This window comes from Vibrio sp. 10N.286.51.B11, from assembly GCF_041469245.1.
GTDB lineage: Bacteria > Pseudomonadota > Gammaproteobacteria > Enterobacterales > Vibrionaceae > Vibrio > Vibrio crassostreae_C.
Window position 1 is genome coordinate 1 of sequence record NZ_JBFRKI010000018.1, and the last position, 57,671, is coordinate 57,671.

A 57,671-nucleotide genomic window follows, 5' to 3' on the forward strand; every position below is an offset into this window, starting at 1 on the left:
AAACTTTTTTCAAGCGCTTGGCTTGGCTAATTTGGCTTGCTGATTCGTTCTGGTTTCCTAAGAAGCCATCCCGTGTCAGCGAGGTGGCATTATAGAGATTTCGATCACACTGGCAAGCCCTTTTTTAAGTTTTTTTCGTTTTTTTATTCGTTCGATTAAAAAGAACTCAAAACGCCTCAAAAGTAGGCTTTTATCTTACATATTCTTCAGTTTTTCAGTGAACAAAGAGACTTTTTCCCAGTTTGTGTACTCAACTTCCTTCGTTGTATCCGTTTCACCACCTGTCATATTCATAATAAAGCTGATCATGGTTCTATCGAACCAGTTATAACGTGGGTAATAGAGGGCACCTGCAAATACACCGATTAAAGTCGGCTGCCATGGAGACTTGGTAAGGAACTTCTTAATATACGCACTGCCTTCTGGTGTATCTTTGCCTTGGTCTTCTTTACGCGCCGTTAAGTTAACACAGAAGAACGCAACCTTGCTTGATTGCAACTGAGTAAGGTTGGCATCAATAAATTGATATAGCTTCTTATTAAGGTGGCCATAACGAATCGATGCGCCAATCAACACTCTGTCGTACTGAGCAAAGTCCACCTTGCCAATAGTGTGCAGATCTTGAAGCTCACATTCGAACTCACTCATTTCTTCTTTTATATAGTTCAAGATTTTCTTGGTCTGCCCTTCACGGCTTGAATACAAAAATAGAGCTTTTGCCACAATGTTGTCCTTAGCTACGCCAAAACGTAGGGGTCAATAAGATTAATAAGGTGAAGATTTCTAATCGGCCAAACAGCATAGATACGATAAGTACCCATTTTGCTTTGTCGTTCACATCGCCAAAGTGCACCGCGACTTCACCAAGGCCCGGGCCAAGGTTATTTAATGTCGCCGCTACCGCAGAGAAAGCACTCAACTCGTCCATACCAGTTGCAATAAGAGCCAGCATACAAACCACAAACACTAATGCGTATGCAGAGAAGAAGCCCCAGACCGCATCTACAACACGTTGTGGTAGTGCAGAACCGCCAACCTTGATGGTATAGACAGCCCGTGGGTGAACAAGACGCTTCATTTCACGAGCACCTTGCAGAGTAAGTAGTAAGATTCGAATCACTTTCATACCACCACCCGTAGAACCTGCACATCCCCCTATAAAAGAAGAGAACAAAAGCAGTACGGGTAAGAACAATGGCCACTCTGAGAAACCCGTCGTTGTAAAACCCGCGGTCGTAGAGATAGACACGGTTTGGAACAAGGCTTGGTCGAAAGCATCGTAGTACGAATCATAAGAGTGATGATTGAGCAGTAATAAGAAACAAACCAAGAACAGTACTGCCTGAATAAAGATAAAGGCGCGGAACTCAGGATCTTTCCAATAATACTTAGGATGCACACCACCTGAAGCAAATGCAGCAAAGTGAAGCGAATAGTTACATGCGGATATAAGAAGGAACACAACTGTAATCATGTTGATCGCAGGGCTATTGAAATACCCCATGCTCGCATCGTGAGTCGAGAAGCCACCAATCGCAATAGTAGAGAAGCTATGACTGATGGCATCAAAGAAGCTCATCCCAGCAAGCCAAAACGCCACTGCACAAGCAATGGTTAAGCTCAGGTAGATGTACCAAAGCGCTTTTGCCGTTTCAGCAATACGCGGAGTCATCTTGCTATCTTTTACTGGACCCGGGATTTCAGCACGATATAACTGCATACCACCGATACCCAGAACAGGGAGGATAGCTACCGCTAATACGATGATACCCATACCACCAAACCATTGTAGGAACTGACGATAAAAAAGAATCGCCTTAGGCAGATCATCGAGGCCGACAATTACGGTCGCACCTGTCGTAGTTAATGCAGAGAAGGATTCGAAGAAAGCATCGGTTACCGACACATTGGGGTTATCGGCGATCAAAAACGGCAGCGCACCCGCACTACCGATTACCGTCCAAAACAGAACAACAATCAAAAAGCCATCACGCGCTTTCAATTCATGCTTATAACGTCGGTTTGGAAACCAGCAAGTTGCTCCACAGAATAAGAGAACGAAGAAGGTCGTCACAAATGGCACACCCGCACCATCTCGATAGATCAGTGCGACGAGCGCAGGAGCAAGCATTGATACACTAAAAAGTGCTAATAATAATCCGACGATTCGAATAATTGAGCGAAATTGCATGAGCTATTGAACGAAGCGAAATGCTTCACACTTCCTAGTTGTCTTTGACTTTCGTTACCAGTGCCTTAGCACCGCTTTTATTGATCATGGTTTGGGTAAACGAATCTACCTGAAGGAGCTCTATTTCAATAATAAGCTCAACTTGAACACCATAATCCGCTTGGACCTCAACAGCCTGATGCTGAGCCATGATGGATTGTGCGATCGGCACAAAGCCATAGTCTAACTCTAGCCGTAATTTTGTGGTTATTTTTTTCTCGATAGTTTGAAGCAGCTTGAGAGCTTGTTGTACGCCACCGCCGTAAGCCTTAACCAAACCGCCGGTTCCAAGCTTAATTCCGCCAGAGTAGCGCGTCACAACAGCCGTTAATTCACCGACACCAGAGCCCGATAGTTGCGCCAAGATAGGCTTACCCGCTGTACCCGAGGGTTCACCATCATCACTGAAACCCCAAAGCATTGAGTCTTCAGGTCGACCAGCAACAAAACCCCAACAGTTATGTCGTGCTGAAGAATGCTCTTTTTTCACCTGTTCTACGAACTGTTTTGCAGCTTCAACACTTGGAGTATGAGCAAGATGCGTAATAAAGACGCTCTTTTTTATCTCTTCTTCAAACAGAGCCGACGCAGAAGGTATTAAATAAGGCTGTTCATTCATATCGTTAACTTAGTTAATAAGAGCGACGAAGTGTATCACGCGTGAATAATAAGGGTTAGAGGATCTGTGCCATCGCACAATGTTAAACAATTGTTTAAAAAATGTATTGAAATTAATCAAGCAGAGGTACAGACTAAGATAACTGGTCTTACCAGGTATTCTACAATAATAGAAAGATAACAAGATTCTCTCAAACAATCGTGGATTGTATGTCATGGAGATAGACAATGATTTACCAAGCTAACACCCTACAGGTAAAGGAATTACAAGATGGTATTGCGGAATTAAGCTTCTGTGCACCAGCCTCTGTAAACAAACTCGACCTTGCTACTTTAGAATCACTAGATAAAGCGTTAGATGCTCTTAATGCTCACGCAGGATTACGTGGTTTAATCTTAACTTCAAACAAAGACGCGTTCATTGTAGGCGCAGACATCACTGAATTTCTTGGCCTATTTGCTAAGCCAGAAGCAGAACTTGATGAATGGTTAAGATTCGCTAATTCAATCTTCAGCAAGCTCGAAGACCTTCCTGTCCCAACTCTTTCAATGATGCGTGGCCATGCCCTTGGCGGCGGCTGTGAATGTGTACTCGCTACCGATTTCCGTATCGGTGACAAGACCACCAGCATTGGCCTACCTGAAACCAAACTTGGCATCATGCCTGGTTTTGGTGGTTGTGTGCGCCTACCTCGTGTTATCGGTGCTGACAGCGCAATGGAAATTATCACGCAAGGCAAAGCATGCCGTGCAGATGAAGCGCTTAAAGTTGGCTTGTTAGATGCGATTGTTGAAACAGACCAGTTACTAGAATCGGCAATCAATACCGTTTCTCTGGCTGCTAATGAAAAATTAGACTGGCAGCTACGCCGTAAACAAAAGACATCAGCGCTTTCACTAAGCAAACTCGAAGCGATGATGAGCTTTACCATGGCGAAGGGCTTAGTTGCTCAAAAAGCAGGGCCTCACTACCCAGCTCCGATTACTTCTGTGATTGCGATTGAAGAAGCAGCACGCAGCAATCGCGATGCAGCACTCGACATCGAACGTAAGCACTTCGTTAAGCTAGCGAAATCGGAAGAAGCAAAAGCATTAGTTGGCTTATTCCTGAATGACCAGTACATCAAAGGCTTAGCGAAACAAGCGGGTAAGTCAGCAAACAAAGCAACTGAGCGTGCAGCCGTACTTGGTGCAGGTATCATGGGCGGCGGTATTGCTTACCAATCAGCTCTAAAAGACGTGCCAGTGATGATGAAAGACATCGCACAAGCATCGCTTGATCTAGGTATGAACGAAGCATCTAAGCTGTTGAATAAACGCTTATCACGCGGTCGCTTAGATGGATTCAAGATGGCAGGTATTCTGTCTTCTATTACTCCAAGCCTGCATTACGCGGGTGTAGAACAGTCGGATGTGATTGTTGAAGCAGTAGTAGAAAACCCGAAAGTAAAAGCAGCAGTACTGAGCGAAGTGGAAGGTTTGGTTGGTGAAGACACGGTTCTAACATCAAACACCTCTACAATTCCGATCAACCTGCTAGCGAAATCACTGAAGCGCCCAGAAAACTTCTGTGGCATGCACTTCTTTAACCCTGTGCATCGCATGCCTTTGGTTGAGATCATCCGTGGTGAACAAACTTCAGAAGAGACCATCAATCGCGTGGTTGCTTACGCAGCGAAGATGGGTAAATCCCCAATCGTTGTTAACGACTGCCCAGGCTTCTTCGTTAACCGTGTACTTTTCCCTTACTTTGGCGGTTTCAGCATGTTGCTACGCGACGGTGCTGATTTCACTAAGATCGATAAAGTGATGGAGCGCAAGTTCGGTTGGCCAATGGGCCCGGCTTACTTACTAGACGTTGTAGGCCTAGACACTGCACACCACGCACAAGCTGTGATGGCGCAAGGTTTCCCAGAGCGTATGGGCAAAGAAGGTCGTGATGCGATTGATGCACTTTACGTTGCTGAAAAATACGGTCAGAAAAACGGTAGCGGTTTCTACACATACAGCGTAGACAAGCGTGGTCGTCCGAAGAAGACCTTCTCTGAAGACATTCTTCCTATCTTGGCTGACGTATGTCAAGCACCACAAGATTTTGATGACCAAACAATTATCCAGCGCGTGATGATTCCAATGATCAACGAAGTGGTGCTTTGTCTAGAAGAAGGCATTATCGCGACACCGCAAGAAGCGGATATGGCACTGGTTTACGGTTTAGGCTTCCCTCCATTTAGAGGCGGCGTATTCCGCTACTTAGACAGTGTGGGCATTGGTAACTTCGTTGAAATGGCGAAAGGCTACCAAGACTTAGGTGCAATGTACCAAGTTCCTCAGCTATTGCTTGATATGGCAGCGAAGGGCGAAAGCTTTTACGACAGCCAACAAGCCAGTTCTCTGTAACCCACATTTGGAAAAGGAATAGCAAAATGAAAAATGTAGTTGTTGTTGATTGCCTTCGCACCCCAATGGGACGTTCCAAAGGTGGAGCTTTCCGTCACACTCGTGCTGAAGATCTGTCTGCACATTTGATGAAAGGCATTTTAGAGCGCAACCCAGAAGTAAACCCTGTCGAAATTGAAGATATTTACTGGGGTTGTGTACAACAAACACTAGAGCAAGGCTTCAACGTTGCACGTAACGCTGCCTTGCTTGCTGGTCTACCGATTGAGATTGGTGCTGTAACAGTCAACCGTTTATGTGGTTCATCTATGCAAGCTTTGCATGATGCAACTCGCTCTATCATGGTTGGTGATGCTGAAATCTGCCTGATTGGTGGTGTGGAGCACATGGGCCACGTACCAATGAACCATGGTGTTGATTTTCACCCAGGCATGTCAAAACACGTAGCAAAAGCGGCCGGCATGATGGGGCTAACCGCTGAGATGTTAGGCAAAATGCACGGTATTAGCCGTGAAGACCAAGATGCATTCGCAGCACGCTCACATGCTCGCGCTCAAGCAGCTACGGTTGAAGGTCGTTTCAAAAATGAAATCCTGCCAACCGAAGCTCACGCTGCAGACGGTTCTCTGTTCACTCTGGATTACGACGAAGTCATTCGCCCAGAGACAACAGTTGAAGGCTTATCCCAGCTGCGTCCGGTATTTGACCCAGCAAACGGCACAGTAACAGCAGGTACTTCATCAGCTCTGTCTGATGGTGCTTCTGCAATGCTTATCATGAGCGAAGAGAAAGCTAACGCACTTGGCCTTAAGATTCGCGCTCGCGTGAAGTCTATGGCTATCGCTGGCTGCGATCCTTCAATCATGGGTTACGGCCCAGTACCAGCAACCAAAAAAGCACTTAAACGTGCAGGACTAACCATTGAAGACATGGGTGTGATTGAGTTAAACGAAGCGTTTGCTGCTCAATCTCTACCTTGTGCTAAAGACTTAGGTCTACTGGATGTTGTTGACGAGAAAGTAAACCTTAACGGCGGTGCGATTGCTCTGGGTCACCCACTAGGCTGTTCTGGTTCTCGTATCTCGACGACGCTAATCAACCTGATGGAAGCACAAGACGTGAAATACGGCTTGGCGACTATGTGTATTGGTTTAGGCCAAGGTATTGCAACGGTATTTGAACGCCCATAGCGTTTACTGACTGTAATATTTGAAGGGTAATCTTTTGTGCAGCTATATTTATATAGCTGCACTTTTTATTGCTTGGCATCCAACAATGCATCGATTGTGTTCAGCGAACTCAACGAGAGAAAAACCAACCCTGACATCTATGCACAAAACGCATATATTCAATGTTGATGTTTCATTATTTTTTCTCGGATGATTCAACTAAAGTTACTTCAGTTTCCTAATATTCCTCCACGGAGCAGATCATGTTTAAAGCACTTGTACTAAACCAAGAAGACAAAAAAACTATCGCGTCAGTTTCTCAAATTGAAGAATCTCAATTACCAGAAGGTAACGTGAAGATTGATGTTAGCTACTCTTCTTTGAACTACAAAGATGGTTTGGCGATTACAGGTAAAGGGCGCATTGTTCGCAACTTCCCTATGGTTCCTGGTATCGACCTTTCTGGTGTGGTTTCACAATCTGATGACCCTCGCTACAAAGCAGGCGACGAAGTGGTTCTAACTGGTTGGGGTGTTGGTGAAGGTCACTGGGGCGGCATGGCTGAGAAAGCAAGCCTAAACGGTGACTGGTTAGTGCCGATGCCTAAAGGTCTAGACGCTAAGAAAGTAATGGCGATTGGTACAGCAGGCTTCACAGCAATGCTTTGTGTTCAAGCTATTGTCGATGCTGGCATCAAGCCTGAAGACGGTGAAATCCTAGTTACCGGCGCAAGTGGCGGTGTAGGTAGCGTATCTATCACTCTACTAAACCAACTGGGCTACAAAGTGGCAGCAGTGACTGGCCGTGCTTCTGTAAACGGTGAACTACTTAAATCACTAGGCGCGACACGTATTGTAGAGCGTGCTGAACTAGAAGAACCAGCTAAGCCACTAGAAAAACAACTGTGGGCTGGCGCTATCGATACGGTAGGCAGCAAAGTGCTTGCGAAAGTATTGGCGCAAATTGATTACAACGGTGCGGTTGCGATGTGTGGTCTAGCAGGCGGTTTTGACTTACCAACCACGGTAATGCCATTCATTCTGCGTAACGTTCGCCTACAAGGTGTTGATTCTGTAATGTGCCCTCGTGAAAAACGTATTAAAGCGTGGGAACAACTGGCTGAGCTACTACCAGAATCTTTCTACGCTCAAGCAACCAAAGAAGTGTCTTTAGACGGTGCAATTCAAGCAGCAGAAGACATCACTAACGGTCAAATCACTGGTCGCGTAGTCATTAAACTATAGGCTCTCAAACATAAAGTTATCAAACCTTAAGCAACAGCTTTAGGCTTGGATAACCCAAAACAACAAAGGGCTGATTTTTATCAGCCCTTTTGCGTTTTTGTCATTCAGGTCAAGTGAACTCAGACTCAGATCCGGTTAACCCAAACCGACATCCGCAATCCGTTTTTGAATCAACTCACCACACTCTTCTTTTACCACTCTTCTTAACCATTGTTGTGAAGCAGAAGAATCGCAACGCGAGTGCCAGATCAGTGAGTAATCAAACGGCATAAATTCAAATGGTAATGGCTTAACAACCAAGTCATAACGCTCTGCTACCAAATAAGCCAAATCAGCAGGCACAGTAATCACCAACGGCATTCTATCAACAATCGCCAATGCAGCTTCAAGGTGATAAGCACGCAACACCATTTTACGAGGCTGTTGATTGGCTAACGCGTTGTCTAATAAAGCCTTAACACCATCACTGATCGCAATCATCGCATGTGGGAGTGAAACATAGTCTTCAAGGCTTAAAGGTTGATCGGCTAATGGATGGTTTTTAGATAACAGACACGACACACCAACCGGCCCCAAGACTTCTTGATGAAGTGGTGCAATGCTGCCACTCGGACGACAGATCGCCATATCAACGCGTTCGGTGCTGAGCTGTTTAAACAAATGCTCATGCTGCAACGGAGCAAACTCCAAAGAGATATTGGGTGCTTGTTCATAAATCTTAGGCAACGCATAAGGCAAGATGGTTTGCATCGCATAATCGGTGGTAGCGATCAGAAAACGTTCGCTGCAATAGTAAGGGTCAAAGTCACTCGGACTCAGCAATTGGCGAAAAGACTCCAAAGGCTGATCAATACGCTGACTGATCTCGAGTGCTTTCTTGGTAGGAATAAGGTGCTGACCTTGACGTGTAAACAACGGATCGTTTAGTAATTCTCTTAAACGCCCTAATACTCGACTGGTTGCGGATTGGCTTAAGTTAAGACGAAGCGCGGCCTGGCTTACGCTGCCCTCTTCAATCAATACCTTTAAAGCGACCAATAAATTAAGGTCTCTACGATAGATGTCTTCTAATTCCACGCCACTTACCTAGCTGTATACGATTGCCATTAGTCACTAAGTTGTTTATAGCATGCTTTAGATAAAAAAAATCCCGCAATTACGCGGGGAAGCCCAAGAAAATTTGGGGATAGTGTCGGAATGTTGTCGTATCGGAATTCGCTTGCTGTATTCGGGTTAGTGCTCTTGCTCTTCGGCTATGCCTTGCCAACGGCGCATCTCTACCCAAATACCAATAATCGTTGCTACTATGCCAAAAATAGGCATCAGTGAGGTCTCTGTCGATGAGCGTAGTACTAACGCACAAAAAGAAATAAAACAGAGAACCGAATAAATTGTTAATCTATCTAATCCTGTCAACATCGCCACTCCTTAGCTAGTTGCCTTTGCTTCAAGTTGTTATCAACTTGTTAACTAAGTTATAGGAAATGATTCTGTTTGCCAAGCACTTATTGCATATTTTTTCTGCAGACGTATTATTCACTCGTTAGATAGATATAGAGATACAAACCATGACATTCAAACCTGAACTGGCAACCCATACTTTAGAAGCTGAAGGCCTGCGTTGCCCGGAACCAGTAATGATGGTCAGGAAGACAATTAGAAACATGCAGGATGGCGATGTGTTACTGGTAAAAGCTGACGATCCTTCGACAACTCGAGATATTCCGAGCTTTTGTCGATTCATGGATCACCAGTTGGTAGGCCAAGCAACAGAAACGTTGCCTTACCAGTATTTGATCAGAAAGGGATTGGAGGCGTAACGCCCCACCGACTATCAAGTATCAAAAAAGCCGCTCGTACCTTATGTTCTTAAACAGAACTCAGAGTACGAGCGGCTTTTTGTTTATTCGCTTCTAGATTTGTTTTGCAGATGCTCCAGCTGATGCTGAATTTCTCGGATATCTTTGCGCATCGGAATAATATGCGAGACCCGAATCCAAGCCTCTACCGCAAGTGCAGTCATGATGATGGCACCCGCGACCATTGGCAGCCACATGTCCGTCAACACCATGCCTAACAGTGTAAGTGCAAGACCAAAAGTAAATAGATAACTTTGGCTTTGTGGAGTAATACCCATATAACGCGTCAACATAATCATGCCCTCGTGTTCTTAACTCACAAGATTAAAATATCATGACAAGTATGACAGTTATATGTCCATTCGCTCGATAAACCCCACAATACTGTAAGAGTATGACCTACAACACATTACTCTACTGATTGAGTATAATAAGACTCAATACCACCTGTTAATAGAAAGCAGCAGCGATAGCTAAACCCACGAATAGCAAGGCTGTGATCTTACGAATCAGATCAAGAGGCATCTTATCAGCAGACAGCTTACCGATGATCACCACAGGCACATTTGCCAGCAACATACCAATGGTTGTACCCAGAATCACCCACGCTAATGCATCCGCATATTGAGCCCCTAGGATAGAGGTCGCAATTTGGGTTTTATCGCCGATCTCAGCAATAAAGAAAGCGATAAAACTGGCGACAAACGGTCCTCGGTTTGAGATCTGTTCATCGTCATCTAACTTATCGGGAATCAAAATCCAGCCAGCCATCGCAATGAAACTGACCACCAGCACCCACTTTAATACTTCAGGTGAAAGATAATCAGCAACCACGACCCCGAGCCATGCTGCAAGGGCATGATTGGCAATGGTGGCAAAGAAGATAGCTGCGATGATAGGTATCGGCTTGCGATATCGACTGGCTAATAAAAGAGATAGCAACTGAGTCTTATCACCGATCTCGGCTAAGGCGACAGTTGTAATTGAAATTGCTAAAACGCTCACGACATGCTCATTTGGGATGGGGATTATTATATTTAACCAAAGACAAACCTCGCGCCCCATCCCGGTTCACGATGCTTGTCTATGGTCTTGCTAAGCACCACCAAGGTGGTGGTTGCCTCGAACGCCATGATGATTTTGCATCAATTATGTTGACGAACGAACTCATTCAATAGGATATGAATAAGTAAGCTACTCCCCAAAGACCGCGAGATTTTAATAGCCCATGCTTTCAAACACAAGTGTCAAAGTTATCAAAATATCCACTTGTGCCGAAAAACAAACATTAAAGGCACAAAAATCCACTAAACGACATTTTAGACCACTAATTAAACAAGATTACCCCTACTCGCTTTACGAATATCTCGGTATACTCAGAGGTTATTTTTCTCATTCATTTAAAAGAATCGCGCGAACCTGACTATGCAAAAATACGATATCAAAACCTTCCAGGGAATGATCCTCGCGCTGCAGGATTACTGGGCTCAAAACGGTTGTACCATTGTTCAACCTCTAGATATGGAAGTAGGTGCAGGCACCTCTCACCCAATGACATGTCTACGAGCACTTGGCCCAGAGCCAATGTCTACAGCTTACGTTCAACCTTCTCGTCGTCCGACCGATGGCCGTTACGGTGAAAACCCGAACCGTCTGCAGCACTACTACCAATTCCAAGTAGCGCTAAAACCATCGCCAGACAATATCCAAGAGTTGTACCTAGGCTCCCTAGAGGTTCTTGGTGTTGACCCACTTGTTCACGACATTCGCTTCGTTGAAGATAACTGGGAAAACCCAACACTAGGCGCATGGGGCCTTGGTTGGGAAGTATGGCTAAACGGCATGGAAGTAACTCAGTTTACTTACTTCCAACAGGTTGGCGGCCTTGAGTGTAAGCCAGTAACTGGCGAGATCACTTACGGTATCGAGCGTCTAGCAATGTACATCCAGGAAGTAGATTCTGTTTACGACCTAGTATGGAACGTAGCACCAGACGGTTCTAACGTGACTTACGGTGACATCTTCCACCAAAACGAAGTTGAGCAATCGACGTACAACTTCGAGCACGCAGACGTAGATTTCCTATTCACTTTCTTCGATCAGTGCGAGAAAGAGTGTAAAGAGCTACTTGAGCTTGAGAAGCCACTTCCGCTTCCAGCTTACGAGCGCATTCTAAAAGCAGGTCACGCATTCAACATCCTTGATGCGCGCAAAGCTATCTCTGTAACAGAGCGTCAACGTTACATCCTTCGTATCCGCAACCTGACTAAATCAGTTGCTGAGGCGTACTACGCGTCACGTGAAGCGCTTGGCTTCCCAATGTGTAAGAAGGACAAATAATCATGGCGAAGAATTTTCTAATTGAACTGGGTACGGAAGAGCTTCCACCAACAGCACTTCGTTCTCTAGCAGAAGCGTTTGCTTCTAACTTTGAAGCAGGTCTTAAAACGGCTGAGCTTTCTCACGAAGGCATCAAGTGGTACGCAGCACCTCGTCGTCTAGCACTTAAAGTAACTGCACTGGCTGAAGGCCAAGCAGACAAAGTGGTTGAGAAACGTGGCCCTGCTGTTTCTGTGGCATTCGATGCTGAAGGCAACGCGACCAAAGCGGCACAAGGTTGGGCTCGTGGTAACGGTATTACTGTTGAGCAAGCTGACCGTCTGAAAACAGACAAAGGCGAGTGGCTTCTTTTCAAACAAGAAGTAGCTGGCAAACCCGTTCAAGAATTGGTGATGGACATTGCTGCGAAAGCACTGGCTGGCCTACCAATTCCTAAAGCAATGCGCTGGGGTAACTCAGACATTCAATTTATCCGTCCAGTAAAAACACTGACAGTACTACTAGGTGATGAGCTTGTTGAAGGCGAAATCCTAGGCGTAGCTTCTGCTCGTACTATCCGTGGCCACCGTTTCATGGGCGAACAAGAGTTCACAATCGACTCAGCTGACCAATACCCTGCGATCCTAGAAGAGCGCGGTAAAGTAATGGCAGATTACGAAGCGCGTAAAGCGATCATCCTTGCTGATTCGCAAAAAGCGGCAGCTGCGGTTGGCGGTACAGCTGACCTAGAAGATGACCTTGTTGAAGAAGTAACGTCTCTGGTTGAATGGCCAGTAGTACTGACAGCGAAGTTTGAAGAAGAGTTCCTAAAAGTCCCTTCTGAAGCTTTGGTTTACACCATGAAGGGTGACCAAAAGTACTTCCCTGTTTACGATGACAACAAGAAGCTACTACCGAACTTCATCTTCGTATCGAACATCGAGTCTAAAGAGCCTCGTCACGTTATCGAAGGTAACGAGAAAGTGGTACGCCCACGTCTTGCTGATGCTGAATTCTTCTTCAACACAGACCGTAAGCGCCCGCTTATCGACCGTCTTGCTGAACTAGACCAGGCTATCTTCCAGAAGCAATTGGGTACTATCAAAGACAAAACAGACCGCATCACAGAGCTTGCAGGCTACATTGCTGAGCAAATCGATGCTGACGTTGAAAAGTCTAAGCGTGCTGGCCTACTGGCTAAGTGTGACCTAATGACCTCTATGGTATTCGAATTTACGGATACTCAAGGTGTGATGGGCATGCACTACGCGACTCACGACGGTGAAGACGAGCAAGTTGCACTGGCACTTTACGAGCAATACATGCCTCGTTTCGCGGGTGACGATCTACCAAGCACTGGTATCTCTTCAGCAGTAGCAATGGCAGACAAGCTAGACACTATCGTAGGTATCTTCGGTATTGGCCAAGCACCAAAAGGTTCTGACCCATTTGCACTTCGTCGTGCGTCTCTAGGTGTGCTACGTATCATCGTTGAAAACGGCTACAACCTAGACCTAACCGATCTGATCGGCAAAGCGAAAGAGCTACTAGGCGACAAGCTGACTAACAAAAACGTAGAAGCTGACGTTATCGACTTCATGCTAGGTCGTTTCCGCGCATGGTACCAAGATGCTGGTTTCAGCGTTGATATCATCCAAGCGGTACTAGCACGTCGTCCAACTAAGCCTGCTGACTTTGACCAACGTGTTAAAGCGGTTTCTCACTTCCGTGAACTGGAAGCAGCAGAAGCACTAGCAGCAGCGAACAAGCGTGTAGGTAATATCCTTGCGAAATTCGATGGCGAGCTACCAGCTGAAATCGACCTAACGCTTCTTCAAGAAGACGCAGAGAAAGCACTGGCTGAAAACGTTGAAGTAATGACGGAAGCACTAGAACCAGCATTCGCAACAGGTAACTACCAAGAAGCCCTAAGCAAGCTTGCTGATCTACGTGAACCAGTTGATGCATTCTTCGATAACGTAATGGTTATGGCTGATGACGAAGCGCTTAAGAAGAACCGTCTAACGCTACTGAACAACCTACGTAACCTGTTCCTACAGATTGCTGACATCTCTCTACTGCAAAAATAAGCACAAGTGAGACAATTACTCTAAGTCATACTCTGAGTAATTAACGGTAAACACCCAAAGGGAAGCGAAAGCTTCCCTTTTTGTTTTTGTGAACCAAGCATTTGTTTGTAGAGGTCTTATTGATTAACTGAATGAAACAGCACTCAGACTGTAGAGGGCATTGTTTGCTATAACTGACCTGTTTATTCAGGGGAAGGGAACAATGAAAAAAACAGTACTCGCGCTTTCAATACTCGCACTCAGCGCATGCAGCCAAACCAGTGACAACAACCTATTACTGACAATTGATAACGACACTGTCGTATTCGAATCATCCGGTAAAGGCACCGTGATTGCAGAACAGGAACTCGCGAAAGGTAGCTATACCTTCTCTATCAGCGATACTCAAAATACCTGTGGCACCAACTATGCGCTGGCTGAAGAAAACCGCATCAAATTCAATAAACCCCTTCGCCTAGACGACTGCGCCGAGAAGTCTGAATTAGATATCAAGATCTTTCGCGCTAACACCTATCAGTTTATGCTCAACCCACAAACCAATGAACTGACCGTTCAGATAAAGCCGAAGCAACAACAAGTACAAAGCTTTGCTTGTCCGGTTCCTAGTGACGAACCAACCATCATCGACGTTGCTCAAACCTTTGATGATGGCACCGTGGTTAGAGACGCTCTTTCAGGCAAACAAGTCACAGTAACGAATGGCAGCGTCACCATGCAGCCAGCAGAAAATAGCCAAGGTGTTCTGCTGCTTGAGAAAGTAGAACCAGAAACCAAAGCTGACTTTAGTTGGGATAACGCCACGGTTTACTTCGTAATGACTGACCGTTTCCACAATGGTAATCCTGATAACGACAACAGTTACGGTCGCAGCCAAGATGGACAAGACGAAATCGGCACCTTCCACGGTGGTGACTTGGCAGGCTTAACCGAAAAACTCGATTACATAGAATCACTCGGTGCTAATGCTATCTGGATAACGTCTCCGTTAGAGCAAATCCACGGCTGGGTTGGCGGCGGTGATCGAGGTGACTTCAAACACTACGGCTACCACGGCTACTACCATCAAGATTGGACCAAGCTCGATGACAACATGGGCACCGAAGACGAGCTAAAAACCTTCATCGATACCGCGCATAGCAAAGGCATTCGTGTTGTTTGGGATGTGGTAATGAACCACACCGGCTATGCGACGCTTGCCGACATGCAAGAGTTTGATTTTGGTAAGCTCAACCTAACTGACGAAGAAGCCAAACAAACACTTGGCGAAAACTGGACAGATTGGCAACCTGCCAAAGGTCAGAACTGGCACTACTTCAACAACTACATCTCTTACAGCGACAAAGAAGCGTGGGAAAAGTGGTGGGGCAAAGCTTGGCTACGCAGCGATATCGGCGCCTATGACTCTCCGGGCTACAATAACCTCACCATGTCTTTGGCGCATCTGCCCGATTTCAAAACAGAGTCGACAGAGACAATCGGGCTGCCTAATTTCTATCGCAATAAGTCCACCAGCGCGACCGATGAACTCAAAACACCTCGTAACCATTTAATCACTTGGTTATCGGATTGGGTGCGCGAATATGGTGTCGATGGTTTCAGGGTCGATACCGCTAAACACGTTGAACTCGAAGCATGGGCAGAACTGAAAGAGAGCACCAACCAGGCACTTGCCGAGTGGAAACAGAACAACCCAGACAAGGCCTTGGATGACTTACCCTTCTGGATGACTGGCGAAGTATGGGCACACAGCGTGGTCAAATCAGATTACTTCGCTAACGGATTTGATTCGATCATCAACTTTGAATTCCAGAGTGATATCGCACCAAAGGCGCTCAAGTGCCTATCCGATCTTGATGCTGATTACCTTCGATACGCAGAGAAGATCAACAACGACAGCGAGTTCAACGTACTGAGTTACCTTTCGTCTCACGACACCTCGCTATTCTGGACACAACATGGCAGTGACTTTGCAAAACAAACCAAAGCTGCAAACGCGTTGATGCTGGCTCCCGGTGCGGTACAGATCTATTACGGCGATGAAATCGCCCGAGACTTTGGCCCAACGGGTTCTGATCCAATGCAAGGCACACGCTCAGACATGCCTTGGGATCAAATCACTGGCGAACGTGCAGAGCTGCTAGAACACTGGCAAGCGCTTGGCCAATTCCGCCAACGCCACCCAGCCGTTGCTCAGGGTAAGCACATCATCCGTAACAGCAAGGGCTACTATGCGTTCGAACGCCAATACCAAGATGACAAGGTATTAGTCGTTTATACCGGTTCGAACTAAACCTTCATTAACATAAACACCAGAAACTAAAGGGGAAGCTTAGGCTTCTCCTTTTTTTATCGCTAAAGGTACGTTCAATAAGCAAGCTGTCACTCATTAACCAAACATTATAGAAGTTTTTTACGTGTTAGAGCATTTGGCGCTATGCGTCGCAAAAACATTGCGGTATGTTCAAGGAATACACTGATGGCAGACATAAGGTCTGCCTTAATGACACGTAACAAGCAATCACAATGAATTAGGTAAAATTAGTAATGCAGTTCTCTAAGTTTGGCGAAAAGTTTAATCGATACTCTGGAATCACTCGTTTAATGGATGATTTGAATGATGGCCTGCGCACTCCTGGCGCTATCATGCTCGGTGGTGGCAACCCAGCCGCTATCCCTGCCATGCTCGATTACTTTAACCAAGCCAGTGCCGACATGCTCGCCAGTGGAGAACTCATCGCCGCCCTCGCCAACTACGATGGTCCGCAGGGTAAAGACAGCTTCATCAAATCGTTAGCGGCAATGCTGAAAGAGACCTACGGTTGGGACATCAGCGAGAAGAACATCAGCCTGACTAATGGCAGTCAAAGTGGCTTCTTCTACCTATTCAACCTGCTAGCAGGCCAACAGCCTGACGGCTCACATAAGAAAATCCTACTGCCGATCGCACCGGAATACATCGGCTACGGCGACGCGGGTATTGATGACGATATTTTTATCTCTTACCACCCAGAGATCGAACTGCTAGAAAACCGTCAGTTTAAATACCACGTTGATTTTGAACAACTAAAGGTTGATGACTCAGTCGCGGCTATCTGTGCATCTCGTCCAACCAACCCAACGGGTAACGTACTGACCGACGAAGAAGTGCGTAAACTGGATAAACTGGCGCGTGAAAACAACATCCCACTGCTGATCGACAATGCTTACGGCCTGCCGTTTCCTAACATCATCTTTGAAGATGTCGAACCGTTCTGGAATGAAAATACGATTCTGTGCATGAGCCTTTCTAAGCTTGGTTTGCCGGGTGTGCGTTGCGGTATCGTAATTGCGAGTGAAGAAGTAACACAAGCATTGACCAACATGAATGGCATCATTAGCTTAGCGCCAAACAGTGTTGGCCCTGCAATTGCCAATCACATGATTGAAAAAGGCGATTTACTGCGCTTAAGTAGCGAGGTAATCAAACCTTTCTATAAAGATAAGTCACTACGTGCAGTTGAACTGTTACAAGACGCTATCGACGACCCTCGCTTCCGTATTCACAAGCCTGAAGGCGCTATCTTCTTATGGCTATGGTTTGATGAGCTGCCGATCACCACAATGGAACTGTACGACCGCCTTAAAGCTCGCGGCGTATTGATTGTTCCGGGTGAATACTTCTTTATCGGCCAAGAAGACGAGTGGGATCATGCTCATCAGTGCCTACGTATGAACTACGTACAAGATGATGAAGCAATGCAGAAGGGTATTGCGATCATTGCTGATGAAGTGAAAAAGGCTTACTCAGAGCAGTAATAAGAGCTTTTAGCTTACTGTAGGCCAAATACAAAAAGAGCACCTCATGAGGTGCTCTTTCACTTTTACTTCCCGATATTTTTTAGCTCTAAGGAGCTAACAGTAATTAACCTTCTAGTAGGCTATTACCATTGATAGCAATCTTACGTGGTTGCATCGCTTCTGGGATTTCGCGTTCGAGGTCGATGTGAAGAAGACCATTTTCCATGCTTGCACCTACCACTTTTACGTAGTCAGCCAGTTGGAATTTACGCTCGAAATCGCGCTCTGCGATACCTTGGTATACGAAGGTTTTCTCTGCTTCTGCTTTACGCTCACCTTTCACAATTAGCATGTTCTCTTTCTGAGTCAGATCTAATTGGTCATCAGCAAAACCAGCGACTGCCATAGTAATACGGTAGTTGTTCTCGTCTTTTTGCTCGATGTTGTATGGAGGGTAACCGCCAGAAGAGTTCTTCGATGTATTCGCTTCCATCATGTTGAATAGACGATCGAAGCCGATTGCGTTGCGGTAAAGTGGAGTGAAATCTACAGTTCTCATAATGCTATCCTTTTAGTAAGCAATAGTCTTAGCTGCGAATTTTACTTGGATCTAACCTGTGTGTGACCCAGTAAACAGCTAAGAGATTCAATTCGCATTCCTCGGGTTTCACCTCTATTGGCGACAACGCTGGGACATGGCAATGAATCAATTTTTAAGTTGTGTGCTGCCAAAGTTATCCTCTATTGAGCGATACTTCGTTAGCGGTAATGAAGGTTCTGTTTCTTCTCTTGTAGAGCAAGACAGTCATCCTCTTCACAAATAGATATATGGATTGAGCAAAATAGTTTCAAGGGGTTATTTTCAATTATTTTTGCAACTCAATATTTTTCAATATCTTACAAACATAAAAAAGCACCATCCAAAGGATAGTGCTTTTTTATGATTTTAGTTTTTTGAGACGAAGCTATTTGGCTTTAGTTCAAGGAAGAGGCGCGGAGCATACGAATGTATGTGAGCACCTCTGACACAGAAATTAAGCCAAAGAGCGAAGTATCAAAGAGACTAAACGTCTAGGTTTGCTACTTTCAGTGCATTCTCTTCGATGAAGTTACGACGAGGTTCAACTTGGTCACCCATTAGCGTCGTAAACAACAAATCAGCACCAACAGCGTCTTCAATTGTTACTTGCATCATACGGCGAGTTTCAGGATCCATCGTGGTTTCCCAAAGTTGATCAGGGTTCATCTCACCTAGACCTTTGTATCGCTGTAGGCTTAGACCACGACGAGACTCTTTCACTAACCAGTTCAGAGCATCAACGAAGCTAGAAACTTCTTGAGTACGCTCACCACGCTTAATGTAAGCGCCTTCTTCAATCAAGCCATCAAGAGCTTCAGAAAGATCCGCTAGCTTACCAAACTCTTTAGAGTTAATAAGATCGATGCTTAGTAGGTGTTCATGAGTCACACCATGAGTACGAACCACAATCTTAGGAACGCTTAAGCCTAGCTCTTCGTGTTTTTCAACTTCAAGGCTGTATTGGCTTGCACCTACTTCTTTCGCGTTTAGCTGTTCAACAAGCTGCTTACCCCAAGCTTCAACTGCCGCGTCATCATGACACTGCTCGGCCGTTAGACGAGGAACGTAAATCAGTTCGTGAACCAATGCGCGTGGGTAACGGCGGCTCATACGATCAACAAGCTTGATGCCTGCATTGTATTGCTGAACAAGCTTCTCTAAACCTTCACCTGCAAATGCTGGCGCTTCAGGGTTTACGTGCAGTTCTGCGTTGTCTAAAGCCAAAGATACTTGATACTGGTTCATCGCATCTTCATCTTTAATGTACTGCTCTTGCTTACCTTTCTTCACTTTGTAAAGTGGCGGTTGAGCAATGTAGATGTAGCCACGTTCAATCAGCTCTGGCATTTGACGGTAGAAGAACGTCAGTAGCAGGGTACGGATGTGAGAACCATCGACATCGGCATCGGTCATGATGATGATGTTGTGGTAACGCAGTTTATCTGGGTTGTATTCGTCACGACCAATACCACAACCAAGAGCGGTGATTAGCGTTGCTACTTCTTGAGAAGACAGCATTTTATCGAAACGTGCTTTCTCTACGTTAAGGATTTTACCTTTCAGCGGTAGGATTGCTTGGTTCTTACGGTTACGCCCCTGCTTAGCTGAACCGCCAGCAGAGTCTCCTTCCACAATATATAGTTCAGACAGTGCAGGATCTTTTTCCTGACAGTCAGCAAGCTTACCAGGAAGACCCGCTAAATCTAATGCGCCTTTACGACGAGTCATTTCACGAGCTTTACGCGCTGCATCACGAGCACGTGCTGCATCAATAATTTTAGAACAAACTGTTTTCGCTTCACCTGGGTTCTCAATAAGGAACTCAGACAACTTCTCACCCATTGTAGATTCAACGGCAGACTTCACTTCTGAAGAAACCAGCTTATCTTTAGTTTGGCTTGAGAACTTAGGATCAGGCACTTTAACAGAAACAATCGCTGTCAAACCTTCACGAGCATCATCACCAGAGGTCGCAGTCTTCGCTTTCTTAGAGAAGCCTTCCTTGTCCATGAAGCTGTTCAGAGTACGCGTTAGCGCCGCACGGAAACCAGCTAAGTGAGCACCACCATCGCGTTGAGGGATGTTGTTGGTGAAACAGTAGATATTTTCTTGGTAGCCGTCATTCCACTGCATCGCAACTTCAACGGTAATACCGTCTTCACGCTCAGAGTTGAAGTGGAAGATTTTTTGGATGATTGGCGTTTTGTTGGTATTAAGGTGTTCAACAAACGCTTGGATACCGCCTTCGTATTCGAAGTGATCCATTTTGTCTTCTTCGCGCTCATCAATTAGCTTAATTGATACACCTGAGTTCAAGAATGATAGCTCACGTAGACGCTTAGCTAAAATGTCGTAATGGAACTCGATGTTAGTGAAGGTTTCTTCACTCGGCCAGAAACGAATCTCTGTACCTGTTTTATCCGTGTCACCCACAACCGCTAGTGGCGCTTGAGGCTCACCGTGGCTGTAGGTTTGAGTGTGGATTTTGCCACCGCGGTGGATAGTAAGAGTAACTTGCTTAGAAAGTGCGTTAACTACTGAAACACCAACACCGTGCAGACCACCAGATACCTTGTACGAGTTATCATCGAACTTACCACCAGCGTGAAGAACCGTCATGATTACTTCGGCTGCAGATACGTTTTCTTCTGGGTGCAATTCTGTTGGAATACCACGGCCGTCATCGCTCACAGACACAGAACTATCTTCATGGATAGTTACAATGATGTCATTACAGTGACCAGCTAGCGCTTCATCAATAGAGTTATCTACCACCTCAAAAACCATGTGGTGCAGACCGGTACCATCATCCGTGTCGCCAATGTACATTCCAGGACGCTTACGTACCGCATCCAGACCCTTCAGTACTTTAATACTCGATGAATCGTAATTATCTGACATAGTTACTCTCTGACTAATTATCCTTGCTCTATTTTGCCATGTTCCACATGAAACATCCTGCTATTTTCGTCATGCATATCTGCAATCTGATCAGCGGTAATAGAGCTTACAAAAACTTGAGCCTGGGTCGCCTTTAAACACTCAGCAAGACGTGCTCGGCGTTGGCTATCTAATTCGGAAGCGAAGTCATCTATCAAATAGATGCACTGCTTACCTGTCATTTGAGTGAGGTGTTGCCCTTGTGCTACTCGTAGCGCGCACACCATCAACTTCAATTGACCTCGTGACAAGACATCTTCCACTGGAGTGCCGTTCACTTTTATCTTCAGATCCGCTTTGTTTGGCCCACTAAAGGTGTAACCAAGCTGCTGATCCCTTTCAAAATTCTTTTCTAATATATCGGCGTACGGGGTGTCTTTGTCCCAGCCACGATAGTAGTTAATCTTTATCTCAAACTCAGGAAGGAAGGTCGCACAGATTTCTTCGGCGACTTCTTTGAGCTGATCAACGTAGGTGGCACGCCACTGACTGATGCTTTCTGCTAAACGGGCCAATTCTTGGTCCCAATAGCTCAGCTCTCGATAGTGCGTTGCCGTTTTCAATAAGGCGTTTCGCTGCTTATTGAGGCGCTTTACCCTGCCCCACGCATCATAAAAGCCCGACTCACTGTGGAAGACTCCCCAATCAATGAATGCTCGGCGATGCTTAGGTCCATCGGTTAGTAAATCAAACCCTTCAGGGTGAATCAACTGCAAAGGTAAGACTTGAGCTAACTGAGCCAACTTTTGCCCAGTTTGACCGCTTATTTTAACCTCTGTCGTGCCATCGCGCTGCTTATTAATGCCAATTGGCAGCTCAAATTGATCCGAGGTCATAAAACGGCCATGTACAAACAGCTCACTACACTCGTTTTGTATGATACGACCGGTAAGTGAACTCTTGAATGAGCGACCATGTCCGAGCAGATACACAGCTTCAAGGACACTGGTTTTGCCGCTTCCGTTAGCCCCTATAAGAAAGTTAAAGCCTGATGACGGTTGAATGTCACAGGCTTCAATATTTCTAAACTGCTTAACGATTAAGCGCGATAAAGGCATAACGTCTTCATATTAATCTTCAATCACGACTCGGTAGGTCAACATAGGGCTGCTTATAAGCGAATTGGCATAACAACGTACATCGCGCTGTCATCTTGTGCGTTCTCGATAAGAGCACTCGCATTGGCGTCTGACATTGAGATGCGAACCTGTTCACAACGCAGTGTGTTCAGAACATCCAATACGTAGCTTACGTTGAAGCCAATCTCTAGCGCGTCACCGTCGAAGTTAACATCGAGTACTTCTTCTGCTTCTTCTTGCTCTGGGTTGTTCGCGGTAATGCGCATCTCGCTATCCGCAAGGTTAACGCGAACACCACGGAATTTTTCATTCGATAGAATCGCAGCACGAGAAAATGCTGAACGTAATTCATCACAGCCAGCTTCAAGTGTCTTGGTGGTATTTTGCGGCATTACGCGGCGATAATCAGGGAAACGACCATCAACCAGCTTAGAAGTGAAGACATAGTTGTTCACTTCAGCTCGCACGTTAGAGTTACCAATTTGCAGTGTTACTGGCTGTTCAGGTGCATCCAATAGCTTCACTAACTCTTGAACACCTTTACGAGGAACAATGATCTGCTTCTGAGCAAAATCCGCACCCAGTTGTGCTTGAGATACTGCCATACGGTGACCATCGGTCGCTACGCTGCGCAGGATAGAGCCTTCAATCTCAAACAACATACCGTTGAGGTAGTAACGAACATCTTGGTTCGCCATTGAGAATTGTGTTTTCTCGATAAGACCGCGAAGTTCAGCTTGTGTCACTGACACTTCAACTTCACTGCTCCAGTCTTCAATATTTGGAAAATCTGCCGCAGGTAATGTTGCTAAAGAGAAGCGGCTACGACCAGAGCGAACCTGAATACGGTCACCATCCAATACCACCGTGATCACTGAGTTATCTGGCAATCCACGGCAGATATCTAGGAATTTACGTGAAGGTACGGTAATGCTACCCGCTTCGAAATCACCTTCAAGCGTTACACGGCTGATCAGTTCAACTTCTAGATCCGTCGCTGTCATCGACAACACGTTATCTTCTACTTTAATCAGTAGGTTTCCTAGAATTGGAAGCGTTGGCCTGCCACCGAGTGCGCCAGATACTTGTTGTAATGGCTTAATCAGGTGACTACGTTCAATGGTAAATTTCATATCTTGCTCTTACGGTCTAAATGGCACTGCGTAATAGTACGTGGCCAAGATTCTGCTTATTAAGGTTAAGAATACTGTGTATTAAGAAGAAAGGGTACGAATCAAGTTCGAATAATCTTCTTTAATGTCGTGGCTCTCTTCACGCAGCTGAGCAATCTTACGACAAGCATGCAGTACCGTCGTGTGGTCACGACCACCGAATGCATCGCCAATCTCAGGCAAGCTGTGGTTTGTTAGCTCTTTCGCCAGTGCCATCGCCAATTGACGTGGACGAGCAACAGAACGAGAACGACGCTTAGACAATAGATCAGCGACTTTGATTTTGTAGTACTCGGCTACTGTCTTTTGAATGTTATCAATAGTGACCAGTTTTTCTTGCAGTGCAAGTAGGTCACGCAGTGCTTCACGCACGAAGTCGATCGTGATCGGGCGGCCAGTGAAGTTTGCATTCGCAATAACACGGTTCAATGCGCCTTCCAGTTCACGAACGTTAGAGCGTAGACGCTTGGCAATAAAGAACGCCACTTCATCCGCAAGGTGAATTTGGTGGTCTTCGGCTTTCTTCATCAAGATCGCAACACGTGTCTCAAGCTCTGGTGGCTCAATCGCTACCGTCAAACCCCAGCCGAAACGAGATTTAAGACGATCTTCTACCCCGTTGATCTCTTTTGGATAACGGTCAGACGTTAGGATGATCTGTTGATTGCCTTCAAGCAGCGCGTTAAAGGTATGGAAGAACTCTTCTTGAGAACGCTCTTTATTAGCAAAGAATTGGATGTCATCGATAAGCAATGCATCAACACTACGGTAGTAGCGCTTAAATTCTTCGATCGCGTTGTTTTGCAGAGCCTTTACCATATCCTGAACAAAACGCTCTGAGTGCATGTAAACCACTTTCGCATTCGGCTTATTATCAACAATGGCGTTACCCACCGCATGCAACAAGTGCGTTTTACCTAAACCAGTGCCGCCGTATAGGAACAACGGGTTGTAGGCTGTACCTGGGTTATCAGAAACCTGACGTGCCGCAGCCAAACCGAGTTGGTTCGACTTACCTTCAACAAAGTTATTGAACTTATGTTTTGGGTTCACGTTTGAGCGGTGATTCAAGTCAACCGCGACAGGCTCTTCATCACGCCAGATATTATGGACAGGTTTGCGAGCTTGTAATTGCGCAGGTGCTGATGACTCAGCGGCCACATCAGCTGCAGTGCGAGTCTGAGTTGGTGTCGGTGTCGCAGGCTTTGGTGCAATCACACGCTTGCTTCCCACTTCAAAATGAAGATGTGGGATATCGTTACCGCAATATTCTTGCAGCAGACGGTTAATGCTATTTAGATACTTATCACGAACCCAATCGAGTACGAAACGGTTCGGTGCAAATAGAGTTAGAGTATTGTCATTGAGTTCCGCTTGTAACGGACGAACCCACATACTGAATTCTGTAGCTGGTAACTCTTCTTGAAGCTGTTGCAAACACTGCAACCAAAGCGAAGATGACACGGTGCCCTCACTCTATTTAAAGTAATATGAAATGACCGCTAATTTTACCTGTTGATAAGTCAGATCACCAGCAATTGATCACAGATCCAGTGAATAAGATCCAAGTTATTCACAATAAATTTGTAATTTATCGGTGGATCCACACATCTTGCCCCTAATTTACTCACACAATGATCCACTTATGCCCGGATCCTTGCTAGTTATCCCCAAATCGGGAATTCAATCTGGTTATGGTTAATAACATCTGGTTATTTATTCTAGTGAGCATTTTCCCAGTAACATCCAAACCCATAAATATAAGGAGTTACCAAATGAATAACTGGATTAAGGCTGCAATTGCGGCTATCGCACTCTCTGCTGCTACTGTTCAAGCTGCGACTGAAGTTAAAGTCGGCATGTCTGGTCGCTATTTCCCGTTTACGTTCGTTAAACAAGACCAGCTACAGGGTTTTGAAGTGGATTTATGGGATGAGATCGGTAAGCGTAACGATTACAAGGTTGAATACGTAACGGCAAACTTCTCTGGTCTGTTTGGTCTTCTTGAAACGGGTCGCATCGATACCATTTCAAACCAAATTACAATGACGGATGCACGTAAAGCGAAATACCTATTCGCAGACCCATACGTAGTAGACGGCGCACAAATTACCGTTCGTAAAGGTAATGACAGCATTAAAGGCATCGAAGACCTTGATGGCAAGACGGTTGCGGTAAACCTAGGCTCAAACTTTGAACAACTGCTTCGCAGCTACGACAAAGATGGCAAGATCAATGTAAAAACCTACGATACAGGTATTGAACATGACGTGGCACTGGGTCGTGCCGATGCATTCGTAATGGATCGCCTATCAGCACTAGAGCTTATCAAGAAGACTGGTCTACCATTACAACTAGCAGGTCAGCCATTCGAAACAATTGAAAACGCTTGGCCTTTCGTCGACAACGATAACGGCAAAAAACTGCAAGCAGAAGTAAATGAAGCATTAGCAGCAATGCGCGCAGATGGTACGCTAGAAAGTATCTCTCAGAAATGGTTTGGTGCGGACATTACTCAGAAGTAATTACTCACTTTCTCCATTCAAGGCCCACTGCTTTATACAGCGGTGGGCTTTTTGCTTTTGTGCACTGATTAAAAAACCTGATACAACAGTACTTACATATAGAACAACACTGCCAATAAAAATACGAGATAGATTATGGGATTTGACTTTAATTACATGCTAGAGCTGTTGCCAATACTACTGAAGTATTTAGGCACCACGATGGAGATGGCGACCTGGGGCTTGTTCTTTGCTCTGATCCTGTCTCTGATACTGGCGAATATTCGTGTATTCAAAATCCCAGTGCTCGACCAACTGAGCCAGCTGTACATTAGCTTCTTCCGAGGCACACCACTGTTGGTGCAGCTGTTCCTCCTTTATTACGGCTTACCACAAGTCTTCCCGTGGATGGTTGGGTTGGATGCCTTCAGCGCCGCTGTGATTGGCTTAACCCTGCACTTTGCCGCGTATATGGCAGAAAGTATTCGTGCCGCGATTATCGGTATTGATCGCAGCCAGATGGAAGCCAGCCTTTCGGTCGGTATGACAACCAGCCAAGCGATGCGCCGAGTGATCTTACCGCAAGCAACTCGCGTGGCACTGCCGTCGTTGATGAACTACTTCATCGATATGATCAAGTCGACTTCACTTGCCTTCACCCTAGGTGTCGCCGAAATCATGGCTAAAGCTCAGATGGAGGCTTCTTCAAGTTTCCGCTTCTTCGAGGCTTTCTTAGCAGTCGCACTGATTTACTGGGGCGTGGTGGTTATCCTCACTCGTATTCAAATTTGGGCCGAAGTGAAACTGAATAAGGCGTATGTACGATGATCAAATTACAAAGTATCCACAAGCAGTTTGGTGACACCGAAGTTTTGAAAGGGATCGACCTAGAAATCAAACAAGGTGAGATAATTGTCATCATAGGTTCAAGTGGTACCGGTAAGTCTACCCTACTGCGTTGTGTGAATTTTCTAGAGCAAGCCGATCAAGGCACGATTTCGATTGATGATATCAAGGTTGATACTCAGAAACACACTAAGGCAGAGGTGCTTGCACTGCGTCGTAAGACCGGTTTTGTGTTCCAAAACTATGCACTGTTCGCTCACCAAACCGCGAGACAGAATATTGCTGAAGGTTTAATTACCGTTCGTGGTTGGAAAAAACAGCAAGCCCATGAAAAAGCACAACAAATACTTGATGATATTGGCTTAGGTGACAAAGGTGATAGCTACCCAGCCGCGCTCTCTGGTGGCCAGCAACAACGGGTGGGTATTGGCCGTGCAATGGCACTACAACCCGAGCTTTTACTGTTTGATGAGCCGACTTCAGCGCTCGATCCTGAGTGGGTTGGCGAAGTGCTTAACCTAATGAAAAAACTGGCAAATCAGCATCAAACCATGCTGGTGGTTACCCATGAAATGCAGTTCGCGAGAGAGGTCGCAGACCGAGTGATCTTCATGGCTGACGGTCATATTATCGAGCAAGGATCTCCACAGGATATTTTTGGTAATCCACAGGATCCTAAATTAAAAAAATTCTTAAATAAGGTTGGGATCGACTAAGGATCCTTGTGATTTTAGTTATTCTACGTATAATCCCCCGACCGGAATTTTAGTTAACCCAATCATTGACACTTTTTGTGACAGTGATTACAATTCCGCCTCTTTGTTGAGAGGCGTCGGTTTTCCTTTCTTATATAAAGAAGAGAAAAAATGCCCACGCCGGGTTTAACAAAAACCTAAAACTACTGATCAGTAAGGTAATTACAATGAAACGCACTTTTCAACCTACAGTTCTAAAGCGTAAGCGTACTCACGGTTTCCGTGCTCGCATGGCTACTAAGAACGGTCGCGCAACAATCAATGCACGTCGTGCAAAAGGCCGTAAGCGTCTTTCTAAGTAATCTTTGATTATTTTGAATAAGCTAGCCTTCGGTCGGGAGTTACGCTTGTTAACTCCCGAACATTATCAAAATGTCTTCAAGCAAGCTCATCGAGCTGGCTCCCCTCATTTCACCATCATTGCCCGAAATAACTCTCTTTCAAATCCTCGTCTTGGATTAGCCGTTCCGAAAAAGCAGATTAAAACCGCCGTGGGTCGTAACCGATTCAAGCGTCTTACTCGTGAAAGCTTTCGTAACACTCAACACAAACTTCCTAACAAAGATTTTGTTGTAATCGCTAAGAAGAGCGCGCAAGATTTAAGCAATGAAGAAATGTTCAAGCTACTCGACAAATTATGGCTTCGCCTGTCTCGCCCTTCGCGTGGATAGCGCTAATACCCATCTATTTTTATAGATGGTTTATTAGTCCACTCATCGGCCCACGCTGCCGATTTACTCCAACCTGCTCTTTATATGCGATAGAAGCGTTGAAAGCTCACGGTTTTGTAAAAGGGTGTTGGTTATCAGGCAAACGTCTATTAAAATGCCATCCTTTGAACGAAGGGGGCTTTGACCCCGTTCCACCAGTCCAAAAACAAGACAGAGATAAATAACGATGGATTCTCAACGTAATATCCTGTTAATCGCATTGGCTTTGGTTTCTTTCCTACTGTTCCAACAATGGAACGTAGCTCAGAATCCAGCACCACAAGCGGTTGAGCAGGCACAATCTGGCAGCACCCTACCAGCGCCATCTTATGCAGATGATCTAGACCCGGCTCCTGGTCAAGTTGCTTCTTCTGCTAAAACTATCACAGTAACAACTGATGTACTGACTCTGTCAATTGATACGGTTGGTGGTGATGTCGTTAAAGCAAACCTAAACGATTACTCTGCTGAGTTCGATTCTGAAGATACGTTTGTTCTTCTTAAAAACGAACCAGGTCACCAATTTATCGCACAAAGCGGTCTAGTGGGTCCTCAAGGTATCGATTTAAGCAGCACAAACCGCCCAAGCTACACAGTTTCAGCAGACAGCTTCACGCTTGCTGATGGTCAGGATGAACTACGCATCCCGATGACTTACCAAGCGAACGGCCTTGATTACACGAAAACATTCATCCTTAAGCGTGGCAGCTACGCAATGGATGTTGAATACGATGTAGTCAACAACTCTGGTAACAACGCGACATTCGGCATGTACGCTCACCTGCGTCAGAACGTAATGGATGACGGCGGTAGCCTAACAATGCCAACTTACCGTGGTGGTGCTTACTCTACGGAAGATACGCGTTACAAAAAATACAGCTTCGACGACATGCAAGATCGCAACCTGTCTCTTAACCTAGCAAACGGTCAAGGTTGGGCAGCGATGATTCAGCACTACTTTGCAAGTGCATGGATCCCACGCGACGAAGCAGGCAGCAACCTTTACACTCGTGTAATTGGTAACCTTGGCGACATCGGTGTTCGCATGCCGAACAAAACCATCGCTACTGGCGACGAAGCAAACTTCAAAGCAACGCTTTGGGTTGGTCCTAAACTTCAAGACCAAATGGCTGCTGTTGCACCTAACCTAGACCTAGTAGTTGACTACGGTTGGTTATGGTTCATTGCTAAACCACTTCATACTCTGCTTTCGTTCATTCAAGGCATCGTTGTGAACTGGGGTCTGGCAATCATCTGTCTAACTTTCATCGTTCGTGGTGCTATGTACCCACTAACGAAAGCTCAGTACACGTCTATGGCGAAAATGCGTATGCTTCAGCCTAAGCTGACTGCAATGCGTGAGCGTATCGGCGACGACCGTCAACGCATGAGCCAAGAAATGATGGAGCTTTACAAGAAAGAGAAAGTAAACCCACTAGGTGGCTGTTTACCTATCCTTCTGCAAATGCCTATCTTCATTTCGCTATACTGGGCACTAATGGAGTCTGTTGAACTGCGTCACTCACCGTTCTTCGGTTGGATTACTGACCTTTCAGCACAAGACCCATACTACATCTTGCCACTTCTGATGGGTGCTTCAATGTTCCTAATCCAGAAGATGAGCCCGACAACTGTAACGGATCCAATGCAGCAGAAGATCATGACCTTTATGCCGGTTATGTTCACATTCTTCTTCCTGTTCTTCCCTTCAGGTCTGGTTCTATACTGGCTAGTATCGAACATCGTAACTCTGATTCAGCAAACGCTTATCTACCGCGCGCTGGAAAAGAAAGGCTTACATTCTAAGTAAGTTCGATAATAGAAAGAGACAAAGAAAGGCGACCAAAAGGTCGCCTTTTTGTTTTTAGCTGATTACAATTCAGCTAATTGATTAATCGTGAGCGCCCCTTTTTGGCTTTCACATGCTAGCAGGCACAACTATGACTACAGATACGATTGTTGCTCAAGCGACTGCACCCGGCCGTGGCGGCGTCGGTATTATTCGCGTTTCAGGCCCACAAGCAGCCCAAGTTGCGCTTGAAGTTACCGGCAAAGTACTGAAACCACGTTACGCTGAGTACACCCCTTTTAAATCTCACGATGGTTTAGAGCTAGACCAAGGCATCGCGCTTTACTTTCCTAACCCGCACTCGTTTACCGGTGAAGACGTTTTAGAGCTGCAAGGCCACGGTGGTCCTGTGGTAATGGATATGCTCATCAAGCGCATCCTCGCTATTCCAGGGCTACGCGCAGCACGCCCAGGTGAGTTCTCGGAGCGTGCCTTCTTGAACGACAAGATGGATTTAACCCAAGCAGAAGCGATTGCTGACCTCATTGATGCCAGTTCAGAAGAAGCGGCGAAATCAGCTCTGCAATCGTTGCAAGGTGAGTTCTCGAAACGCATTAATACGCTGGTGGACTCTCTGATTCACTTACGCATCTATGTTGAAGCCGCTATCGACTTCCCAGAAGAAGAGATTGATTTCCTTGCTGACGGTAAAGTAAGTGCTGACTTACAAGCTATCATCGACAACCTCGAAGCGGTTCGCCAAGAAGCCAATCAAGGTGCCATCATGCGTGAAGGTATGAAGGTGGTGATTGCAGGTCGTCCTAATGCCGGTAAGTCGAGCTTACTGAATGCATTATCGGGTAAAGACTCCGCGATTGTGACTGATATTGCAGGTACAACCCGTGATGTACTGCGTGAACATATCCATATTGATGGTATGCCACTGCACATTATTGATACCGCAGGCCTGCGTGAAGCCTCGGATGAAGTCGAAAAAATCGGTATTGAACGCGCTTGGGAAGAAATTGCTCAAGCCGATCGCGTTTTATTTATGGTCGATGGCACCACTACCGATGCAACCGACCCGAAAGATATCTGGCCAGATTTCGTTGATCGTCTGCCGAATAACATCGGAATGACCGTGATTCGTAACAAAGCCGATCAAACCGGTGAAGATCTCGGGATTTGCCATGTTAATGATCCAACTCTGATTCGACTATCAGCAAAGACGGGACAAGGCGTTGATGCACTACGTAATCACTTAAAAGATTGCATGGGCTTTGCTGGTGGCAATGAAGGTGGCTTCATGGCACGTCGTCGCCACTTAGATGCCCTAGAACGCGCATCTGAGCATCTAGATATTGGCCAGCAACAGCTCGAAGGCTATATGGCAGGGGAAATCTTGGCAGAAGAACTGCGTATAACGCAGCAACACCTTAACGAGATTACTGGTGAATTCAGTTCCGATGACCTACTCGGCCGTATCTTCACCTCTTTCTGTATTGGTAAATAACCTTTAAAGGCCGGCTCATGCTGGCCTTTTTCTTTAGTAAGGACAGCTTAATGATCCACATTATTACAGGCAGCACCTTAGGTGGTGCAGAGTACGTTGGCGATCACCTTAATGATCTTCTTGAAGAGCAAGGCCACGAGATCACCCTTCATAATCAGCCTGAATTCGATGATATTCCCCAACAAGGCTTTTGGTTGCTGGTGACTTCAACTCATGGTGCGGGTGAATTTCCAGATAATATTAAGCCGTTTATCGACGCATTGACCCAGCAATCTCCAGATTTAAGCCCGGTTCGCTTTGCTGTCGTGGCGCTTGGTGATTCGAGTTACGATACCTTCTGTTTGGCGGGAAAATCAGTCCACAGCCAGATGAAAGAGCTCGGTGCTCAGCCTATTTCTGACTGTTTTACCATCGATGTATTGGAAACTCCGGTACCAGAAGACGCAGCAGAAGCTTGGTTCAACGATCATAGCGACCAGTTTTAACCTCTCTCCTCTCTCAAAAAGCGGCTTATGCCGCTTTTTTTGTCTCTGAACATCGTGATTGTGAATAACTTTTTTTCAAAAACATCGAAAATTAGCGATCTATTTTCAATTTCTGCTGTGGATAAGATCATACATATACGGTGATTAACCTATAGTTATCCAAATAACAAGTTTTAGGCTAATTTCCTCCTGTGAATAAGTAGCCATTTTGATCCCAGCTAATCCTCATCCTGATCAAAGTTAGATCACATCATTTGATCCAAAAAAGATCCATGATCTCGTTGATCATTTCCGACTTATCCACAGATACCCTCGATCCTAATAATAGATCTAATAAAAGATCTCCTTAAAGATCTTATCTATATTAATTAAAAACAGCTTTTTCGAAAAATCCCAAAAACGTTTTCTCAGGCTATGAAAACAGGTAGAATATCGCTCCTTTTTATCAATCTAGAAAACGTTTGAATACCTGAGGTCGGTTCATGCTTTATCACGAAAAATTTGACGTCATCGTTGTTGGTGGTGGCCATGCAGGAACGGAAGCCGCACTCGCATCTGCACGTACTGGTCAAAGTACGTTATTACTTACTCATAATATCGATACACTAGGACAAATGTCTTGTAACCCAGCCATTGGCGGGATCGGTAAGGGCCACTTGGTAAAAGAGGTCGATGCAATGGGTGGATTAATGGCGCAAGCTATTGATCATGCAGGTATTCAGTTCAGAACATTGAACGCATCAAAAGGCCCTGCGGTTCGTGCTACTCGTGCACAAGCTGACCGCGCACTGTACAAAGCCTTTGTTCGTAACGTTCTTGAAAACACGCCAAACCTGACTTTGTTCCAACAGTCGGTTGATGACTTGATCGTTGAACAGGATCAAGTGGTAGGTGTGGTAACGCAGATGGGCCTTAAGTTCCGCGCAAGCGCTGTGGTTCTGACTGTGGGCACATTCCTAGGCGGCAAGATCCATATTGGTATGGAAAGTTCTTCAGGTGGCCGTGCTGGTGATCCACCATCGATCGCACTGGCTGACCGTCTTCGTGATCTTCCATTCCGAGTTGATCGCCTGAAAACAGGTACTCCTCCTCGTATCGATGCGCGTAGCGTTGATTTTTCTGAGCTTGAGGTTCAGCACGGTGATAACCCGACGCCTGTTTTCTCGTTCATGGGCAGCCGAGCTCAACAACCTCGTCAAATTCCATGTTACATCACGCATACCAATGAAAATACGCATGACGTAATTCGTGCCAACCTTGATCGCAGCCCTATGTACGCGGGTGTGATTGAAGGCATTGGCCCTCGTTACTGCCCTTCGATTGAAGACAAAGTAATGCGTTTTGCTGACAAGAACAGTCACCAAATTTTTATTGAGCCAGAAGGTCTAACGACTCACGAGCTATACCCGAATGGTATCTCTACCAGTCTGCCGTTTGATGTACAGGTTCAAATTGTTCGTTCGATGAAGGGCTTTGAAAATGCTCATATCGTTCGCCCTGGCTATGCGATTGAGTACGATTTCTTTGATCCTCGCGACCTTAAGCTGACTTACGAAACTAAGTTTATCAAAGGTCTATTCTTTGCGGGTCAAATCAACGGTACCACTGGCTATGAAGAAGCGGCTGCACAAGGCTTGATGGCCGGTCTGAATGCAAGTTTGTTTACTCAAGGCAAAGAAGGCTGGAGTCCACGTCGTGACCAAGCTTACATGGGCGTGCTTATCGACGACCTATCTACCATGGGTACCAAAGAACCTTACCGCATGTTTACGTCTCGCGCGGAATACCGTCTGCTGCTTCGTGAAGACAACGCCGATATCCGCTTGACTGAAAAGTCGCGTGAACTTGGCCTTGTTGATGACGCTCGTTGGGCTCGTTTCAACGAGAAGATGGAAAACATGGAGAAGGAGCGTCAACGTCTGAAAGAGACTTGGATTAATCCAAAATCTGAAGATATTGATCAACTGAACCAAATTCTGAAAACACCAATGTCTCGTGAAGCGAGCGGTGAAGATCTTCTTCGTCGCCCTGAAATGACTTATTCACAGTTAACCGCATTGGATCGTTTTGGTCCTGCACTGGAAGATCAACAAGCGTCTGAGCAAGTTGAGATCCAAGTGAAGTACGATGGTTACATTCAGCGTCAACAAGACGAAATTGAAAAATCACTGCGTCATGAAAACACCAAACTGCCTGCTGATATCGATTACAGCAAGGTAAAAGGACTTTCTAACGAAGTGGTTCTTAAACTAACGACAGCTAAGCCTGACTCAATTGGTATTGCTTCGCGAATTTCAGGTATCACACCTGCAGCAATCTCAATTCTGTTGGTTTACTTGAAAAAACACGGCCTGTTGAAAAAAGGTGAGGAAGCATAATGAGCGCATTACGCGAAAAACTGGATCACCTTATTGGCCAGACTGAACTTGAAGTATCTGAAAAACAACGTGGCCAGTTGGTTGGCTACGTTGAGTTACTGAACAAGTGGAACAAAGCTTATAACCTAACATCAGTTCGTGACCCACAAGAAATGATGGTGAAACATATCTTAGATAGCATCATTGTTAGCACTCACTTACAAGGTAAGCGCTTTATCGATGTGGGTACGGGACCTGGTCTTCCTGGGATTCCGCTCTCAATCATGAATCCAGACTGCGAGTTTTACTTGCTAGACAGCCTAGGTAAGCGTATTCGTTTTATCAAACAGGTGATTCATGAGCTGGGTATCGACAACGTGGTACCGGTTCAAAGTCGCGTTGAAGAATTTCAACCAGAAGAAAAGTTTGATGCAGTGCTCAGTCGTGCATTTGCGTCAATGACAGACATGGTAGAGTGGTGTCACCATTTACCTAAAGAGCAATCCGGTGTATTTTTGGCTCTTAAGGGACAACATCCTAGAGACGAAATCGACCTGTTACCTGAATGGTGTTCAGTGACAGACATTAAAGCTTTGCAAGTGCCAGAGCTTGATGGAGAGCGTCATCTAGTTACTTTATCGCGTCAGGGATAATCAGCGAGGCCATAGTGGGTAGAATCGTAGCAATTGCCAACCAGAAGGGTGGCGTAGGAAAAACAACAACTTGCATTAATTTAGCAGCATCAATGGCGGCAACAAAACGCAAGATATTGGTTGTTGACCTCGATCCTCAAGGTAATGCCACTATGGCGAGCGGTGTCGACAAGTATCAAGTTGAAGCAACAGCTTACGATTTGTTGGTTGAAGACACCCCATTTGATGAGGTGGTTTGCCGGAGTACATCTGGCAATTATGACCTCATCGCCGCGAACGGTGATGTTACTGCGGCAGAAATCAAGCTGATGGAAGTGTTTGCTCGTGAAGTTCGTTTAAAAAATGCACTCGAACCCATTCGCAATAACTATGATTTCATCTTTATTGATTGCCCGCCCTCATTAAACCTTCTTACAATCAACGCGATGGCTGCGGCCGACTCCGTATTGGTTCCTATGCAATGTGAATACTTTGCTTTGGAAGGTTTGACTGCATTGATGGATACCATCAGTAAGCTAGCGGCTGTTGTAAACGAGAACCTGAAGATCGAAGGTCTTCTGCGTACTATGTACGATCCTCGCAACCGCTTATCGAACGAAGTATCTGATCAACTCAAAAAACACTTTGGTAGCAAAGTCTACCGAACTGTGATCCCTAGAAATGTGCGTCTGGCAGAAGCCCCGAGTCACGGCAAGCCAGCAATGTACTACGACAAATATTCCGCAGGAGCTAAGGCTTACCTTGCTCTTGCTGGCGAAATGTTGCGTCGTGAAGAAGTCCCAGTATAGGTCCAACCAAAGGAATTCGCTCAATGTCTAAGCGTGGTTTAGGAAAAGGGCTAGATGCATTGCTTGCAACTAGCTCATTGGCTCGTGAAAAACAGCAAGTTGCTTCTCATAGTCAGGCGTTGTCGGCTGATGGTGAGCTTATTGAACTGGCTGTTGGTTGCTTGAAGCCTGGTGTATATCAACCGCGTAAGGATATTGCGCCTGAAGCGCTAGAAGAGCTGGCAGCATCAATTCAATCTCAAGGCATTATCCAACCGATCGTAGTTCGCCCATTGGCGCACGACCAGTTCGAGATTATTGCTGGTGAACGTCGTTGGAGAGCGGCTCGTCAAGCTGGCCTTAAACAAGTGCCATGTTTGGTCAAGAGAGTCGAAGACAAAGCCGCTATCGCGATGGCGTTGATTGAGAATATTCAGCGTGAAGATCTGAATGTTATCGAAGAAGCACAAGCGCTAGAGCGACTACAGAACGAATTTGAGCTGACACACCAACAAGTCGCTGATGTAATCGGTAAATCGAGAGCTACGGTGAGTAACTTATTACGTCTAAATCAGCTCGAAAATGAAGTAAAAGGTTTAGTTTCCAATAAACAACTGGAAATGGGGCATGCTCGAGCACTGCTTGCGCTTGAAGGTGATACCCAGGTTGAAGCAGCAAACACTGCGGCAACCAAAAAAATGACCGTGCGTCAAACTGAGCAACTTGTCAAAAAGTGCTTAAAACCAGACGTTGAAGGTGAATCGAAGCCTGAAGACACCGAAGCTATCGAACTTTCACGAAGACTCACGGAAAAATTGCAAGCAAACGTTTCAGTTACTCGTTCTGTTAGCGGTAAGTCAAAAGTGACAATTACTCTTGATGAGCCTCACAAATTAGAGCAACTTATTGCTAAACTAGAGTACTAAATGAGATAATTGATTTAGGTCAATTATGTAATAAACAAGTAATTTCGTACAAAAGTTGTAGGTTTGTATGCAAAAATGTAAATGATTGCTGCATTGTTATTGCAATCAATTTGGCTGAACGTATAATTTTCGCCAATTTCTCAGCACGCTTTTAAGCGAGTAGTAAAGAAGGCTTAAAAGAGGAACGAATACATGGTAGCGGCGTTAGCAAGACCAGGACGAGTGCTTGCAAAGCAAATGTTATTGATCGAGCTTAGCGCGGTTATATTAGTGGCGATAGGGTTAGGTTTAGCTGTTAATCCTGATTGGGGTTTTGCTGCATTAATCGGTGGCGGTATTTTTGTCATCGCAAATGCAGTTTTTTGTGTGTGTGCTTTCCTATTTAGTGGAGCTCGCGCAACTAAGTTAGTTGCGGCGTCGTTCTATGCAGGCGAAGCGCTAAAAATCCTTATCACAGTTCTACTATTCTCTATTGTCTACATGTATATGCAGGTGGAATTAGTTCCCCTCAAACTGACCTATTTACTGGTTCTAGGTATTAATATCTTTGCGCCAGTGCTTTTCATTAACAATAAAAAATAGGATGAGTTATGGCTGCGCCAACAGCATCCGGATACATTGAGCACCACTTACAAAACCTTTCTTTAGCTAAGTTTGGTCTTGTAGAGGAGACAAGTTTCTGGAACGTACATATAGACAGTCTGTTTTTTTCGGTGTTGACAGGGATTTTATTCCTTTGGGTTTTTCGCTCAGTCGCTAAGAAAGCAACAGTAGGTGTACCTGGTAAGCTTCAGTGTTTTGTTGAAATGGTAGTTGAATTCGTTGATGGCAACGTTAAAGACACTTTCCATGGCCGCAACCCTCTGATTGCTCCATTAGCACTGACTATATTCTGCTGGATTATTTTAATGAACTTGATGGACTTAGTGCCTATCGATTTCTTACCATATCCTGCGGAGCATTGGCTAGGTATCCCTTATTTGAAAGTGGTTCCTTCAGCTGATGTTAATATAACCATGTCAATGGCCTTAGGTGTTTTTGCTCTGATGATCTACTACAGCATCAAAGTAAAAGGCTTAGGTGGATTCGCCAAAGAACTTGCTTTACATCCATTTAATCACCCAATCATGATCCCGTTTAACCTACTGATTGAAGTGGTATCGCTACTCGCGAAGCCTCTATCACTTGGTATGCGTCTATTCGGTAACATGTTCGCAGGTGAGGTTGTATTCATTCTTTGTGCGGCAATGCTACCGTGGTATTTACAATGGGTAGGCTCTCTACCTTGGGCTATCTTCCATATCTTGGTTATTTTGATTCAAGCATTTGTTTTCATGATGTTAACAATTGTTTATTTATCAATGGCTCATGAAGATGGCGATCACTAAAAATTTTTAAGTTTTATTCTAACTATTAATGTTAATCGGAGAACGTAAATGGAAACTGTACTAAGTTTTTCAGCAATCGCTGTTGCTATTATTGTTGGTCTTTGTGCCGTAGGTACTGCAATTGGTTTTGCTATTCTTGGTGGTAAATTCCTAGAAGGCGCTGCGCGTCAACCTGAAATGGCTCCAATGCTACAAGTTAAGATGTTCATCATCGCTGGTCTACTGGATGCTGTTCCAATGATCGGTATCGTAATCGCACTACTATTCACGTTTGCTAACCCATTTGTTGGTCAACTAGCAGGCTAATTAACTGTTAATTAGTTAATTAAATTTTTGTAGTTGATTCTTAACGAGGGGTAGCTGTTGTGAATATGAACGCAACTCTGTTAGGTCAAGCAATTGCTTTTTCTATGTTTGTTTGGTTCTGCATGAAATATGTATGGCCACCAATCATGCAAGCAATTGAAGAGCGTCAGAAAAAAATTGCTGACGGTCTAGTAGCCGCTGAACGCGCTGCTAAAAACTTGGATCTAGCACAAGCCAACGCTTCTGACCAATTGAAAGAAGCGAAGCGCACCGCAACTGAGGTTATTGAACAGGCAAATAAACGCAAGGCTCAAATTATTGATGAAGCTCGCGAAGAGGCTCAGGCAGAACGCCAGAAAATCTTAGCGCAAGCGGAAGCCGAAATTGAAGCTGAGCGCACACGTGCCCGTGATGACCTGCGCAAACAAGTCGCAACTCTGGCAATTGCTGGTGCTGAGAAAATCCTTGAGCGTACAATCGATAAAGATGTACACGATGATCTTCTTAACAACATTACTGCAAAACTTTAAAGCAAGGGGCTGTATATGTCTGATTTGACTACAATCGCACGCCCCTATGCTAAAGCAGCGTTTGACTTTGCGGTAGAGAAAGGTGAGCTAGACCAATGGGGTCAGATGCTTACTTTTGCTGCCGAAGTGGCACAAAATGATGATGTTCACAATTTCTTAAGCAGCTCTCAAACTGCTGAAAAATTAGCTGAAGTATTCATTGTAATTTGTGGCGAACAATTTGATGAATTCGGCCAGAACTTGATAAAAGTAATGGCAGAGAATGGCCGCTTAATGGCTTTTCCTGATGTTTGCAAAGAGTTCTTATTGCTCAAACAAGAGCACGAGAAAGAGATCGACGTTGAAGTCACTTCAGCGGTTGAACTTTCTAAAGAACAACGCGCAGAGATCAGCAGCAAATTGGAACAGCGCTTAGCGCGCAAAGTTCAGCTGAATTGCAGTATAGATGAGACTCTACTAAGTGGAGTTATTATTCGAGCCGGAGACCTAGTCATCGATAACTCAGCGCGCAGTCGTTTAGACCGCCTGAGCGATGCATTGCAGTCTTAATGGGGATTGGAGCATGCAACTTAATTCCACTGAAATTAGCGATCTAATTAAACAACGTATTGAATCTTTCGACGTTGTTAGTGAAGCTCGCAATGAAGGTACTATCGTTTCGGTAAGCGATGGCATCCTTAGCATTCACGGCCTAGCGGACGTGATGCAAGGTGAAATGATTGAACTACCGGGTGGCCGTTACGCGCTAGCACTTAACTTGAACCGTGATTCGGTTGGTGCTGTTGTAATGGGCCCATATGCTGACCTACAGGAAGGCATGAAAGTTACAGGTACGGGTCGTATTCTCGAAGTACCAGTAGGTCCTGAAATGCTTGGTCGTGTGGTAAACACGCTAGGTGAGCCAATTGATGGTAAAGGTCCTATTGATGCGAAATTGACTTCGCCTGTAGAAATTATCGCACCAGGTGTAATCGACCGTAAATCGGTAGATCAACCTGTTCAAACTGGTTACAAGTCAGTTGACTCAATGATCCCTATCGGTCGTGGTCAGCGTGAACTTATTATCGGTGACCGTCAGACTGGTAAAACAGCGATGGCGATCGATGCGATTATTAACCAAAAAAATTCTGGTATTTTCTCTATCTACGTTGCAATCGGCCAAAAAGCGTCGACTATCGCTAACGTAGTTCGCAAACTAGAAGAGCACGGCGCACTAGCAAACACTGTTGTTGTTGTTGCATCGGCTTCTGAATCTGCAGCGCTGCAATACCTTGCACCGTATGCTGGTTGTGCGATGGGTGAATACTTCCGTGATCGCGGTGAAGATGCACTGATTGTTTATGATGATCTATCTAAGCAAGCTGTCGCTTACCGTCAGATCTCACTACTGCTTAAGCGTCCACCAGGTCGTGAAGCGTTCCCTGGTGATGTTTTCTACCTTCACTCTCGTCTACTAGAGCGTGCTGCTCGTGTAAGCGAACACTACGTAGAAGAATTCACTAAAGGCGAAGTGAAAGGCAAGACGGGTTCTTTAACTGCTCTTCCTATCATCGAAACGCAAGCTGGTGACGTATCTGCATTCGTACCGACGAACGTAATCTCGATTACCGATGGTCAGATCTTCCTACAAACTGAGCTATTCAACGCGGGCGTACGTCCAGCTGTTGACCCTGGTATCTCAGTTTCTCGTGTAGGTGGTTCGGCGCAGACTAAAATCATCAAGAAGCTATCTGGCGGTATCCGTACTGCTCTAGCTCAATACCGTGAACTTGCAGCATTTGCTCAGTTCTCTTCGGATCTTGATGAAGCGACTAAGAAGCAGCTAGACCATGGTCAAAAAGTTACAGAACTGATGAAGCAGAAGCAATACGCTCCTATGTCTGTATTTGACCAAGCTCTAGTAATCTTCGCTGCAGAGCGTGGATACCTTCAAGACGTTGAACTTTCTAAAGTTCTAGACTTTGAAGCTGCTTTACTGTCGTTTGCTCGTGGTCAATATGCCGATCTAGCAACACAGATCGACACAACGGGTGCTTTCAATAAAGAAATCGAAGCTGAGCTGAAGAAGCTTGTTGACGATTTCAAGGCAACCCAGACCTGGTAATTGGTAGGTGGTCTTAGGGCCACCTCATACCATTAACGGAGAGTAACGATGGCCGGCGCAAAAGAGATACGTAATAAAATCGGTAGTGTTAAAAGCACACAGAAGATTACGAAAGCAATGGAAATGGTAGCAGCTTCAAAAATGCGTCGTTCTCAAGACGCAATGGAAGCTACTCGTCCATATGCAGAAACAATGCGTAAAGTGATCGGTCATTTGGCTAATGGTAGCCTCGAGTATAAGCATCCTTATCTTGAGGAACGTGAAGCCAAACGTGTTGGTTACATCATCGTTTCTACAGACCGTGGTCTTTGTGGTGGTTTGAACATTAACTTGTTCAAAAAAGCCATGAACGACATGAAAGATTGGTCTGAGAAAGGTGCTGACGTTGAACTTGCAATTGTAGGTTCAAAAGCGACAGCATTTTTCAACAACAGCGGCGCGAAAGTAGCAGCTCAAGTTTCTGGTCTGGGCGATCGCCCAAGCCTTGAAGACTTGATTGGCTCTGTAAGCGTTATGCTGAAGAAATATGATGAAGGCGAATTGGATCGCCTGTTCGTAGTGTTCAACAAGTTTGAAAACACTATGGTACAAGAACCAACGATCGATCAATTACTTCCTTTGCCTAAATCAGACAGCGAAGACATGAAACGCGATCATGCTTGGGACTACATTTATGAGCCTGAGCCAAAACCACTACTAGATGCACTACTGGTTCGCTACGTCGAATCTCAAGTATATCAAGGTGTGGTCGAGAACCTTGCTTGTGAGCAAGCGGCTCGAATGATTGCTATGAAATCAGCAACAGATAACGCTGGTGACATTATTGATGACTTAGAACTTGTGTACAACAAAGCGCGTCAAGCGGCAATTACACAAGAACTTTCTGAGATCGTTTCAGGCGCAGCTGCGGTTTAAGCTTAGGTAAAACTAAATAGTTAGAGGATTAACGATGGCTACAGGTAAGATCGTACAGATCATCGGTGCGGTAGTCGACGTAGAGTTCCCACAGGGTGAAGTACCTCGTGTATACGACGCTCTGAATGTTAATGAAGTACAAGAACGTCTAGTTCTTGAAGTTCAGCAACAACTTGGCGGTGGCGTAGTTCGCGCAATCGTAATGGGTAGCTCTGATGGTTTACGTCGTGGTTTGACAGTTGAAAATACTGGCGCTCCAATCTCAGTACCAGTAGGTACTAAGACATTGGGTCGTATCATGAATGTCCTAGGTGACGCGATTGATGAGTGTGGCGAGATTGGTGCTGAAGAGCATTACGCCATTCACCGTGAAGCTCCAAGCTACGAAGAGCAGTCTAACGAGACAGCTCTTCTAGAAACTGGTGTTAAAGTAATCGACTTGATTTGTCCATTCGCTAAGGGTGGTAAAATCGGTCTATTCGGTGGTGCTGGTGTAGGTAAGACCGTTAACATGATGGAACTTATCAACAACATCGCACTTCAACACTCAGGCCTATCTGTATTTGCAGGTGTAGGTGAGCGTACTCGTGAAGGTAACGATTTCTACTTTGAGATGCAGGAAGCAGGTGTTGTAAACATCGAAAAACCTGAAGAATCAAAAGTAGCGATGGTTTACGGTCAGATGAACGAGCCACCAGGTAACCGTCTACGTGTTGCCCTGACTGGCCTAACAATGGCAGAGCGCTTCCGTGACGAAGGTCGTGACGTTCTACTGTTCGTTGATAACATCTACCGTTACACACTAGCAGGTACTGAAGTATCAGCACTTCTAGGTCGTATGCCTTCTGCGGTAGGTTACCAACCTACACTGGCTGAAGAAATGGGTGTTCTACAAGAGCGTATCACGTCAACTAAAGCTGGTTCTATCACGTCTGTACAGGCGGTATACGTACCTGCGGATGACTTGACTGACCCGTCTCCAGCAACAACGTTCGCTCACTTGGATGCAACGGTTGTACTTAACCGTAACATCGCATCTATGGGTCTATACCCTGCGATCGACCCGCTAGATTCTACTTCACGTCAACTGGATCCATTGGTAGTTGGACAAGAGCACTACGACATCGCTCGTGGCGTTCAGTCTACTCTTCAGCGCTATAAAGAGCTGAAAGATATCATTGCTATCCTAGGTATGGACGAGCTATCTGAAGAAGATAAGCAAGTTGTATCTCGTGCTCGTAAGATTGAGAAGTTCCTAACTCAGCCTTACCACGTAGCGGAAGTATTTACAGGTGACCCAGGCATTTACGTACCTCTTAAAGAGACTCTACGTGGCTTCCAAGGTCTTCTATCTGGTGAATACGATGACATTCCAGAGCAAGCGTTCATGTACTGTGGTGCAATTGACGAAGCTATCGAGAATGCTAAGAAGCTATAAGGCTAACTAGGAGGCGATATGGCAGCAATAACCTTTCACCTAGACGTTGTAAGTGCAGAGAAACAAATTTTCTCAGGCCTTGTTGAGACGTTTCAGGTGACCGGTAGTGAGGGTGAACTTGGTATTTTCCATGGTCACTGTCCACTGCTGACCGCTATCAAGCCTGGCATGGTGCGTATTGTTAAGCAGCACGGCCACGAAGAAATCATTTATGTTTCTGGTGGTATGGTAGAAGTTCAGCCTGGTACAGCAACTGTACTGGCTGATACAGCTATCCGTGGTGAAGAGCTAGACGCAGCAAAGGCGGAAGAAGCTAAGCGCAAGGCTGTGGAGAATATCCAAAATCAGCATGGCGACATAGACTTCGCACAAGCGGCCGGTGAACTGGCTAAAGCCATTGCTCAGTTACGAGTTATCGAACTGACAAAACAGCGTCGTTAATCTTTTTAAGATTACAGACTCTGAGATAAAGGCGACCTAAGGGTCGCCTTTTTGCATTTTTAGATTCTCAAAAATGCTTCTTTTACGTATCACTACTGGTTAAATGGTTATTGCGATTTAATTTTTTGCCCAAAAACGGTTACAATATCGGCTTAATAAAAATAACGTTGGATAGGTTTACAATGAAGTTTAGCGCGGTAATTCTCGCGGCGGGCAAAGGCACTCGCATGTATTCAAACACACCAAAGGTTCTGCACACACTTGCGGGTAAGCCAATGGTGAAGCATGTTATCGATACATGTAATGGTCTAGGCGCTCAAAACATCAACCTGGTTTACGGCCACGGTGGTGATCAGATGAAGGCTACCTTAGCTGAAGAATCTGTAAACTGGGCACTGCAAGCTGAACAGCTCGGCACAGGTCACGCTGTGGATCAAGCATCTGCACATTTCGCTGATGATGAAAAAGTATTGGTGCTCTACGGTGATGTTCCACTGATTTCACCTGAAACCATTGAAAACCTATTAGACGCTCAACCAAACGGTGGTATCGCGCTACTTACTGTCGTGTTAGACAACCCGATGGGCTACGGACGTATTATTCGTCGTAATGGCCCTGTTGTGGCTATCGTTGAACAGAAAGATGCAACGGATGAGCAGAAGCTTATCAAAGAGATCAATACCGGCGTTATGGTGGCGACTGGTGGCGATCTGAAGCGCTGGTTGTCAGGTCTAAGCAACGACAACGCACAGGGTGAATATTACCTGACTGACGTTATCGCTGCGGCTCACGACGAAGGTCGTGCAGTTGAAGCGGTACACCCAGTAAGCCCGATTGAAGTGGAAGGCGTAAACGACCGCTCTCAACTGGCTCGTCTAGAGCGCGCTTACCAAGCTGAGCAAGCAGACAAACTATTGAAGCAAGGCGTAATGCTACGCGACCCAAGCCGCTTTGATCTGCGTGGTGAACTGCAGTGCGGTATGGACGTTGAGATTGATACTAACGTTATCATCGAAGGCAGCGTAAGCATTGGCGATAACGTGGTTATCGGCACTGGCTGCGTGCTGAAAGACTGTGAGATCGATGACAACACCATCGTTCGTCCATACAGCGTTATTGAAGGGGCAACGGTGGGGGAAGACTGTACCGTTGGTCCATTCACTCGCCTACGTCCGGGTGCCGATATGCGTAATAACTCGCACGTCGGTAACTTTGTTGAAGTGAAGAACACTCGCCTTGGCGAAGGCTCTAAAGCCAACCACCTGACTTATCTTGGGGATGCTGAAATTGGTCAGCGCGTAAACGTGGGTGCGGGTGCAATTACTTGTAACTACGATGGGGCGAATAAATTTAAGACCATTATTGGTGATGACGTGTTTGTTGGTTCAGATAGTCAATTAATAGCGCCTGTTACGATTGGTAATGGTGCGACGGTTGGTGCTGGCTCTACAGTGACGCGTGATGTGTTGGAAAATGAGCTGGTTATCAGCCGTGCGAAAGAACGTAAGATTGCTGACTGGCAGCGTCCGACTAAGAAAAAGTAGTCTCTTAATAAATAAGATGATTTAAATGAAAGTCAGTAGTACCGCTACTGGCTTTTTCTTATTTATCTAGATATAAAAAAAGAGCGAGTAATCTCGCTCTTTTTTGTTTTCGTTAACTTAGAAACTAGTCTTGTTTCTCGTCAGCGACTACTCGAGAGTTGTCAGGTGTCGCGAAGTGTTCAGAAAGCTCTTTGTTCGAAACAATATAGCCAACCCACAACGCACCCAAACAGATCACAACGGCAATACCCGTCGCGCTTAGTGCTTGGCTAGCCATTGCCGCGACCAATGCACTTGATAGGCCACTGATACTGATTTGCAGGCTGTTTTGTAGACCAGCAGCTGTTGCTGGGCTTTGTTTAGCGCTTGATAGAGCACGGTTTACTACGATTGGGTAAAGTGCGCCGTTTGCGACAGCAATCAAACAGAAAGGCGCAAGTAGAGGCCAGATTGACGTCAGTTCCCACTGTGATGCGATAAAGATAAGCATCGCCGCTACACTGAACAAACCGATAAGGTTTCTTAGTACAACGCCATCGCCATATTTCTTCACTGCTTGCTTACCGAAGTAACCACCCGCCATGAACGCGATTGTTTGTGGGATAAAGCTCAAACCGATGTCTTTTGCTTCATAACCTAGTTGAGCCATGATCTCTGGCATACCCGTTAGGTAAGCGAAGAACGCTGCAGATGCTGAAGCAAACATTAAGACATTACCCATGTAAGGCTTTGATTTAAGCAACATCTTGATGTCTGTCTTAATCGATGTCTGTTTTACTTCAGGCGCTTCTTTTGGTTGAGCCATTGTTGTCGCCACTAGCAGTGCACCCATCAAGGTTAATGTGATGAAGATGCTGTGCCAGCCAAAGCTATCCGCCAGTAACACACCTAGCTGAGGTGCTAATGCAGGAGATAGCGCAACCAAAGGCATGATGGTTGCAAAAATTTGTTGGCTACTGCTTTGTGAGTAACGCTTGATAACCATTGCTTGCCAGATTACCGCAGGAGCACATACGCCGATCGCTTGAATGAAGCGCAGTGTCAGTAGATGCCATACCTCGGTGCTGAATGCTAAGCCGAATGAAGCTGCAGTAAAGATAACAAGACCAACCGCCAGCGTATTACGGTGACCATACTTGTCACTCGCCAGACCCCAAAGAAGCTGACCCATTGCCATACCGCCAAGGAATACCGTTAAAGACAGGGCAATCTGCTCTGGGCCGGTTGCGAAATCAACTTCCATTGCCTTAAATGCAGGAAGGTACATATCGGTCGCAATAAAGCCAAGCATTGAAAGAACTGCAAGGTAGACCAATTGAAATTTAGAAATATTCATAAGATGCCATTAAGCTAAAGGTAGTGATGTTTTTATCATCAAAAAAATTGTTTGATATACAGAAGTGAAAGCCCCTGTTTATTTATGCTGACATTCTATTTTTCAGACCTGATAAAATAAAACGCTAAAATATGTGGTTATCAATCAAAAAATTTGAAGGCTTATGTTCTCTAAATCCTCTTTAGAAATGCTCGATACGGTAGCGCGCTTGGGCAGTTTTACCGCGGCGGCTGAGCAGTTGCACAAAGTGCCCTCGGCGATCAGTTATGGTGTCAGACAGGTCGAACAAGAACTGGATGTGCTGCTTTTCAGGCGTTTACCGAGAAAGGTTGAGCTCACTCCGGCAGGTGAACTGTTCATTGAAGAGGCGCGTGCACTACTGAGGCAAATGGAAGAGGTCAGTGCCCAGACTCGTCGAGCAGCTCGAGGTTGGAAGAAAACCTTGCGTCTGACGCTCGATAATGTGGTGAAGCTCGACAAGATGAAGCCGATGATTGAAGAGTTCTATCAAACCTTTGAGTTTGCCGAACTTCAGATCAACATGGAGGTTTTCAACGGCTCATGGGAAGCGATTGCACAGGGCAGGGCGGATATCGTGATTGGCGCCACCTCAGCTGTGCCAGTTGGTGGCGATTTTGAAGTCAAAGACATGGGGCAATTAGATTGGGCATTTGTAATGTCGCCAAGTCACCCGTGTGTGCGCGAACAGAACCTCAATGAAGAGTTCGTGAGCCAATATCCAGCCATCTGCTTGGATGATACCTCCAGTGTGCTCCCTAAGCGACACACAGGCCACTACTCAAGTCAAAGACGCCTGTTGTTACCCAATTGGTATAGCGCAATTGAATGCCTTAAAAATGGAGTAGGGGTGGGTTATATGCCGAGGCACATTGCCGCGCCAATTATCGAACAAGGTTTGCTGGTGGAAAAAATACTGCCTGAACCGAGTCCGCAGAGTCATTGTTGTTTGGTGTGGCGAAAAGACGATAACCATAAGTTGATCGAGTGGATGGTGAAATACCTAGGATCGAGTGAACAACTTCACCAAGATTGGTTGGATCATCGCAAGGCGGTCTAATGATCTTAGCGAGAAGATCCTTTTCAAGTTTGAGTTGAATCAGCACCAATAAAAAGAGCGAGTAAATACTCGCTCTTTTTGATTCGGTCGTTAACTCTTATGACAAGAAGAACTTGTAGGAAGGGTTATCGGTTTCATCTTTACACTGATAGCCAAGCTCTCGTAGATGTGTTGAGAACTGAGTCAAATCATCGTCATCAAGTTCAAAGCCACACAATACACGGCCGTAGTCGGCACCGTGGTTACGGTAATTGAATAGGCTGATATTCCAGTGTGTCCCTAAGGTATCAAGGAATTTAATCAATGCACCTGGGTACTCTGGGAACTCAAAGCTGTATAGGCGTTCTTTCAGTGGCTTCGATGGTTTACCGCCAATCATGTAGCGAATGTGCAGTTTTGCCATCTCATCATCAGAGAGATCGACAACCGGGTAGCCGCCCTCACGTAGGTCATTGATGATGTGCTCAAGTTCTTCCTGACCACCTTGCAGACGTACACCAACGAAGATATTCGCTAGGCTTTCGTCGTTGTGGCGGTAGTTAAACTCCGTCACCGCTCGGCCGCCAATAATATTGCAGAACTCTAGGAACGCCCCTTGTCGCTCAGGGATAGTCACCGCAAGCAAACCTTCTCGCTTCTCACCTAACTCACAACGTTCAGACACATAACGCAGACCGTGGAAGTTGGTGTTAGCACCAGACAGTACCGTCGCCAGTTGCTTGCCTTGCAGTTGATTCTGTTCAGCAAACTTTTTCAAACCAGCCAGAGCAAGCGCTCCCGAAGGTTCAGCAATCGCTCGCGTGTCTTCAAAGATGTCTTTCACCGCTGAGCAGATCTCATCGCTAGATACGGCAATGTGTCCATCGATGTACTGCTGACATAGGCGGAATGTCTCTTCACCAATGCGCTTAACCGCAACGCCATCAGCAAACATACTCACTTGATCAAGAACCACTGGCTCACCAGCATCCAGTGCTGCTTTCAAACAAGATGAGTCTTCTGGTTCAACCGCGATAACCTTGATTTCTGGCATCAGCTGTTTTACTAATACAGCAACACCCGCAGCTAAGCCACCACCACCAACCGGCACAAAGATGTAATCCATATGACCATTCTGCTGCAGCATCTCCATACCCATCGTGCCTTGTCCTGCAATCACCAGTGGGTGATCGAAAGGCGGCACAAAGGTAAAGCCATGTTCAGCAGAAAGACGCTCGGCTTCTGCCTTGGCCTCATCAAAGTTGCTGCCGTGCAGAACCACGTTACCGCCAAAGCCACGTACCGCATCAACCTTGATGTCTGGCGTGGTTTTTGGCATCACAATCGTAGTCTGAATGCCCAGCTTAGAGCCAGACAGAGCCATACCTTGAGCATGATTACCCGCCGATGCAGCAATCACACCTGCGGCTTTTTGCTGCTCAGAAAGGCTTGATACCATGTTGTAGGCACCACGTAGCTTGAACGAGTGCACCGGCTGACGGTCTTCTCGTTTAAGCTGAACCTGATTACCAATGCGCGCGCTTAGACGCGGCATATCCTGTAGAGGTGTTACGATTGCCGCTTCGTAAACCGGCGCTCTCAGGATCTGACGCAGGTAATCTGCGCCAGTTTTTTTTACGGGACTGACCGTGTCATCACTCATAGACTAGTCCTCTAGCTTAGACTTATCACGCACGGCGCCTTTGTCGGCACTGGTTGCCATGCTTGCGTAAGCTTTCAGTGCGAATGAAACTTCACGCTGACGGTTTTCTGGTTTCCAGCCCAGTGCGTCTTGCTTAACACGACGCGCTTCTAGCTCGGCTTCAGGCACATCAAGTGTGATTGAACGGCTAGGGATGTCGATAGTGATGATATCGCCAGTGTTTACTAGACCAATCACACCGCCACTTGCTGCTTCTGGAGAAGCGTGACCGATAGACAAACCGGATGTACCGCCAGAGAAACGTCCGTCAGTTAGAAGAGCACAAGACTTACCTAGACCCATAGATTTTAGGTAGGTAGTTGGGTAGAGCATTTCTTGCATGCCCGGACCACCTTTAGGACCTTCGTAACGGATAACAACCACTTCGCCTGCTTTTACTTTACCCGCTAAGATGCCGTCTACGGCTGTGTCTTGGCTTTCAAATACGATAGCAGGACCTTGGAATTTCAGGTTCTCTTCATCAACACCTGCTGTCTTAACGATACAACCGTCAACGGCGATGTTGCCTGAAAGTACGGCTAGGCCACCTTCTTGGCTGAATGCATTCTCTTTAGTACGGATACAACCTTCTTTACGGTCGTTATCAAGACGATCCCAACGGCAATCTTGTGAGAAGGCTTTGGTGGTACGAATACCTGCTGGGCCCGCGCGGAAGAACTTAAGTACCGCTTCGTCTTCTGTCTGCATGATGTCGTATTGAGCTAGCTGCTCTTGCATGCTTAGGCCAAGTACAGTGCGAGTTTGGTTGTTCAGTAGGCCTGCGCGGTCTAGTTCACCTAGGATAGCCATAACACCACCAGCGCGGTGAACGTCTTCCATGTGGTATTTAGGTGTTGAAGGCGCAACCTTACATAGGTGTGGAACGCGGCGAGACATCTCGTCGATATCACCCATATCAAAGTCGACTTCACCTTCTTGAGCTGCTGCCAATAGGTGAAGAACGGTGTTACTCGAGCCACCCATTGCGATATCTAGAGCCATTGCATTTTCAAAGGCTGCGCGGTTCGCGATGTTACGAGGCAGTGCTGATGCGTCATCTTGCTCGTAGTAACGCTTAGTCAGGTCAACGATACGCTTACCAGCATTGATGAATAGCTCTTCACGGTCAGCGTGCGTTGCTAGCATAGAACCGTTACCAGGCTGAGATAGGCCTAGCGCTTCAGTTAGACAGTTCATTGAGTTAGCCGTGAACATACCTGAACATGAACCACATGTCGGACATGCAGAACGCTCTACTTGCTCACTTTGCTCATCAGAAATGGTTGGATCGGCACCTTGGATCATTGCGTCAACAAGGTCTAGCTTGATGATTTGATCTGAAAGCTTAGTTTTACCCGCTTCCATTGGGCCGCCTGATACAAAGATCACTGGGATGTTAAGGCGCATTGCTGCCATCATCATTCCCGGAGTGATTTTGTCACAGTTAGAGATACACACCATCGCATCCGCACAGTGTGCATTGACCATGTATTCTACTGAATCCGCGATAAGCTCACGTGATGGCAGTGAGTACAGCATGCCGCCGTGGCCCATTGCGATACCATCATCGACTGCGATGGTGTTGAATTCTTTAGCGATACCGCCCGCTTTCTCGATTTCACCCGCAACCAGTTGACCCATATCTTTAAGGTGAACGTGGCCTGGTACGAATTGAGTGAACGAGTTTACAACTGCGATGATTGGCTTACCGAAGTCATCATCTTTAACGCCAGTTGCACGCCATAAAGCGCGCGCACCAGCCATGTTGCGTCCGTGGGTAGTCGTTGCTGAACGATAGATTGGCATTGCTTAAATCCTTATAAAATATTTGGCTGTTGCTTACTTAGTTGTTTGCGTTTGGTTTTCTGAAGTTTGGTCTGCTGGGTAAACGTAGTCTAACCAGCCCCACTTATCTTCAGTGGTTCCATTGAATAGACCAAAGTAAGCCGCTTGAACTTTTTCAGTGATAGGACCGCGTTTGCCTTCACCTACTGTAATTTTGTCTACGCTGCGAACCGGAACGATTTCCGCCGCTGTGCCTGTCATGAATACTTCATCGGCAAGGTATAGCGCTTCACGAGCAATGTTCTCTTCACGGATCTCATAACCCATGTCTTTTGCTAGTGTCATGATCGAATCACGCGTGATACCCGGCAGAATCGCACTGGTCGCTGGTGGTGTGGATAGCACGCCGTTACGTACCACAAAGATGTTCTCACCAGCCCCTTCAGAAAGGTAACCATCAACACTCAGTGCGATGCCTTCATCGTAACCATGACGGCGAGCTTCGCCACCAACTAATAGTGAAGATAGGTAGTTACCACCGGCTTTTGCTGCGGTTGGGATCGTGTTTGGAGCGGCACGGTTCCAGCTAGAAATCATTGCATCAACGCCGTTTTCTAGTGCTTCTTCGCCTAGGTAAGACCCCCAAGGGAAAGCAGCGATGATCAGTTCCATCTCAGTATTTTCTGGCGGGCAGACACCCAAACCAACGTTACCTACGAAACCTAGAGGGCGGATGTACGCTGACTCTAGCTTATTTTGGCGTAGCGTTTCGCGAGTCGCTTCCATAATTTCTTCCTCAGTGTAAGGAATAGGGAAGCGATAGATTTTTGCTGAGTCTTTTAGGCGCTTAGCATGTTCAGGGTGACGGAAGATAACCGGCCCTTTTGGTGTGTTGTAACAACGAACACCTTCAAACACAGAAGTACCGTAGTGCATTGCGTGAGTCAGGACGTGAACGTTCGCCTCTGCCCAAGGAACCATCTCACCGTTAAACCAAATATAGTCTGCTGTTTTAGCTGTCATGTTTGCGGTTCCTTATGCGTTTATCTTTTGTTGTAAGTTGTTGTTTGGCAGTTCATTACGGCTGATCGAGATAACGTCAACGGTACGTACATCCCACAGCTTTTCGATTTGGTTTACCAAGAACGAGATCGGACGGTCACTGTCTACGATGATCTCTACACTCGCCACTTTACTTTCGTGGTTTTGAGTGCCCGCGACTTGCTTAACAATAAAGCCACGGTGGCGGATAACACGAAGAACACGCTCTAGTAGTACAGGCTTATCATCGGCTTTGATGTCTAATAGGTATCTTTTCATGTTATGTGTTCTCCAACATCTCACTGTTTGAAGCACCTGGCGGTACTAGTGGCCATACGTTTTCTTCTTCATCGATAAGAACATGAAGTAGGTAAGCGGTTTTGCTCTCTAGCATCTCTTTCAATGCTGGTTCTACTTCTTCTTTACGAGTGATGGTTTTGCCCGGGATATCGAACGCTTTCGCGAGCATCACGAAATCAGGGTTGTCATCTAAGATAGTTTCACTATGGCGGCCATCGAAGAACAACGATTGCCATTGGCGAACCATACCCAAGCGAGAGTTGTTAAGAAGTACCATCTTCACTGGGATTTGGCGGCGTTTCAGCGTGCCAAGCTCTTGCACGTTCATCATGAACGAGCCATCACCAGAGATAAGAATAGATTGGTCATCAGGACGCCCAACCGAAGCACCCATTGCAGCTGGCAAGCCAAAGCCCATGGTGCCTAAACCGGCAGAGGTAATGAAGTTCTGTGGATCGCGAGGCTGAATGTGCTGAGCTGCCCACATTTGGTGTTGGCCCACATCAGTCGATACGATAGAGCTTGCTGGCATCATGTCTGACAGTTGCTTCAACAGCAGTGGAGCAAAAATCAGATCACCAGGGTGGTCGTAACGCCATTTGAATGAGCTACGAAGACCTTCAGAGTGATGAACCCAAGAGGAGATGTCTTGGCTTAGCTCTAGTTGAGGCATGATCTTGTTGATGTCACCGCGAATTGGCGCATTGGCAAGACGCAGTTTGCTGAACTCAGCGGCATCGATATCGATATGGATAACCTTAGCATGCGGCGCAAAGGTATCGAGTTTGCCAGTTACTCGGTCATCAAAACGAGCACCGACAACAATCAACAGGTCACTCTCTTGAACCACAAGGTTAGCGGCTTTAGTGCCGTGCATACCCAGCATGCCAAGGTAGTGTGGGTCGTCACGTTCGATAGTGCCCAAGCCTTTCAGTGTGCTTACTGCTGGCATTGGGTTTAGGCGTAAAAACTCACGAACCGCATCAGTTGCTTTAGCAAGTTGAACACCACCACCTACGTATAAAACAGGACGGGTCGCTTGAGACAAAAAGTACTGTGCCTGTTCAATGGCATCAGTTGTCGCAACAGGAATTGCGGGTGGAGTAAATTCAGGAAGAGCGTTAACAGGTGCTTCTGCTAGTTGAACGTCTTTAGCGATATCGACGATAACCGGGCCAGGGCGGCCAGACTTTGCTACCACAAACGCTTCAGCGAGGGTTGGAGCTAGATCTTCAATATCAGTTACTAGGTAGCTGTGTTTAGTACATGACAGAGACATACCAATCACATCCATTTCTTGGAATGCATCGGTACCAATGTGGGAACTCGCAACTTGACCAGTGATGGCAACCATTGGGATAGAGTCCATAAAGGCATCAGCAAGGCCAGTAACTAGGTTGGTAGCACCTGGGCCAGACGTTGCCATACAAACAGCGACATCTTGTGTTGCTCGAGCCATGCCGATCGCGGCCATAGCGGCGCCTTGCTCATGGCGACATAGGATATGTTCAACCCCGCCGTCATAGAGTGCATCGTAGATTGGCATGATGGCACCACCGGGGTAACCAAATACGGTCTCAATTCCTTGTTGCTTGAGTGCGGATACGACTAGTTCTGCGCCTTTCATCGGAATTCTCCCGTATTACCTTTATTTTGGTAACTGTTTCCTTTGTCTCTGCACATCTTGTGCTCCCATTCTTCCTGTAAATCGGCAAAGCCGAAAATGCTCAAAAATATAAAAATCGAATGTTTAAATTAGAAAAAACCCCCGGACTTGTCAGTGCGGGGGTTTTTTCTAATTCGTGGTTACTGTCTTCCCACTCGCCCCCGCGCAGTCTTAATAATGACTACGATAATCAGGTTAATCAGTGCGTAAATGCGAGCGTTAAAAATCATAATATTCGAGTTTTCTCGTTTATTGTCTTCAGTAAATGTCTACATCTCTAGTGTTATCACACAAATCTGCCGCATGACAAGGGAAATGTCATTCTTTTTTCACATTAAAATACCATTCCACCAAGCTATATAACAACCTTATCGCTTTGGTGAGCAACGAATATCCAGAGCGAATACTTTTAAATCAAAGACAAAGGAAAGTTATGGGACTCGCGATAATTCATAGCCGAGCTAGTGTGGGTGTAGAGGCGCCAGAAGTGACCGTTGAGGTGCATATAAGCAACGGAATGCCTGGCTTCACGCTGGTGGGTCTACCTGAAACAACGGTCAAGGAATCTAAAGACCGAGTGAGAAGCGCGATCATCAATTCTCGCTTTGAGTTTCCATCGAAAAGAATCACGGTCAATCTCGCCCCAGCCGATTTGCCCAAAGAAGGTGGCCGTTTTGACCTGCCCATCGCGCTTGGGATTTTGGTGGCGTCAGATCAGCTTCCGACATCAAAAATAGTTCAACATGAATTTATCGGTGAGTTGGCATTGTCAGGAGAACTTCGCTCGGTAAAGGGCGTTTTGCCTGCGACGTTAGCCGCCGACAGTGTAGAGCGATGCTTAGTTGTCCCACATCATAACGGTGATCAGGCTGCGCTGGTGGGCAAGGGAGCGCATAAATCTGCACAAACCTTGTTGGAGGTTTGTGCTGACATGTGTGGACAGGCTCAGCTTGGGCTATATAGAACGGAACATCATCAGGCTGATGTTTCAGTGCTTCGCGACCTACAAGATATTATCGGCCAACAACAAGGCAAGCGAGCTCTAGAGATAGCCGCTGCTGGGAATCATAACTTATTGTTTCTTGGCCCACCCGGAACCGGAAAAACTATGCTCGCTTCTCGACTGCGTGACCTATTACCTGAAATGAGTGATGACGAAGCGATGGAAACCGCGTCGGTGGCCTCGTTAACGCAACAAGAAATCAATCAATACAACTGGAAGCAACGACCTTTTCGCTCTCCTCACCATTCCAGTTCAATGGCGGCATTAGTGGGTGGTGGTTCGGTGCCTCGCCCCGGAGAGATCTCTTTAGCGCATAACGGCTTATTGTTCTTAGATGAGATGCCGGAGTTTGAGCGCAAGGTGCTTGATTCATTACGAGAGCCACTAGAGTCGGGCGAGATCATTATCTCCCGTGCTGCGGGCAAGACTCGTTTTCCTGCGCGTTTTCAATTGGTCGGTGCACTTAACCCAAGTCCAACGGGTTATTACGAAGGTAACCAGGCGCGCGCCAACCCACAGATCATCCTGCGTTACCTCAATCGCTTATCTGGGCCCTTGCTGGATAGGTTCGATATGTCATTGGAGATACCTCTGTTGCCAAAAGGAATGTTGGCCGAAGGCGGTGATCGCGGTGAAACCACTCAAGTAGTTAAGCAAAGGGTTAGGCAGGCGCGAGAGTTAATGCTATCTCGCAACCATAAATCGAATGCACTGTTAGGTAGCCGAGAAATTGAGAAGTATTGCCCACTGCGACGCGAAGATGCAGAGTTTCTTGAGACAGCACTACATCGCTTGGGTTTATCGATTCGTGCTTATCATCGAATTATTAAGGTGGCACGAACCATTGCCGACCTTGACGGTAACGAGCAGATCGAAAAGAAACATCTATCAGAAGCGCTAGGCTATCGCGCGATGGATCGCTTGCTGAAACAACTCACGGCTCAAGCTGTCTAGCAAGCAGAAAAAGCCTGCTTAGATGCAGGCTTTCGTTGGATTGCAGTTCATACTCGCTAAGGTTAGAACTTGTAGTTCAAGCCAACTGAAACGATATATTGAGACTCGTCGTAGAAGGTAATGTTCGAGTCGCTGGTGCCGTAGCCTGCCAGTGAAATAAACGACCAGTTTTCCCAATCCATGAATTGATCATACTCATAGGCGGCGAATAGGTTGATATTGTCGTCGCTGCGTTTCTTGTCGTAGATCGGGTTGCTCGCATCGTAAGAGCGTTGGTTGTAACCCGCTGTTAGTGCGTACTGGTGACGCCCCATGCCACCAAACAAGCTTACCTCACCACCGAATTGGTCGTAAGATTCAGCTTTACCATCAGCATCACGTGTTTGATAGATGACGGATGGAATAAGCATCATGGTACGACTGAGTGGCAGGCGATATTGACCTTTCAAGTAGAGAGTATTGGCATCTCGTTTGAGCTCTTGATCTTGAATATCATCCTTGTCGACATCTTTGGTCGCATAGGCCATGTCTAGCGAGAAAGCTGAGCCCGCAATGTTGCTTAGCTTCAAACGAAACGCATTGCCAGTTTCATCGGTCTTGGTGCGAGCTGATGTGGTGTTGTATGGATCAGCCCAAGTTTCACCAGACATAATGGTTGGCAGCAGTGAAGCGTCGATCACCATGCCTGACTCAAGTTGGTATTTGTAACCGACTTCGAGAACTACAGTACCTGTTGCTACATCATCTCGCGCGGTACCTGTGTATACCTGATGGTTTAGCTTTTCACCAAAGGTATAAGCAACACTACCTAAAGGAGCAACCAGAAAAGAGCTTTCCGAAGAAGCCTTCTGATCTGTGGATGAAAGATTGCTATCACCATCGGTATTAAAGTTCGAGGTGGAAGAGGTAACCCCGGTATTGAGAGAGATTTCACCACTGAAACCTTGTTGGTCTGCAAGCTTGGCAAAAGCGGGAGAAGCCGCAACGCTCAATGCCAAGAGAGTTATTTTTATTTTCATTCAAGGGCTCCTTGCCCACCGGTTCTTAGGACGGGTTATTAATAGCAGTAAAGCTTTAAACTTCCAGGTTAATTATTTATCAATAATGATTTTTGAACTAGCAAAAAAAAAGGAAGCCGAAGCTTCCTTTCATCAATGGCTTACTTCTTTAATAAGAAGTTCACGAGCTCGAAGTACTCATCAAGAGAGTTGATACCTTGAGCTTCTACTAGGTAGCGGTTGTTAACCACAACAGCGGGTACACCTGAAAGGCCGCTGTCTTTGAATGCTTTGTCGAAGCGACGAACCATAGAATCTACAGCAAAGCCGTTATACGCAGCATCGAATTTCTTCGCATCAACGCCTTCGTCTAGGAAGATT

54 protein-coding genes and 1 riboswitch (1 of these 55 running past the window's edge) are annotated in these 57,671 nt (G+C 45.9%); of the genes, 34 read left to right on the forward strand and 20 right to left on the reverse strand.

From position 1 onward, the window contains the following. Window positions 1-195 precede the first annotated feature (195 nt). The 3 genes from hemG to AB4154_RS09665 are packed head-to-tail and all read right to left on the reverse strand — an operon-like array spanning window position 196 to window position 2,849. Entirely contained in the window at window positions 196-723 is a 528-nt protein-coding gene (gene hemG, locus AB4154_RS09655) for a menaquinone-dependent protoporphyrinogen IX dehydrogenase (RefSeq protein WP_372122830.1), read from the reverse strand. Between the two features lie 10 nt (window positions 724-733). Continuing rightward, window positions 734-2,191 carry a TrkH family potassium uptake protein gene (locus tag AB4154_RS09660; RefSeq protein ID WP_008223210.1) on the reverse strand — a complete coding sequence of 486 codons (1,458 nt, stop codon included), beginning with the start codon at window positions 2,189-2,191 and terminating at the stop codon, window positions 734-736. 34 nt (window positions 2,192-2,225) lie between these two features. Beyond that, window positions 2,226-2,849 carry a YigZ family protein gene (locus AB4154_RS09665; RefSeq protein ID WP_017058823.1) on the reverse strand — a complete coding sequence of 208 codons (624 nt, stop codon included), beginning with the start codon at window positions 2,847-2,849 and terminating at the stop codon, window positions 2,226-2,228. 227 nt (window positions 2,850-3,076) lie between these two features. On the opposite strand from AB4154_RS09665, the gene fadB reads away from it, so the two are divergent. From fadB to AB4154_RS09680, 3 genes are all read left to right on the forward strand, one after another. Beyond that, entirely contained in the window at window positions 3,077-5,248 is a 2,172-nt protein-coding gene (gene fadB, locus AB4154_RS09670) for a fatty acid oxidation complex subunit alpha FadB (RefSeq protein ID WP_372122831.1), read from the forward strand. A 26-nt stretch (window positions 5,249-5,274) separates the two neighbouring features. Continuing rightward, entirely contained in the window at window positions 5,275-6,438 is a 1,164-nt protein-coding gene (gene fadA, locus AB4154_RS09675) for an acetyl-CoA C-acyltransferase FadA (protein WP_004736671.1), read from the forward strand. A gap of 242 nt (window positions 6,439-6,680) precedes the next feature. Then, window positions 6,681-7,661: an MDR family oxidoreductase gene (locus AB4154_RS09680; protein WP_017058820.1), complete on the forward strand. Its 981-nt coding sequence runs from the start codon at window positions 6,681-6,683 to the stop codon at window positions 7,659-7,661. A gap of 135 nt (window positions 7,662-7,796) precedes the next feature. On the opposite strand, the gene AB4154_RS09685 is transcribed toward AB4154_RS09680, so the two are convergent. Next, the gene (locus AB4154_RS09685; protein ID WP_004736673.1) at window positions 7,797-8,738 is read right to left on the reverse strand and encodes a LysR family transcriptional regulator; all 942 of its coding nucleotides are present in this window, start codon (window positions 8,736-8,738) and stop codon (window positions 7,797-7,799) included. A 156-nt stretch (window positions 8,739-8,894) separates the two neighbouring features. After that, window positions 8,895-9,080, reverse strand: coding sequence for a hypothetical protein (locus tag AB4154_RS09690; protein WP_004736674.1), 186 nt, complete (start codon window positions 9,078-9,080; stop codon window positions 8,895-8,897). Between the two features lie 149 nt (window positions 9,081-9,229). Here AB4154_RS09690 and tusA point away from each other — a divergent pair, with 149 nt between their 5' ends. Continuing rightward, window positions 9,230-9,481: a sulfurtransferase TusA gene (gene tusA / locus AB4154_RS09695; protein ID WP_004736675.1), complete on the forward strand. Its 252-nt coding sequence runs from the start codon at window positions 9,230-9,232 to the stop codon at window positions 9,479-9,481. 83 nt (window positions 9,482-9,564) lie between these two features. On the opposite strand, the gene AB4154_RS09700 is transcribed toward tusA, so the two are convergent. After that, complete coding sequence (locus AB4154_RS09700) at window positions 9,565-9,819, reverse strand: hypothetical protein (protein ID WP_372122833.1); 255 nt, start codon at window positions 9,817-9,819, stop codon at window positions 9,565-9,567. 151 nt (window positions 9,820-9,970) lie between these two features. Continuing rightward, entirely contained in the window at window positions 9,971-10,525 is a 555-nt protein-coding gene (locus AB4154_RS09705; RefSeq protein ID WP_017058817.1) for a TMEM165/GDT1 family protein, read from the reverse strand. Window positions 10,526-10,618: 93 nt separating this feature from the next. Continuing rightward, window positions 10,619-10,735: riboswitch (yybP-ykoY riboswitch) on the reverse strand. Window positions 10,736-10,945: 210 nt separating this feature from the next. Here AB4154_RS09705 and glyQ point away from each other — a divergent pair. The 4 genes from glyQ (at window position 10,946) to AB4154_RS09725 (ending at window position 17,724) form a co-directional block, all read left to right on the forward strand. Further along, entirely contained in the window at window positions 10,946-11,860 is a 915-nt protein-coding gene (gene glyQ, locus AB4154_RS09710; RefSeq protein WP_017632669.1) for a glycine--tRNA ligase subunit alpha, read from the forward strand. 2 nt (window positions 11,861-11,862) lie between these two features. Continuing rightward, complete coding sequence (glyS, locus tag AB4154_RS09715; protein ID WP_017058814.1) at window positions 11,863-13,929, forward strand: glycine--tRNA ligase subunit beta; 2,067 nt, start codon at window positions 11,863-11,865, stop codon at window positions 13,927-13,929. A 202-nt stretch (window positions 13,930-14,131) separates the two neighbouring features. After that, a complete protein-coding gene (locus AB4154_RS09720) occupies window positions 14,132-16,219 on the forward strand; it encodes an alpha-amylase (protein ID WP_017058813.1) in 2,088 nt (695 codons plus the stop codon). Window positions 16,220-16,473: 254 nt separating this feature from the next. After that, entirely contained in the window at window positions 16,474-17,724 is a 1,251-nt protein-coding gene (locus tag AB4154_RS09725) for a valine--pyruvate transaminase (RefSeq protein WP_372122835.1), read from the forward strand. 106 nt (window positions 17,725-17,830) lie between these two features. Here AB4154_RS09725 and AB4154_RS09730 read toward each other — a convergent pair whose 3' ends face one another. Next, complete coding sequence (locus tag AB4154_RS09730) at window positions 17,831-18,265, reverse strand: Hsp20 family protein (protein WP_009848140.1); 435 nt, start codon at window positions 18,263-18,265, stop codon at window positions 17,831-17,833. 142 nt (window positions 18,266-18,407) lie between these two features. Between AB4154_RS09730 and AB4154_RS09735 the strand changes: the two genes are divergently transcribed. Continuing rightward, entirely contained in the window at window positions 18,408-18,530 is a 123-nt protein-coding gene (locus AB4154_RS09735) for a hypothetical protein (RefSeq protein ID WP_267869012.1), read from the forward strand. Window positions 18,531-18,769: 239 nt separating this feature from the next. Here AB4154_RS09735 and gyrB read toward each other — a convergent pair whose 3' ends face one another. From gyrB to dnaA, 4 genes are all read right to left on the reverse strand, one after another. Beyond that, window positions 18,770-21,187 (reverse strand): DNA topoisomerase (ATP-hydrolyzing) subunit B, encoded by a 2,418-nt coding sequence (gene gyrB / locus AB4154_RS09740; protein WP_372122837.1) that lies wholly within the window; start codon window positions 21,185-21,187, stop codon window positions 18,770-18,772. A gap of 17 nt (window positions 21,188-21,204) precedes the next feature. Next, entirely contained in the window at window positions 21,205-22,284 is a 1,080-nt protein-coding gene (gene recF, locus AB4154_RS09745; protein ID WP_017058810.1) for a DNA replication/repair protein RecF, read from the reverse strand. A 53-nt stretch (window positions 22,285-22,337) separates the two neighbouring features. Continuing rightward, entirely contained in the window at window positions 22,338-23,438 is a 1,101-nt protein-coding gene (gene dnaN / locus AB4154_RS09750) for a DNA polymerase III subunit beta (protein ID WP_017058809.1), read from the reverse strand. Window positions 23,439-23,519: 81 nt separating this feature from the next. After that, the gene (gene dnaA / locus AB4154_RS09755) at window positions 23,520-24,941 is read right to left on the reverse strand and encodes a chromosomal replication initiator protein DnaA (RefSeq protein WP_017058808.1); all 1,422 of its coding nucleotides are present in this window, start codon (window positions 24,939-24,941) and stop codon (window positions 23,520-23,522) included. Between the two features lie 311 nt (window positions 24,942-25,252). Here dnaA and AB4154_RS09760 point away from each other — a divergent pair, with 311 nt between their 5' ends. From AB4154_RS09760 to glmU, 23 genes are all read left to right on the forward strand, one after another. Next, entirely contained in the window at window positions 25,253-26,002 is a 750-nt protein-coding gene (locus AB4154_RS09760) for an amino acid ABC transporter substrate-binding protein (protein ID WP_009848135.1), read from the forward strand. Window positions 26,003-26,137: 135 nt separating this feature from the next. Beyond that, window positions 26,138-26,809 carry an amino acid ABC transporter permease gene (locus tag AB4154_RS09765; RefSeq protein WP_009848134.1) on the forward strand — a complete coding sequence of 224 codons (672 nt, stop codon included), beginning with the start codon at window positions 26,138-26,140 and terminating at the stop codon, window positions 26,807-26,809. After that, window positions 26,806-27,543, forward strand: a complete 738-nt coding sequence (locus AB4154_RS09770) for an amino acid ABC transporter ATP-binding protein (RefSeq protein ID WP_017063027.1) — start codon at window positions 26,806-26,808, stop codon at window positions 27,541-27,543. Before AB4154_RS09765 ends, AB4154_RS09770 begins: the two co-directional genes overlap by 4 nt. A gap of 206 nt (window positions 27,544-27,749) precedes the next feature. After that, window positions 27,750-27,884, forward strand: coding sequence for a 50S ribosomal protein L34 (rpmH, locus tag AB4154_RS09775; protein WP_004735800.1), 135 nt, complete (start codon window positions 27,750-27,752; stop codon window positions 27,882-27,884). A gap of 45 nt (window positions 27,885-27,929) precedes the next feature. Further along, the gene (gene rnpA / locus AB4154_RS09780) at window positions 27,930-28,253 is read left to right on the forward strand and encodes a ribonuclease P protein component (protein WP_017055478.1); all 324 of its coding nucleotides are present in this window, start codon (window positions 27,930-27,932) and stop codon (window positions 28,251-28,253) included. Further along, a complete protein-coding gene (gene yidD, locus AB4154_RS09785) occupies window positions 28,220-28,477 on the forward strand; it encodes a membrane protein insertion efficiency factor YidD (RefSeq protein WP_004735802.1) in 258 nt (85 codons plus the stop codon). The genes rnpA and yidD overlap by 34 nt, the downstream gene beginning before the upstream one ends. A gap of 2 nt (window positions 28,478-28,479) precedes the next feature. Further along, on the forward strand, window positions 28,480-30,102 hold the full coding sequence (gene yidC, locus AB4154_RS09790; protein WP_017058806.1) for a membrane protein insertase YidC: 1,623 nt from the start codon (window positions 28,480-28,482) through the stop codon (window positions 30,100-30,102). Between the two features lie 130 nt (window positions 30,103-30,232). Then, window positions 30,233-31,594 carry a tRNA uridine-5-carboxymethylaminomethyl(34) synthesis GTPase MnmE gene (gene mnmE / locus AB4154_RS09795; protein WP_029235098.1) on the forward strand — a complete coding sequence of 454 codons (1,362 nt, stop codon included), beginning with the start codon at window positions 30,233-30,235 and terminating at the stop codon, window positions 31,592-31,594. 50 nt (window positions 31,595-31,644) lie between these two features. Then, window positions 31,645-32,079, forward strand: coding sequence for an FMN-binding protein MioC (mioC, locus tag AB4154_RS09800; RefSeq protein WP_017058804.1), 435 nt, complete (start codon window positions 31,645-31,647; stop codon window positions 32,077-32,079). Between the two features lie 482 nt (window positions 32,080-32,561). Beyond that, the gene (gene mnmG, locus AB4154_RS09805; RefSeq protein ID WP_017058802.1) at window positions 32,562-34,457 is read left to right on the forward strand and encodes a tRNA uridine-5-carboxymethylaminomethyl(34) synthesis enzyme MnmG; all 1,896 of its coding nucleotides are present in this window, start codon (window positions 32,562-32,564) and stop codon (window positions 34,455-34,457) included. Then, the gene (rsmG, locus tag AB4154_RS09810) at window positions 34,457-35,089 is read left to right on the forward strand and encodes a 16S rRNA (guanine(527)-N(7))-methyltransferase RsmG (protein WP_017058801.1); all 633 of its coding nucleotides are present in this window, start codon (window positions 34,457-34,459) and stop codon (window positions 35,087-35,089) included. The genes mnmG and rsmG overlap by 1 nt, the downstream gene beginning before the upstream one ends. Before the next feature lie 14 nt (window positions 35,090-35,103). After that, on the forward strand, window positions 35,104-35,877 hold the full coding sequence (locus AB4154_RS09815; RefSeq protein WP_029235097.1) for a ParA family protein: 774 nt from the start codon (window positions 35,104-35,106) through the stop codon (window positions 35,875-35,877). A 23-nt stretch (window positions 35,878-35,900) separates the two neighbouring features. Continuing rightward, window positions 35,901-36,782 (forward strand): ParB/RepB/Spo0J family partition protein, encoded by an 882-nt coding sequence (locus AB4154_RS09820; RefSeq protein ID WP_017058799.1) that lies wholly within the window; start codon window positions 35,901-35,903, stop codon window positions 36,780-36,782. A 192-nt stretch (window positions 36,783-36,974) separates the two neighbouring features. After that, a complete protein-coding gene (locus AB4154_RS09825; RefSeq protein ID WP_017058798.1) occupies window positions 36,975-37,364 on the forward strand; it encodes a F0F1 ATP synthase subunit I in 390 nt (129 codons plus the stop codon). 8 nt (window positions 37,365-37,372) lie between these two features. Continuing rightward, window positions 37,373-38,170, forward strand: coding sequence for a F0F1 ATP synthase subunit A (atpB, locus tag AB4154_RS09830; protein WP_372122839.1), 798 nt, complete (start codon window positions 37,373-37,375; stop codon window positions 38,168-38,170). A gap of 48 nt (window positions 38,171-38,218) precedes the next feature. Beyond that, window positions 38,219-38,476 carry a F0F1 ATP synthase subunit C gene (gene atpE, locus AB4154_RS09835; protein WP_004411110.1) on the forward strand — a complete coding sequence of 86 codons (258 nt, stop codon included), beginning with the start codon at window positions 38,219-38,221 and terminating at the stop codon, window positions 38,474-38,476. Window positions 38,477-38,535: 59 nt separating this feature from the next. Further along, window positions 38,536-39,006, forward strand: coding sequence for a F0F1 ATP synthase subunit B (gene atpF / locus AB4154_RS09840; RefSeq protein ID WP_032545592.1), 471 nt, complete (start codon window positions 38,536-38,538; stop codon window positions 39,004-39,006). Window positions 39,007-39,021: 15 nt separating this feature from the next. Continuing rightward, a complete protein-coding gene (gene atpH, locus AB4154_RS09845; protein WP_017058795.1) occupies window positions 39,022-39,555 on the forward strand; it encodes a F0F1 ATP synthase subunit delta in 534 nt (177 codons plus the stop codon). A 13-nt stretch (window positions 39,556-39,568) separates the two neighbouring features. Continuing rightward, complete coding sequence (gene atpA, locus AB4154_RS09850) at window positions 39,569-41,110, forward strand: F0F1 ATP synthase subunit alpha (protein WP_102321083.1); 1,542 nt, start codon at window positions 39,569-39,571, stop codon at window positions 41,108-41,110. 48 nt (window positions 41,111-41,158) lie between these two features. Continuing rightward, a complete protein-coding gene (atpG, locus tag AB4154_RS09855; RefSeq protein WP_017058793.1) occupies window positions 41,159-42,025 on the forward strand; it encodes a F0F1 ATP synthase subunit gamma in 867 nt (288 codons plus the stop codon). A 34-nt stretch (window positions 42,026-42,059) separates the two neighbouring features. Further along, entirely contained in the window at window positions 42,060-43,463 is a 1,404-nt protein-coding gene (gene atpD / locus AB4154_RS09860; protein ID WP_017058792.1) for a F0F1 ATP synthase subunit beta, read from the forward strand. A gap of 18 nt (window positions 43,464-43,481) precedes the next feature. Further along, window positions 43,482-43,904 (forward strand): F0F1 ATP synthase subunit epsilon, encoded by a 423-nt coding sequence (locus AB4154_RS09865; RefSeq protein ID WP_017058791.1) that lies wholly within the window; start codon window positions 43,482-43,484, stop codon window positions 43,902-43,904. Between the two features lie 182 nt (window positions 43,905-44,086). Next, the gene (gene glmU / locus AB4154_RS09870; protein ID WP_136974239.1) at window positions 44,087-45,448 is read left to right on the forward strand and encodes a bifunctional UDP-N-acetylglucosamine diphosphorylase/glucosamine-1-phosphate N-acetyltransferase GlmU; all 1,362 of its coding nucleotides are present in this window, start codon (window positions 44,087-44,089) and stop codon (window positions 45,446-45,448) included. 124 nt (window positions 45,449-45,572) lie between these two features. On the opposite strand, the gene punC is transcribed toward glmU, so the two are convergent. Further along, window positions 45,573-46,784, reverse strand: a complete 1,212-nt coding sequence (gene punC / locus AB4154_RS09875; protein ID WP_017063021.1) for a purine nucleoside transporter PunC — start codon at window positions 46,782-46,784, stop codon at window positions 45,573-45,575. Between the two features lie 163 nt (window positions 46,785-46,947). Between punC and punR the strand changes: the two genes are divergently transcribed. Then, window positions 46,948-47,862, forward strand: a complete 915-nt coding sequence (punR, locus tag AB4154_RS09880; RefSeq protein WP_136974240.1) for a DNA-binding transcriptional activator PunR — start codon at window positions 46,948-46,950, stop codon at window positions 47,860-47,862. 97 nt (window positions 47,863-47,959) lie between these two features. Here the strand turns inward: punR and ilvA are convergent, their stop codons facing one another. Genes ilvA through ilvG form a run of 5 tightly spaced genes read right to left on the reverse strand, consistent with a single transcriptional unit; the run spans window position 47,960 to window position 54,296 of the window. Then, window positions 47,960-49,504, reverse strand: coding sequence for a threonine ammonia-lyase, biosynthetic (gene ilvA, locus AB4154_RS09885; protein ID WP_372122841.1), 1,545 nt, complete (start codon window positions 49,502-49,504; stop codon window positions 47,960-47,962). Between the two features lie 3 nt (window positions 49,505-49,507). Beyond that, the gene (ilvD, locus tag AB4154_RS09890; protein WP_372122843.1) at window positions 49,508-51,349 is read right to left on the reverse strand and encodes a dihydroxy-acid dehydratase; all 1,842 of its coding nucleotides are present in this window, start codon (window positions 51,347-51,349) and stop codon (window positions 49,508-49,510) included. 33 nt (window positions 51,350-51,382) lie between these two features. Beyond that, entirely contained in the window at window positions 51,383-52,351 is a 969-nt protein-coding gene (locus tag AB4154_RS09895; RefSeq protein WP_017063017.1) for a branched-chain amino acid transaminase, read from the reverse strand. Between the two features lie 12 nt (window positions 52,352-52,363). Beyond that, window positions 52,364-52,648, reverse strand: coding sequence for an acetolactate synthase 2 small subunit (gene ilvM, locus AB4154_RS09900; RefSeq protein ID WP_017055442.1), 285 nt, complete (start codon window positions 52,646-52,648; stop codon window positions 52,364-52,366). A gap of 1 nt (window position 52,649) precedes the next feature. After that, window positions 52,650-54,296 (reverse strand): acetolactate synthase 2 catalytic subunit, encoded by a 1,647-nt coding sequence (gene ilvG, locus AB4154_RS09905; protein ID WP_372122845.1) that lies wholly within the window; start codon window positions 54,294-54,296, stop codon window positions 52,650-52,652. 472 nt (window positions 54,297-54,768) lie between these two features. On the opposite strand from ilvG, the gene AB4154_RS09910 reads away from it, so the two are divergent. Next, window positions 54,769-56,292 carry a YifB family Mg chelatase-like AAA ATPase gene (locus AB4154_RS09910; RefSeq protein WP_372122847.1) on the forward strand — a complete coding sequence of 508 codons (1,524 nt, stop codon included), beginning with the start codon at window positions 54,769-54,771 and terminating at the stop codon, window positions 56,290-56,292. A gap of 62 nt (window positions 56,293-56,354) precedes the next feature. Here the strand turns inward: AB4154_RS09910 and AB4154_RS09915 are convergent, their stop codons facing one another. Continuing rightward, on the reverse strand, window positions 56,355-57,311 hold the full coding sequence (locus tag AB4154_RS09915) for a DUF2860 domain-containing protein (protein ID WP_372122849.1): 957 nt from the start codon (window positions 57,309-57,311) through the stop codon (window positions 56,355-56,357). A 140-nt stretch (window positions 57,312-57,451) separates the two neighbouring features. Next, window positions 57,452-57,671 carry the end of a thiol:disulfide interchange protein DsbA/DsbL gene (locus AB4154_RS09920; RefSeq protein WP_017063015.1) on the reverse strand. It continues 380 nt past the right edge of the window, so 220 of the gene's 600 nt are visible here — the last part of the coding sequence; its start codon lies off the right edge, out of view; the stop codon is at window positions 57,452-57,454.

What these genes read in the sequence shown, in the direction of transcription:
- AB4154_RS09660 (WP_008223210.1), bottom strand. Translation starts at nt 2,191, where the DNA reads ATGCAATTTCGCTCAATTATTCGAATCGTCGGATTATTATTAGCACTT.
- AB4154_RS09665 (WP_017058823.1), bottom strand. Translation starts at nt 2,849, where the DNA reads ATGAATGAACAGCCTTATTTAATACCTTCTGCGTCGGCTCTGTTTGAA.
- fadB (WP_372122831.1), top strand. Translation starts at nt 3,077, where the DNA reads ATGATTTACCAAGCTAACACCCTACAGGTAAAGGAATTACAAGATGGT.
- fadA (WP_004736671.1), top strand. Translation starts at nt 5,275, where the DNA reads ATGAAAAATGTAGTTGTTGTTGATTGCCTTCGCACCCCAATGGGACGT.
- AB4154_RS09680 (WP_017058820.1), top strand. Translation starts at nt 6,681, where the DNA reads ATGTTTAAAGCACTTGTACTAAACCAAGAAGACAAAAAAACTATCGCG.
- AB4154_RS09690 (WP_004736674.1), bottom strand. Translation starts at nt 9,080, where the DNA reads ATGTTGACAGGATTAGATAGATTAACAATTTATTCGGTTCTCTGTTTT.
- tusA (WP_004736675.1), top strand. Translation starts at nt 9,230, where the DNA reads ATGACATTCAAACCTGAACTGGCAACCCATACTTTAGAAGCTGAAGGC.
- AB4154_RS09700 (WP_372122833.1), bottom strand. Translation starts at nt 9,819, where the DNA reads ATGATTATGTTGACGCGTTATATGGGTATTACTCCACAAAGCCAAAGT.
- glyQ (WP_017632669.1), top strand. Translation starts at nt 10,946, where the DNA reads ATGCAAAAATACGATATCAAAACCTTCCAGGGAATGATCCTCGCGCTG.
- glyS (WP_017058814.1), top strand. Translation starts at nt 11,863, where the DNA reads ATGGCGAAGAATTTTCTAATTGAACTGGGTACGGAAGAGCTTCCACCA.
- AB4154_RS09720 (WP_017058813.1), top strand. Translation starts at nt 14,132, where the DNA reads ATGAAAAAAACAGTACTCGCGCTTTCAATACTCGCACTCAGCGCATGC.
- AB4154_RS09725 (WP_372122835.1), top strand. Translation starts at nt 16,474, where the DNA reads ATGCAGTTCTCTAAGTTTGGCGAAAAGTTTAATCGATACTCTGGAATC.
- AB4154_RS09730 (WP_009848140.1), bottom strand. Translation starts at nt 18,265, where the DNA reads ATGAGAACTGTAGATTTCACTCCACTTTACCGCAACGCAATCGGCTTC.
- AB4154_RS09735 (WP_267869012.1), top strand. Translation starts at nt 18,408, where the DNA reads ATGAATCAATTTTTAAGTTGTGTGCTGCCAAAGTTATCCTCTATTGAG.
- gyrB (WP_372122837.1), bottom strand. Translation starts at nt 21,187, where the DNA reads ATGTCAGATAATTACGATTCATCGAGTATTAAAGTACTGAAGGGTCTG.
- recF (WP_017058810.1), bottom strand. Translation starts at nt 22,284, where the DNA reads ATGCCTTTATCGCGCTTAATCGTTAAGCAGTTTAGAAATATTGAAGCC.
- dnaN (WP_017058809.1), bottom strand. Translation starts at nt 23,438, where the DNA reads ATGAAATTTACCATTGAACGTAGTCACCTGATTAAGCCATTACAACAA.
- AB4154_RS09760 (WP_009848135.1), top strand. Translation starts at nt 25,253, where the DNA reads ATGAATAACTGGATTAAGGCTGCAATTGCGGCTATCGCACTCTCTGCT.
- AB4154_RS09765 (WP_009848134.1), top strand. Translation starts at nt 26,138, where the DNA reads ATGGGATTTGACTTTAATTACATGCTAGAGCTGTTGCCAATACTACTG.
- AB4154_RS09770 (WP_017063027.1), top strand. Translation starts at nt 26,806, where the DNA reads ATGATCAAATTACAAAGTATCCACAAGCAGTTTGGTGACACCGAAGTT.
- rpmH (WP_004735800.1), top strand. Translation starts at nt 27,750, where the DNA reads ATGAAACGCACTTTTCAACCTACAGTTCTAAAGCGTAAGCGTACTCAC.
- yidD (WP_004735802.1), top strand. Translation starts at nt 28,220, where the DNA reads ATGGCTTCGCCTGTCTCGCCCTTCGCGTGGATAGCGCTAATACCCATC.
- yidC (WP_017058806.1), top strand. Translation starts at nt 28,480, where the DNA reads ATGGATTCTCAACGTAATATCCTGTTAATCGCATTGGCTTTGGTTTCT.
- mnmE (WP_029235098.1), top strand. Translation starts at nt 30,233, where the DNA reads ATGACTACAGATACGATTGTTGCTCAAGCGACTGCACCCGGCCGTGGC.
- mioC (WP_017058804.1), top strand. Translation starts at nt 31,645, where the DNA reads ATGATCCACATTATTACAGGCAGCACCTTAGGTGGTGCAGAGTACGTT.
- mnmG (WP_017058802.1), top strand. Translation starts at nt 32,562, where the DNA reads ATGCTTTATCACGAAAAATTTGACGTCATCGTTGTTGGTGGTGGCCAT.
- rsmG (WP_017058801.1), top strand. Translation starts at nt 34,457, where the DNA reads ATGAGCGCATTACGCGAAAAACTGGATCACCTTATTGGCCAGACTGAA.
- AB4154_RS09820 (WP_017058799.1), top strand. Translation starts at nt 35,901, where the DNA reads ATGTCTAAGCGTGGTTTAGGAAAAGGGCTAGATGCATTGCTTGCAACT.
- AB4154_RS09825 (WP_017058798.1), top strand. Translation starts at nt 36,975, where the DNA reads ATGGTAGCGGCGTTAGCAAGACCAGGACGAGTGCTTGCAAAGCAAATG.
- atpB (WP_372122839.1), top strand. Translation starts at nt 37,373, where the DNA reads ATGGCTGCGCCAACAGCATCCGGATACATTGAGCACCACTTACAAAAC.
- atpE (WP_004411110.1), top strand. Translation starts at nt 38,219, where the DNA reads ATGGAAACTGTACTAAGTTTTTCAGCAATCGCTGTTGCTATTATTGTT.
- atpH (WP_017058795.1), top strand. Translation starts at nt 39,022, where the DNA reads ATGTCTGATTTGACTACAATCGCACGCCCCTATGCTAAAGCAGCGTTT.
- atpA (WP_102321083.1), top strand. Translation starts at nt 39,569, where the DNA reads ATGCAACTTAATTCCACTGAAATTAGCGATCTAATTAAACAACGTATT.
- atpG (WP_017058793.1), top strand. Translation starts at nt 41,159, where the DNA reads ATGGCCGGCGCAAAAGAGATACGTAATAAAATCGGTAGTGTTAAAAGC.
- atpD (WP_017058792.1), top strand. Translation starts at nt 42,060, where the DNA reads ATGGCTACAGGTAAGATCGTACAGATCATCGGTGCGGTAGTCGACGTA.
- AB4154_RS09865 (WP_017058791.1), top strand. Translation starts at nt 43,482, where the DNA reads ATGGCAGCAATAACCTTTCACCTAGACGTTGTAAGTGCAGAGAAACAA.
- glmU (WP_136974239.1), top strand. Translation starts at nt 44,087, where the DNA reads ATGAAGTTTAGCGCGGTAATTCTCGCGGCGGGCAAAGGCACTCGCATG.
- punC (WP_017063021.1), bottom strand. Translation starts at nt 46,784, where the DNA reads ATGAATATTTCTAAATTTCAATTGGTCTACCTTGCAGTTCTTTCAATG.
- punR (WP_136974240.1), top strand. Translation starts at nt 46,948, where the DNA reads ATGTTCTCTAAATCCTCTTTAGAAATGCTCGATACGGTAGCGCGCTTG.
- ilvA (WP_372122841.1), bottom strand. Translation starts at nt 49,504, where the DNA reads ATGAGTGATGACACGGTCAGTCCCGTAAAAAAAACTGGCGCAGATTAC.
- ilvD (WP_372122843.1), bottom strand. Translation starts at nt 51,349, where the DNA reads ATGCCAATCTATCGTTCAGCAACGACTACCCACGGACGCAACATGGCT.
- AB4154_RS09895 (WP_017063017.1), bottom strand. Translation starts at nt 52,351, where the DNA reads ATGACAGCTAAAACAGCAGACTATATTTGGTTTAACGGTGAGATGGTT.
- ilvM (WP_017055442.1), bottom strand. Translation starts at nt 52,648, where the DNA reads ATGAAAAGATACCTATTAGACATCAAAGCCGATGATAAGCCTGTACTA.
- ilvG (WP_372122845.1), bottom strand. Translation starts at nt 54,296, where the DNA reads ATGAAAGGCGCAGAACTAGTCGTATCCGCACTCAAGCAACAAGGAATT.
- AB4154_RS09910 (WP_372122847.1), top strand. Translation starts at nt 54,769, where the DNA reads ATGGGACTCGCGATAATTCATAGCCGAGCTAGTGTGGGTGTAGAGGCG.
- AB4154_RS09915 (WP_372122849.1), bottom strand. Translation starts at nt 57,311, where the DNA reads ATGAAAATAAAAATAACTCTCTTGGCATTGAGCGTTGCGGCTTCTCCC.